Below are 57,671 nucleotides of genomic sequence, written 5' to 3'. Positions count from 1 at the left end.
TTTCGTACGCTACGTGTGTGGTGCCGATAATGTCAGTATTTCCGTCAGCCAGCGCTGTGACCCGGTTTTGGAGGGTCGTATAATTGAACGTAGCGTTCCAGGAAAAAGCATTGCTACGTAGTATGGTCGCGTTGATACCCAGCTCAATACCCCGGTTATACATCGAACCTACGTTGCTCAGAATCGAATTGTTCGGAATACCTTTCGATACAGCTTGTGGCGCACTTAGAATCAGACCATTTACATTGTTGTTGAAGTACGTGACTTCTGCCTGAATCCGGTCGTTCAGAAATCCCAGATCGGCCCCAATGTTGGTCTGTTCGCTGGTTTCCCAACCCAGATTCGAGTTCCCTGCCTGCGACAGCGCCCATGTGGACGCACTACCATATAACGAACCGCTGAACAGCTCCAGCGAACTAAACGCATTGTTCAGATTTCCGTTGCCAACCCGGCCCCAGCTTGCCCGTAATTTGATACCTGTGAGCGTCGACGCCAGCCGCGAATCTTTGTAGAAAGGCTCTTCCGACAAGGCCCAGCCCGCCGAAACGCCCCCAAAATTCCCGAACTTTTTACCCGCTCCCAACGCCGAGTTACCGTCACGACGGAAGTTGAGAGTCGCAAAATACTTTTTGCTCAAATCATAAGTCAACCGTGAAAAGAACGACAGATACGCGCGTTCGCTGAGTTCGTTATCCGAAGCCGTGATGGCTCCCCAGTTGCCCTGATAGCTCTGGAAAAATGGGTCAGATGACTGCGTACGGGTAGCGCCCCACGAAGAATTGTTGAATTTCTGTACGTCATAACCCGCCAGCAATGACACGCCATGTTTACCAGCAAATGTTTCGTTGAATGTCAGCGTGTTGGTCCAGTTCCAGTTATCGCGAAGGGCGGTTGCATTGGCCACCGCGCCCTTACTGGCGAAACCATTTCCCTGAATGGCGCTATCGAAGCTGACATTGTCGGTCCGAAGTCGGTCGATAGCATAGGAACTAACAAAATCCAGATTTTTCAACAGTTTAGCGTTAGCCGAAAAGCTGGCAATAATCCGGTCATTTTCAGAAGTGTATCGGTTAAGATCAATCAGGGCCGCCGGATTACCAAAGTTGCTGATAAACTGGTTGTTCCCTACGCCAATTGTGTTCGGGCTGGCCGGGTTGATATTGTACGAACCGTCTGGATTATAGGCTGGTACGTTCGGCGGAAGGGCTATGGCTAACCGAGCCGCACCCACCAGAAAGAAATTCGAGCTAGGCAGCGAACCCGCGTAAGGCGAACTGTTGAAACTGGTGTTGTACGAAACACTCCCCTTCAGTTTTAACCAGGGCGTTACGACCTGATCGATGTTGAAACGTACCGCTTTCCGGTTAAAATCGTTGGCCTTGATAAAGCCCTGCTGGTTGCTGTAATTGGCTGAGAAGTAATACGTAGTGAATTCGTTTCCGCCTGATACACTGAGGTTATGATTGTGCGACGTACCAGCACGGTAGATATAATCGTACCAGCGCGTATCGATGTTTGAACCATCTGGGTTTTTGTTCGGGAAAAACAGCGCCGATGCTACGTTATCATTGCTACCATTACCACCCAATACTTTGGCGTTCAGCACCGCTTCGTTCTTGATAGCGATGAACTGCTCAGCATTCAGCAGTTCGGGCAAACGTACCACTTCTGATACACCCGCCCAGCCATCATACGTAATACGTGGCTTGCCAGCTTTACCCCGTTTGGTCGTGATCAGCAACACACCAGCCGCAGCCCGCGAGCCATAAATCGACGTAGAAGCGGCATCTTTCAATACGTCAATTGACTCAATATCAGCTGGGTTTATGTCGCCTAGTGGGTTGTTCGGTACGGCTGTGCTGGCCGATACGTTCCCCGAATTAATAGGAATTCCATCGACAACAATTAGTGGATATGAACTGAGCGAAATCGAGTTCACGCCACGAATACGTATCACAGGCGGATTGTTCAGAACGCCATTGGGCTGGGCAATATTCACACCCGTAGCCCGTCCGGTCAACGCCTGATCGAAGCTCTGAACAGGAAACTCTTTCAGTATGTCGCCTTTTACGCGCACCGCCGAACCGGTAAATTCTGCCTTCGATTGGGTGCCATAGCCCACCACCATCACTTCGCCAAGTGTCCGGGTATCGGAAACAAGGCTGATATTGATAACGTCTTTTCCGTCAACGGTAACTTCCTGATTCGCAAAGCCAATCGACGTAACAACTAGCTTTTTAGCCCCCGCTGGAAGCTGAACACTGAATTTCCCATTAGCATCGGTCTGACTTCCGACGTTGGTTCCCTGAACCACAATGTTTGTACCCGGTAACGGTTGACCGTCTTCTTTGCTGGTAACAGTGCCCGTAATGGTTCGATTTTGAGCCTGGAGTGTTGCTGTTGCGATCAGCAGAAAGAACAGTACGCTTAGCAAGCGCCTTGTTTTTGAAGGTTTGTAAATTAAATACATTTTGTCTATCTGTTAAGTGTAGTTTCAGGTTGTTTAAAACCCGAAGGTGCCAGTAAACGCTGTTTTAACTTTTCTCAAGAGCTATTTTTGTCATTCTGACGAAGGAAAAATCTGAAGTCATCCCAATTCGCAGGTAAGGATGCTTTAAGATTCTTCCTTCGTCAGAATGACAAAAGCGCCCATTTGAAACCTGTTTGTGAAAGTTTAAACAGTTTTTTTTTGGAACCTTCGGGGTAATATGACTTAATACGTTCCGGCTTTCAGCGTACTCTCCGAGAGAGCGTACTTCCGGTTGGCCCGGTCGAGCACTACGTAGATGGAATCTTTTTTCTCGTTGATACCCCGTAAAATCACGCGGTCGCCGTTGTTTTGAGCGGTATAGTGAAGCACCATCCGATTGCGTTTTGCAGGGCGGCTTTCCGATTTAATCCCTTTGGTACGTCGTGTAGAACGGGCGATTGGGTCAATTTTAAGATCTTCCGGACCGATGATTGCTTTCGCTTCTGCCGGAATCCAGTTATCGTCGGGCTGTTCGTCACGGTCACCTCTTTTTTCGGCAGACCGTCCTCTTCTACCGGATTGATTACGCACTTTAGTGGCGTCTGTAGCTGCGAAATCACGGTTATTAGCCAGGAATTCGCGATTCTCGGCGTTTCGTGCGCCCCGATTTTTGTCCTGCAAATACAGCACATGATTCTTGGTATCGGCTTCGTAATAGAACACCCGCTGTCCACCCGCTACACCGGTCAGCTCAAACGTTCGGTTGATGTCACGCATCGGTGAACCACCTCCATTCGACAAGTCTAACTCAACGGGTTTTGCTACTTTAAATGTTAGCGTAGTCCAGTTTTCGAACGTAGCTTCCTGCCAGCGAACGGAATCCACCGGCGAAAATGGGAGGCTTTTTCCGTTGAGCTGAAATTCCGTTACGTTGTAGTTTCCGCGCAGTTCTTTTAGTCCCTTCTGAGCCGGCTGCTTATAGGGATCGTAGCGGAAATTGACGTATTGAAGCCAGAACAGCAGCACCAGAAACAGGCCAATCGTCAAGGTTTTCAGGCTGATACGTGCGTATTGCAGCCCACCGCTAAAAGTCGGAGCGAAATAATTAGGAACCGTCAGTCGCTCACGAATCAGCAGGTTGTAGAGGTCTTTGATGTAGTAAATGAGCAGAAATCCCGACAGCAGCACAAAATATGAGCTGTATCCATGGACGCCCCCATCATAGGCAAAGTTGACGTATACTATATCGGCCAGCGCCCCAAACAGCAGTACAGAACCCCAGAACGTAGTAGCCCGGAAGAACAGCAATGCTCCGGCCAGCACTTCCACAACGCCCGTAAAAACTTCGTACCAGGGCACAATACCTATTGATAGCCAGTAGATTTTCTGAGCGGTCAGGTCGCCAAAGTTGGTGTTCAGCAGGCCGAGCGACGGGTAAGGAAGCTGCGTAGGCATGAGCTTCGTAAAACCGAAACCAATGATGCCAATACCCGCCCGGTAACGTACCACGACCCGTAACCAGTAATACAGGAGGTTGTATTCTTTGGCTTCCTTGTTGCGAAATCGGGCGATGGCGGTCCATATCAGCCCAATTACCGTAGCAAAAATCAGGGTGATAATCCACGTAGCGTAGCCGTTCAACGTGCTGCCAAAGAGCTTATTCCCGAAAATATTTAGTCCTGAACCAAAACGCGCTACGTCGTAGAGGTCGCGGTAATGCAGGTGCAGCCAATCGAATTCCAGTATTTCTTTATACCATTCGATGTTATTGGGCAGCGACATGCTGATAAAGAAAACGAACGCAATACGGAACAGAATTTTCTGCCCCTCAGTCCAGGATTGGCCTTTTTTATGAACCGGCTGATTTACAGAGTTGGGCGCTGCCTCACTCGAACTGGCCCGATGTTGTTCGGCCAGTTCATCGAGCGACAATAGCCCCAGGTCGGCCCGTTCGGGAGTGATATTCGGAGTTGCCATTGGTCAAAAAGAGTTATAAGGAAAGTGCCCCGCGCCGACCGGCTTTGGCGGCTTCATCGATCAGGTATTTTTTAGCTACTTTATCCAGCACCGCATACACCGAATCGTGCTTTTCGTCGGTACCCGACAGAATAATCTGGTTGGGCGTTGGTCGGCTGTAGGTCAGTTGCAATGTTTCGTCGGCATAATTTGGATTGGCGTTCGTGAGTGTCAGCTTCTTGCCGGTTGGGTCGATTGTATACCGATAGTAGTGCCGCCCCTGCGAACCTGCTAGCTCATAATCCCGCTGCTCGTCGGTTGCCGGAAGTTCTTCGGTATTGGTATTGACCAGCTTTACGGGCCGGTTCGACTTGATACTGATGGTATTCCAGGTTTCGAAAACCACGTCTTTCCAGCGATTCGGGTCAGTTTTTGAATACGGAATCGACTTGCCATCACTACGAAATTCGCTGACGTTATAAATACCCGCTACGTCCGACAAGCCCTTTGTCTCCGGAAAACGTACGGGCCCGTTCTTGTAAGTACGATACGTAGTAAAGCCATAAATCAGCACGACGAACACGAGAAAGGCACTTTTCAGCGCCAACCGACCGGTACGTTGCCATTGCTCCGAAAGAACAAGCTGAAAGCGATTCGGAGAAGCGGGAATTTCGAGCGAAACCAGTCGAAACAAACGTATCGCATCGAAGGAAAACAGCACCAGACCGAACGTAGTAAGCAGGCCAGCGTAGACATATTCACCCCCTTCGTAAGCCAGATTGGAGAAAAAGATATTTCCCAAAAATGGTAGCAGAATCAACGTACCGATGGTCGCCGTTTTGCGGTGAAGGAGCAATAACCCACCCACCAATTCGACCAGCCCCAGAAACGATTCGTACGACGGAACCACGCCCAGCGACAGCGAAAACAGCTTCCAGGCGGTGAAATCACCGTAAGCGGTGTTCAGATTGCTGATTGATGGTTTTGGTGCCTGCAACGGAAACAGCTTGATGAATGCATACGCCAGCACAGCCAGCGCCAGCCGGTAACGTAGCACTACGCGCAACCAGTAATAAAGCCGGTCGTAGTTTGTCGTTGCGTCACTACGTCGTGACCAGATTACCGTACCAATCGCGGCCAGTAAAACCACAACGCCCCAATTGGCAAACGTATCAACAGGGCCGAAAAAACGGGGTGCGTAGTGCGACAAATTGAACAGGTAGCGCGTATAACCGCCTTTAAAATCGACCAGATTTTGAAAAAACTGGATGTCAATCGGCAACGCCTGAATGAGAAAGTAAAGAAATACGAACCGGAAAATTAGTTTCTCCGAACCAGTCCATTCCGTACTTAATTCAGCTTTCGAAGCCGAACGAGTTCCCCAACCCGACCGGGGGCCGGGCTGCGCAATAAGCGGATTAACGCCGGTAAGCGCCTGTGTTTGGTTGCTCATAATTGTCAGAATTAGGCCAGCAGGTTGTCGGCAGGTACGAAATGAGATTCTTCAGGTAGCTTCTCGCCGGTATAGGACAACTGCGCCAGCGCCTGTTCGATGTCTTCCTTGATGTCGTCAATGTGTTCGATACCCACCGATAGACGTAATGCGGTAGGCGCTACACCCGCTGTGAGTTGCTCATCATCAGAAAGTTGCGAGTGCGTTGTACTGGTCGGGTGAATAATGAGCGTTTTCGAATCGCCCACGTTGGCCAGGTGGCTGATAAGTTTGAGGTTATTCACGAACGCTTCGGCCCGTGCTTTGTCGCCTTTTAGTTCAAATGACAATACGCCACCAAAACCACGTTTCAGATACCGTTTGGCCAGCGCATGATACGGGCTGCTTTCCAGTCCCGGATACTTCACCGAAGCCACTTCCGGGTGTTGCTGGAGCCAGTGCGCCAGCGCCAGGGCATTTTCGTTGGTACGTTCGATACGTAGCGTCAGCGTTTCCAGGCCCTGAAGGAGTAAGAATGAGTTGAACGGTGCCTGCGAAGCTCCCCAGTCACGTAGTCCCTCGACCCGCGCCCGGATGATAAACTGGATGTTTCCGAATGGCCCACCTTTACCAAATACGTTGTTCAGCACCAAACCGTGGTAGCTCGGCGATGGGCTGGTAAATTGTGGGTATTTTCCGTTGCCCCAGTTATACGTACCAGCATCGACAATCACCCCGCCAATGGTGGTGCCGTGGCCGCCGATCCATTTCGTCGCTGATTCAACAATAATGTGCGCTCCATAATCGATTGGTCGGGCAATGGCCCCTGCGGCTCCGAACGTATTGTCGACAATCAACGGCAAATCATACCGTTCGGCCAGTCGGGCGAAAGCCTCAAAATCAGGTACGTTATATTCAGGATTGCCGATGGTTTCGATGTAGAGGAATCTGGTCTTTTCATCGATAAGCCGCTCAAAGCTGCCAACCTTATCCCCGTCCGCAAACCGAGCTTCAACGCCGATATTCTTAAACGAATTTTTGAACTGGTTGTAAGATCCGCCGTACAGATACGACGACGTAACGAAATTATCGCCAACAGTTGTAATGTTGTTGATGGCAATAAACTGAGCGGCATGACCTGAGCTAACCGCCAGAGCACCAACACCCCCTTCCAAAGCAGCAATACGCTTCTCGAATACATCACTGGTCGGATTCATGATGCGGCTGTAAATGTTACCAAATTCCTTCAGTGCGAACAGGTTAGCCCCATGTTCGGAATTATTGAATACGTAGGAAGAGGTTTGATAAATAGGCACTGCACGCGCGTTGGTCGTTGGGTCAGGCTGTTGACCACCGTGTAATTGCAGGGTTTCGAAACGCAGGTTCTGACTCATAATACTTGTGATTTGATTGAAGACATTGTTGAGATCATACGTAATACATGCTACGTGCTAATAGCCCGGATTCTGCTCTAAAGCTTTGTCGGTCAGCAACTGCTGAACCGGAATTGGCAATACGTAACGATTGGCATCGCTCAGGTTGAAAACGGCAGACGCCCGGCCCGTCCGAACGATGTCGAACCAGCGATGAGGCTCCAGCGCAAACTCAACCCGACGTTCGTTTTCAATCGCCAGCAAGACCGCGTCTTTTGTCGGCGTAGTAGTCGCCGTCAACGCAGTTAATCCGGCGCGGTCACGTACCGCATTGAGGTCGGTGAGTGCATCCGGAAGTTTGTCCTGCTGCGCGCGCGCTTCGGCCCGAATCAAATACGCTTCGGCAATGCGGAAGATGTAGGAAGGGTCAGAAGCTGGATTCCGGTAGTACAGATTGCCGTACCAGCGATTCTGATTGTCTTTCGCTACCAGCACCGAGCGATTTCCACCGATGGCCGGATTGTTGAGCAAAGCCACCAGCGCATCGTTTGGCGCCCATTGCCGCGTGCCGCCGTTGGTCTGAGGTTGCCACTGCCCACGATGACTGTTTACTTCGGTCGTACCATTGTAAAAAATCTCGAACACCGACTCAGCCGTACCGCGCGCATCACTCTGGAAGAAAGCTCCGTAAGGTTTTACCAGGCGATAATTCGTGGCATCGCTGATGAGTTTAGTGGCGTACTCTTCGGCCTTCGCGTAGTTTTTCTGGTATAGATAAAAGCGAGCTTTCAGCGCAAAAACGGTACGTTGGGTTACCCGATACCGATCAACGGTGGTTGGCAGAAGTGGCTCAGCAGCATCCAGATCTTTCAATACCTGCGCATACGTATCGGCCTGAGTACTACGCTTAATCCCCGAATTATCAGTCGGTTTCTCTGTCGGTGACGTAATGATGGGCACTCCACCAAACGTCCGGGCCAGGTCGAAGTAAGCCAGCGCCCGGATTGCATAGGCTTCACCAACGTATTGATTTTTCTGGGCTGTTGTGAACGATGGGTCCGTAACAGTCGGAACTTTAGCCAGTACGTTATTAGCCCGGTTGATGGTCCGGTAAATGGCAATCCAGGCTGACGAAATTGTGGAATTATCGGCGTTTACCTTTTTATTGATAAACTCCTGCACCTGCGATTGCGAACCCGTCCATTGAACGTTGTCGCCCGACAGATAGCCAATGCTCTGAAAACTAGTACCGTAGTAACCGCCATCGCCCAACGCGCTATACACACCACGTAGTGCCGTGAGGGCGGAGTTCTGATTCGTTATGGTTTCGGTGTCGGAAATCGACTCCAGGGGTTTTACATCTAGAAAATCCCGGCAACTGCTGAATGTCAGGAGGAAAAGCAGTAACAAAATGGGTTGTTTCACACGCATACGTAATGAGATTTATGCTCAGGCCCAACAAGCCAATGTGCCGCCCTGAGCAATGAAGAGGTAGATAATTAGAGAGTCAGACTGATACCCCCCTGAAAACCAACAGGCTGTGGTGGCGTACCGAGGTCAATCCCTTGCGAGTTAGGGTCGCTGCTGGCGCTCGTTTCGGGGTCGAGTCCTGTGTATTTGGTTAGCAGCCAGAGGTTTGTGCCAACGGCGTAGACGCGTAATCCCTGAATACCAACCCGCTTCGTAACGGTTTTGGGGAGCGTATAACCAACAGTAAGTGAGCGCAATCGCAAAAACGAGCCGTCTTCCAGCCAGCGACTCCCGCCATCGCGGTAGTTGTTCACGTTGATACCATCCGGTCGTGGTACGTCGGTAATATCACCCGGTTTCTGCCAGCGAGCATTATTGGAGGCAAAAATGATACGTGCCGCATCGCGTGCTCCTCCGCCTTCACCGAAAAACTTGTTGTGATTATAGATTTTGTTGCCGTACTGGTAAGCAAAAAACAGATTGACGTCGAAGCCACGATACGTCAGCGTGTTGGTTAATCCACCGAAGAATTTCGGCCAGATGCTGCCAACTAACTGGCGGTCATCAACCGTAATTTTCCCGTCCTTGTTGACATCTTCATACACTACGTTGCCCGTTTGCGGATCAACGTAAAGCTGCTTGTACACCCAGAATGAGTAAAGCGGTGTGCCCTGCTGCTGTAGAATCAATTCACGGCTGCCGTAACGCAGGGGCGTAGCCAGTTTTTCGATACGGTTTACGTTCTGAGCAACGTTGAAACTAGTGCTCCAGGTTAGCCCACCGCGCTGAATGTTAACGGTGTTGATGCCCAACTCAAACCCTTTATTGCTAATTTCGGTAGCATTGCTCCAGTAGTTGCTGAAGCCCGTTGTGCCGGGTAACGCGATCTGCAACAGACCATTCGACGTGTATTTGTCGTACACATTGAATTCCAGGCCAATGCGGTCGTTGAACAGCGATACGTCCAGGCCGGCGTTGAGTTGGCGCGTGCGTTCCCATTGTAAATCGGGGTTGCCTAATTGTTGAGGAGCAATACCGGGGCTTCCCTGATAGCCCGTTCCACCTGTCCATAAACCCTGTGCGGCAAAGTTGCCGATACCGTTCTGGTTGCCCGTTACGCCCCAGCTTGCCCGTAATTTCAGGTCGCTGATAACCCGGTTGTTTTGTAGGAACGATTCCTGTTTAATCCGCCAGGCAGCGCCGACAGCCGGGAAATAACCCCATTTCCGCGACGAACCAAATCGCGACGAACCGTCGGCCCGAAGACTGGCATCAATCAGGTACTTACCTGCGAAATTGTAATCGACTTTTCCGAAGAACGAAGCCAGTGTGCTTTTGCTCCAGTTCTGCGAGCTGGCCGTCGTAGCTGCCGATGAAATTTGCGTGAAATTATCATTCGGGAATCCGCGCCCTTCGGCATACGTACGAGTCAGGTTATCACTTTGCAACGTATTACCGATCAATACGCCAAAAGAATGCGAATTGCCGATACGTTTCCGATACGTTAAAGTTTGCTCGTTGAGCCAGGTGGTATACTGACTTACACTCGACGTAGCGTAGCCATTTGGACTACCCGAAATCAGTAACGAATTCCAGTATTCCGACTCGTTGTAGTTGTTGTAGTCGATACCGAAACTCGTACGGAACTTTAGGCCTGGCAGAATTTGCGCGTCGGCGTACAGATTGCCGATATACCGCAGACTCGTTGTATTGACCTGATAGTTATTGAGTAACAGCGTCAGGTTATCGAAGCCTGCCCGTCCTACCGGTACACCCTGTTCGTTCACTGGTGACAGGTACGTTGGCGTATGCAAAGCCGCCTGCAACAAACCACCGGCTGGACCATCGCCCGCCCGCGCCTGATTCCGGTACGTCCGGGTGAACGTATTACTCACGCCAACCTGAATATTGTCGTTTACCTGCTGGTCGAGATTGACCTTGAAACTGGCCCGGTTGAACGTAACAGGCTTAATGATAGCTTCCTGCGTGTTGTAGCCGCCACCGATGTAATACTTGGTGGTTTGCGTACCCCCCGATAAGGCTACGTCATAATTACGAAGTTGAGCCGTACGAAACAATTCACTCAGGCGGTCGTAGGTTTGCTGTTCTTCGGGTAATCCCCGGCCACCATCCGCTATGGGCCGGAAGGGACGATTTTCGAACGTACGGTTCAATGTTCGGTCGTCTTTTCCGGTATTGATCCACCATTCGTTTACCAACGTAGCGTGTTCGGGTCCGGTGGTCAAATCCCACAATTTAGCCGCTTTTGCAGCGCCCGCTGATGCGTTAATGCTGACCGTTGGTTTCTGACCGAAATTGCCCCGTTTGGTGGTAATTAATACCACGCCATTAGCTCCGCGTGAACCATACAGAGCGGTCGCTTCGGCATCTTTCAGTACGTCGATACGTTCAATATCGGATGGGTTAATATCCGCAATTGGCGACGTAGCTTTACCGCCCGTCCCGATGGTCTGGAGGCTATTGTTGTTAATGAAAACGCCATCCACTACGTAGAGCGGGTCGTTGCTGGCGTTGATCGACGTAGCACCACGAACCCGGATGTTGACACGTTCGCCCGGTACGCCGGTAGCGCTCGAAATCTGAACGCCAACCACTTTTCCCTGCAATTGTGCATCGACACTACCAACTGGAATATTTTTGGTTTCAGCCGGGTCAATTTTAGAAAGTGACCCAATCAGGTTCTTTCGTTCAACGGTGCCATAGCCGACTACCGCTACTTCCGAAAGCTGTTTGGCGTCGGCTTCAAGATCGATGTTTATCGTGTTGCTTTCGGCAATAACTTCTTTAGTCTGATAGCCAATGAAGCTGACAACCAGCGTAAACGGAAGAATTTGGCCTGTTTTGAGGAGGAATCGGCCTTTATCATCGGCGGCACTGCCATTTGTCGTTCCTTTAATGACGACTGTGGCGCCAATGAGTGGTTCTTTTGTCCGGCTATCGGTTATGCGGCCAGAAAGAGTAGCATTAATCGTTGGTGCATTCTGCGCCTGTACGAAAAATGGAAGTAACACGCTTAATCCCCACAGGAGCCGAACGCGGCCCGATAGAGTTTTTTTCATTAATTTGTATTGGTTACGTGAAAAATGAGGCAGGCCGGTGCGTGTTGATAGCATGCATAGGCTCTGTAATCGCTTCGGCGGTTTCTGTCTTGTTGTGACTGCCGGAACGGTTGCCGCCGTTCCGGTTTTTTATTCGCTCGCCAATAGCTTGGGTACTCTTTTTAAATTGCTTTGAGTAGTGGTTTATGGTCGCTCTAAATCATAGTATTCATACAGGATTAGTAGTTTAATTGACTGTAGTTAGCGAGTCATCTTGTGATATGTATTACTTGCCCGTACGAGCCGTTTCTTTCTGCGCCTTTTCCTGTTTCAGCAGTTTGTCGATTGTCTGATTAAATTCAGCAACGTACTGATCATAATATTTTCCCGTAGCTGGTCCCGTGTAGCCGGTATGGATTTGTGCTACGTTCCCCTGTTTATCCAGAATAATAGTTGTTGGGAACGCGAGAACCTTATTTAAGGCAGGCAGTGCATCCGACGCCACTTTCTTATCGGCGAGACCAGCAAACAGAACGTCATACTGCACATCGTAGCGACTGATCAGCCGGGAAAGGGCGTTTTTGGCAAAAGCCAAATCATTTTTCCGTTCGAAAGCTAATCCGATAATTTCTACGCCACGTTGTTTATTTGCTTTGTACCAAGGGGCCAGAAATGCCGTTTCGTCGATACAATTTGGGCACCAGCTACCTAAAATGGTCACGATGACAACCTTATTTTTATACTTGGCATCAGCCAATGAAACCCGTTTACCAATCAGGTCAGGGAAGGCAAATTCTAACGTTTTGTAGCCCGGCTTCAGGTAAGTAAGGCTGTATAAGTCAGGTAACTCCGCTTTTTCATTTTTTACGCCCGAGGCAGGAAACGCCCCGCGAACGTAGCGGAATTCTCCAGTCAATTTGCCGTCTGGGCTAATCTGTCCTTTAAATTCAACAGGTCCACCGCCACTAAAAGCTGATAACTCAAACTGATTGCCTGTTACGTGTCCGTCTAAGTATCGATAGTCGCCCGTAACGGTCAGAATGGTTCCGGTAATCCGGTCTTCTTTCTGCTCAAAAACGCCAACCGTTTGATTCACTTCTGTAGGATTTGCCGGATTCCGCTGAATACCAATATCCCATTTACCTGTCAGGTTAACTGTCGGAGCGTCCTTTTTTTCATAGCGATACGTCCGACCAAATTCTGCCGTTACCGGAATGTCTTTTCCGCCACTATTGGCGTGATAAATGCCTGATAATCGTGGTCCTTTACGAGCGAAACGTAGCGAAGCATCATAGAGCGGAATCGGAATAAAGAGCGAATCACCCTGCAACTGGATTCCCTTTAATTCTTCGCGTTCGTTGGCATTAAGCAGGTAAGCCGTATTTTCCTTGATTTCAAAATTGAATGGAACCTCGCCCCCTGCCGTATGAAATAACCCTCTGTACGGACCTTGCGGCAGGTGCCCTTGCGCGAATGCCGACGTACTGACCAGCCAGGCCAGAGCCAGTAATCGGGTTGATTTAAGGAAGATCATTTGAGCGTTGGTTTTTGAGGAAATTGATTTCAGAATTAATCTGCTACGTTGCAGCGTTTACTGCTTTTTGATGCGGTGGTTTGTTGATGAAGTGGCTTCAAACGATTTCTGAATAATTACTTCTTCCAATAGTTCTGCAGCAAATGAACGCTCGTGAGTTCACTTGAGAGTGATGTTTTCAGTGGAGAAGTCTGCACAGTTTTTTGTTCTTCGGACGGATTGGTACGTAGCCCTATAAGAGCGAGCACCATTACGCCCCAAATCAGAAAGAACGCTCGCGCATAGGGGTTGAGTCCTTTTATAGATTCACGCGACCCGATTCGCACTTTTTTTGTTTGTGTAACACGTACCAAACCACGTACCGATTGTAACTGGTTTTCAATATGGGTCAGAAGCTGTTGATCTACGACCTCCAAAATCAGCTGACCATTCACCTGAATGCCATCTCCTTCGAACGACATGCTGGTGATTCGACAGGAATTTTTTACAGGTACAGCATTTGTTACGTCGCTTACAAAACTGGGCCTATCAAAACCTAAAATTTGATAAATAACCTGCTGAGAATTTCCTGTGCGTTGATCGGGTGTTTCATTAGTTTGTTTCAGTGCCATATCGATTGATTGTTTAGCAAAAGCATGTTGTCGATATACCTTTAAACTTGTTTATCTATATATTTAATAGATTATTCATTAAATAAAAGAAGCCTTTCAAGGCTGGGTTAGGGGTTACCGTTTTGACTTTGTGTAAAAATCTAATTTCTCAGCAAAGTTGTTAAGCAAATTTTAGTCTTGCAAGAAAAATGCAAAAAAATGATTATCAACCATTTACAGAATAGTCTATCGAGTTTACGGATTATATTGACTATCAGGCAGTATGTACTGACTGGTAGTTGAGCTGTCTAAGATGTTTTTGAAAATGTCCAATTCCTTTTATTCAAACAGAGATATGTCGACCTGAATTTTTGGGCTACCTATGAGTTAACCAGACTCATAAACACATAGATGAACAGGCGAAAATTTTGTTTTATCAAAAAAGTATACAAGTTTTATAGGACAAAAAGACTTTATTGAATACAGGAAAAAGTTGAGAGAATAATTTGACCAGTATATGATTTCGAAAAAAGCTAAATACGCCATTAAAGCGCTCAAAGCCTTAACGAAGGCATATGGTAGCGGGCCCGTTTTAATTGCGCAGATTTCAGAACAGGAATCCATTCCGAAGAAGTTTCTGGAAAGCATTCTACTTGATCTACGTAATCACGGAATACTGCAAAGTCAGAAAGGGAAAGGAGGAGGCTATTTGCTACGCGTTGAACCTGACCGTGTTAATCTGGCTCAGGTTATTCGCATAATTGACGGGCCCATTGCTCCCACTCCCTGCGTGTCACTCAACTTTTACGTTCGTTGCGATGACTGCGTTGATGAAGCAACCTGTGCGCTCCGGCCTATTATGCTACGTATTCGCGATGCGAATCTAGCAGTCTATGAAAAGACTACATTAACCATGTTAGCAGAAGGTGTTCACCATATAGTTGCTGGCTGAACGTATGGTTAGGCGTCTAGTTCTGTTTTAGAAAAACGACCAGATTTGTTCATCTGGCTGAGCTAGTGGAGCCCCTACCGACGACCGGTTAAATAACGTCGGATGGGTTCATCATATAGGCGCTGTACTACATAGGCAAAACCAACAAGAAAAATCACTCCGGTACTAATAATCAGTGATAATTGCAGTGTATCTGGTTTATGACTGGCCAAATAGCTGCCGAAGATCCACATTGCTCCGTAGTGGGTCATATAGAGCGGATAGGAAAGTTTACCCAGGAACACACACAGTTTTTTAAGGCCAGGCGGTACCCAGGCTCCCGCTCCAGCCGCAACCAGGGCAGGGAAATACAGTAGCACAATAATCGGCTCAACCAACCAGCTCCAGGGTGTATAAGGTATGAGAAAGGCCAGTATAAGCAACCCCGCCACACCTATGAAGCCAAGTTTATTCTTTAGGATCCAGTTGGCGCGATAAATAAATAGCCCGGCCAGAAACGAGTACGCTACTCGGGCACCGCCATCCCAGAAGTTAGACCCTGTCCAACCGCCCAACAGATTACCTGCCCGGTAGCTAACCAAACAGAGGGCTACTGCTGCCAGTACGATATATACGGACAGATAGCGACGGCTGATACGATACAATAGTAAGGCATAAATGATATTGGCAATGTATTCCCAGAATAATGACCACGCTGGCGCATTCAAACTGAAAAGGTTGAATGCCCGCTCTTTGATGATAGGCAGCGGAATAAGAAATATCGAGCAAATAAAGGTCAGCCACAGGTTTGCCCTGGCCGATAAACTGGGCTGATCCGCAAAGGGATCGAAGAAAAACCCAAGCAACCCAATTACCGACCCTAAAATGACAAGCGGGTGCAATCGGATCAATCGTAGTCTAAAAAACGCTGCGCGTCCCAATTGGCGGATACGGTTGTCGTAGGCATAGCCGATGACAAAGCCCGATAAGCAAAAGAAAAAATCGACGGCTAAAAAACCGTGGGCAATGAAATTGCGGCTGGGATCGGTATACACCCACTCCATAAAATGAAAGAGGACAATAGCCAGAGCCGCCACCCCGCGCAATCCGTCCAGAATGGCAAAGTGGGGCTTTGTGTTTATGACAGCCGAATTTATTTCTCCCATGCGTACCAGTTGCGTGTTTCCTGCGAACCGGCGCAAATTTTGTTATAGTTCCGGAGAATGTTAAAAGCTTGTTTTAAAAAGGCAGATTTATTTCTTCACAAGCAATTGCTCGACAAGGGCACTCAGTTCATTGATCTCTTTCTGTTTTCTTCCCTTGCTGAATACGATGCAGAGTCAGCTCTTCAATTTTCTCCAATAACCTGGCGTCCATCTTTGCTACGTATACAACAATGGCTTATTGGGCTAAACCGAACTGCCAGGTTTAGTCGGCACGATAGGCAGAAATTTGAAAAAATCCATAAAGCCCAGCTTCCCTGATTTTCGGACCAACGAGGACAGATTTCCTGACCGTTCACGCAACCGATGACCGTTGGTTTACCAGCAGTAGCCGCTGGTTCAGTTTGGCTAACTCGACAGATAGTGACCCTCTACTTTTGCGTCCGTAACCAAAATCAACCAATGACGTAAACAACTTCTATCATGGAAACTCCAGTGAATCAGTTAGCATTGACTATTCCAATGCTGCTAGTAAAATTTAGTACCGCTTTGGTATTCGCTCTGCTGGTAGGGCTGGCTGGCTGCAAAAAAGAAACTACCCAAGTGGAACCAATGGCCGTATTTGAAGGCACGTATGAAAAGCAAAGCACCGATCCTGCCAAACGCTACACATTTACCATCAACCCAGTAGCCAGCAAAACCAACACGGTCACCATCAGCAACTTTGCCAATTTTATTCCGAATGTAGAAGCGACTACCAGCGGCAATAAGCTCACGATCGAAAAGCAGGTATTTCCTGTTAGCGGTGGGGGGCAGATTAGCCTGACCGGTGAGGGTATTTTGAGTGGCGATATGCTCACGATTAACTACAGCGTGCGGGGTAGTTCAAGCTTTGATGGCTTAACAGAAGCCAAACGGAAGTAATCCAATAAGCAGCCAGTCATTAGACAGATAAAAAGATAGCCCAGTAGATAACTGGGCTATCTTGATTAAAAGTAATTCCTTCAGTATTTTTTTAAGCGAGATGAATTCTCGATTCCTTTCGCCAGCAACTGAATCATATCAAACCGACAAAATCCTCACCACAAACCGATTTTGTCAGACGACAGTAGCGCCGTAAAACTAATTACCACCTAATCTCAATCGGCTACCAGTGTTAAACAGCAAGCGGCCCGTTGATGAATAAATCACCCGTAAAGCCTGTCCCTGATACGTAGCAGGTAAACTTACAGCATGATTGACCGTCACTACGTCGGTTAGCAACGGCACGCGCCCACACGACCACACACTAGCATCATTCCAGTCACCCGCCTTTAGGCTGTACATACTCACACACCCCCCTGGGTTCACTACACTTAAGGGCAGAATCGTCGAAACCGAACCACCACTCGGATCAGTGGCCGTCACCGTCACACTGTAGAACGAACTCGCTATTGCCGAAACACTACCCACTATCGTAGCCGGAGCGACAAAACTTAAGCCTGCAGGCAGACCCACCACCGACAACGTAAGGCTAGTTGGCGTCTCAGCATCGGTGAACGTAGTGGCCGGGATGGTGTAACTAAACGCCTGCCCTACCGTCGCTGACTGGGGCGGAATAGCGTTTTCTACCCTCGGATTTCCATTAGCACAAAAGGCCAGCCAGTTGTAACTAAACGTAGCTTCACCTGGACTGCCCTGCTGACGAGCTTTGAAGACAATTACCGGATTGTCGGTGAACAGATTCAACTGGTATGGTTCATTGATGGTGATTGTCGTGGCCTCATTGACCACTGAGAGGCTGATGGGCTGGCCATTGGTAGCTTCAAAACTGACCGTGAAGTTGATCCGTCGTTCAAAGTAGCTTAGGTGATTACAGTCCAGCATAGTGACCCCAGTGATAGCAAAGTTGCGAGGCAGTATTGACAGTAAAAAACTGGTACTGGCCGATAAGCCGCCGGGATCGGTAGCCACCACCGTCACGCTGAAGGGTGAACCTATCGAAGTCGAAGGCGTACCCGTAATGGTATTGGGCGAAACGAAGCTCAATCCAGCGGGCAAACCACTCACTGTCAGGGTTAGTGCGTTCGGTGTTTCAGGATCGGTGAAGGTGTTGGCCGGAATGGTATAGCTGAACGTGTTACCCAGCACTGCCGATTGAGACGGGATGGCATTGGCCAACGTTGGCGCACAGTTCTGGTAAATCACGTTGGAGTTGGCCGAAGCCGAACATCCATTGGCTCCCGTTACCGTAACAGAATATAACCCAGCCTCACTCACCAATATACTGGACGTAATAGCGCCTGTACTCCAACGATATGTACCGCTCCCCACCGCCGACAGACTCGCCGTTGGGTTTGTGCAGATTAACGTAGCGCTGGTAGGCGTAACACTAACTGTTGGTGGCGTATTGTCCAGAGAAATGGCAATAGAAGCCGAAGCCGAACAGCCGTTGGCCCCCGTTAACGTAACCGAATACGTATCAGCCGCTGTTACACTGATACTGGACGTAGTGGCACCCGTACTCCACCGATACGTACCGCTACCCACTGCCGACAAACTTACCACCGGATTGGCGCAGGTCAACGTAGCGCCGGTCGGCGTTCCAATGGATGGGTTAATAGCAATTGTAGGCGGTGTTTGATCCAGACTCACTTGCGCAACAGCGGATGCAGTACATCCATTGGCTGCGGTTAACGTAACGGAATACGTGTCGGCGCTGGTCACACTGAACACCGACGTAATAGCGCCTGTATTCCAGTGATACGTCCCACTGCCCACTGCACTAAGGCTTACGGTCGGGCTGGCACAGGTCAACGTAGCACTCGAGGGATTGATCGTTAAAGAGGGTGGCGTCTGATCCTGACTAACGCTAATGCTGGTGGTAGATATACAGCCGTTTGTTCCCGTTAGCGTAACCGAATACGTATCAGCCACACTTACTGAAATACTGGACGTAATGGCTCCCGTGCTCCACAGATACGTACCAACGCCTACCACACTTAGGCTCACCGTTGGACTGGCGCAGGTCAACGTAGTACCGGTCGGCGAGCCGGTTGACGGATTAATACTGACCGTTGGCGGGGTTTTATCCTCCACTACGTTCGTATTCGCCGTGCTGGAACAGCCATTGGCTCCCGTGAGCGTCACCGAATACGTATCGGCTGAGTTGACCGCAATCGTCGTTGAGGTAGCGCCCGTGCTCCAGCGCACGGTTCCTGTTCCCTCCACCGTCAGGATGGCGGTCGGATTGGCGCAGGTCAACGTAGTACTGGATGGCGTTCCGATGTTGGAGCTTATGCTGACACCAGGCTGGCTTATATTCTGTTCGATGCCAATGGTCGTTACGCTCGAACAGCCTGTTGTCGTGTTGGTCACGCTGACCGAATACGTACCGCTGGCGTTTACGACCGCCGTTCCTGCATTCACATCCTGACTCACAATGCCTGAGCCGGTGAAACTATAGCTGTTACCCCCGCTGGCGGTTAAGGTCAAACTGGGGTTGGTGCAGGTGAGGATAGCAGATGGAGCAACAGTCAATTGGGCCGTTGGCAACGAATTTACGGTTAAAGCGGTCGTCGCCGAGTTCGAGCAACCCTGCGAATTGGTCGCCGTAACGGTGAAATTGTACGTATTGGCGGATAGTTCTGGTATAGTTCGGGTATTACCCAAACCGGCGATAACGCCACTGATTCCGGTAAACGTATAACTATTCAATCCGCTGGTTGCCGATAAACTGACTGACTGTCCTTCACAAACATTCCCACCACTGAGTGTCAGCGCGGGCAAACCATTAACCTGTAGATTCGTCATCGCTAAAACCTGTTGACTATTCGCACTGACGATGAGCAAGAACAATTGGTTACCGGTTCCAGCAGCTACCAGCGACTGACTGAAAGCGGTACTCGACGTAGTACCTGTGACACTGCTTGGGCCATTCGTCAGGGTAAAATCATATGCGCCTGTTACGTTGCCTATCGTAGCGGTAAACGTAACAGGACTTCCAACGCAGGCCGTACTGGGGTTGGCCGCAAAACCCGTAACGGTCAGGGCGTCGGGTTGGGTAATGGTATAACTTCGAATCAGGGTGCAGTTGTTGGCATCTGCAATCGTAACCGAGTAGACACCTGCACTTAGCCCGGATATCCTGGAAGTATTCTGGCCGGTAGGCGAGCCGGGTCCCCAGTGATACGTATAACCGGGTGTACCTCCGGATGCCGTTACGCTGGCCACACCATCGCTTCCCCCGTAAGTCGTTACGTTCGTCTGCGAGCCAGCTGTTGCCACAGCGGCTGGCTGGGTGACGGAAACCATGCGGGTGATCTGGCAGCCATTGTTATCCGTGATGGTAACTGTATAGGTATTAGACGATAAACCTGTTACCATAGCAGTCGACCCACCATTAGACCAACTATATTGATAATTAGGCGTACCGCCTGATACGCTCACACTGGCTCGTCCAGCAGTACTGCCATTGCAGATGACGTGGGTGGCGGACGTAGTGGCGTCCAGAACTGCGGGTTGCGTGACGGAAACCGTACGGGTAATTGTACACGAATTAGCATCCGTGATGGTGACGGTGTAAGAGCCAGCAGCTACAGGCGTAGTCCTGGCGACACTCCCTCCTGAAGGAGTCCAATTATAGGTGTATCCAGGCGTCCCACCTGATACGTTCACACTGGCTCGTCCAGTAGAAAAGCCAGTACAACTGACGTGGGTTACGGACGTAGTGGCAGAGAGGGCCGTCGCTGGCTGGGTAACGGAAACCATGGGGGTGATCTGGCAGCCATTGTTATCGGTGACGGTAACATTGTAGGTATTAGCCGGTAAGTTTGTTGCGAAAGCACTCGTTCCCCCCGAAGGTGACCAACTGTAGAAATAAGGCGTTGTACCACCTGATACGCTCAGAATTGCTCGTCCATTAGTACTGTTGTTGCAGGTGACGTGGGTTACAGACGAAGTGGCAGACAGGGCAGAGACTGTTACGTTCGTTGTTGCCGACGCGGTCTGGCTACTGGCGTTAATAGTAAGCGTAATTGTCTGCGACCCCGAACCGGTGAGGGTTAAATTCTGGCTGAAGTTCGTACCGGATGTAGTCCCTGAGAATGAAGCTCCACCGCTACTGGTCAGTGTAAATGTATAGGGTGCCGATACGTTGCTGATGGTAGCGGTAAAGGTTACGGACGTATTGGTGCAGGCAATATCTTTGTTTGCGTCAAAACCCGAAATGTCTGGTGCGACAGCTCCTGAAGTTTGTCCTTTAGCAATAAAAGGGAGCCCCAGAGCACTCGTAGAATTGATTGTGTTGCTACCAAAAGCAGTTCCAGTACGGGCGACCCCGGCCAGATATACCAGATTACCATTGGCCGCGACAGCCAGACCATTCTCAGTGCTAGAAGTCCCAGCTCGATACCCTCCTGCATCTGTAACTGAAGACGCATTGTCAGTGAACTGAGCCAGAAATATATCTGTAGCACCGGCGCTGACTAACGAGGTGCCCGCAATGGTAGCTGAGCCATTAAGATTACCGCCCACAAACACATTGCTGCCACTTACAGCCAGCGAATTTCCCTGGGTAGTACCAGTAGCGGTCGACACACCCCTGGCCCAAACTCCGGTAGCCGACGCACCTCCGTCTGTATATTTAGCTACGTAGAGGTTTTGACTCGACGTTAATGTACTGGTCAGGTTTGTACCGGCAATAGTAGCGCCGGACGTGAAGCCTCCTGTCAGGTAAATGCCGGAGTTATTGACATAAACGTCATTAATATTGTCTGTTGTTCCAGAGCCTCCTCCTTTTATGGCCCAGCCGTTGGTGAAGGTGTCGCCGTTATCGACGTATTTGACCAGGCAAAAATCTGTATCGGTGTTGCCGGTAGTTGCTAAGGGAATGCCATTGACCACCATAGAGCCAGCGAAATTGGCACCTACATACACGTTCAATCCATTCACAGCCACTGTGGTAGTACTCTCATCACGGTCACTCCCAAACGACAGCGCCCATTTACTCGTAGGCAGTGTTGTAGGTGTTGCACCACTATCGACGTATTTGGCCAGGAACGTATCGGTGCTGCTGCTAGTGGCGATCAACGTAGTACCGGCGATAGAAGCGTTACCACTAAAGGTACCCGCAATGTATATGTTGTCACCATTCACGGCAATGGCACGACCTATATCATTAGTACTATTTGCAGCAGAACTTCCACCTACTTTAAGGGCCCATCCGTTGGAGAACGTAGTGCCTCCATCGACGTATTTGGCTAAAAAAATGTCAAAGTCGTTACCGGAATTGGTATTCGTCAATGGTACGCCCCCAATCGTAGAACCCCCATCCGAGTAGTGGCCTGTTACATATACGTTTGATCCATCTACTGCTATACTTCTTCCCTCTGCTGACCCCCCGGTTGAGCCAGTTATCCACACCCATTTGGACGTAGTAGGATTCCATTTTCCGACAAACATCGCCGGTAATGAGGTTCCGGCTGGTTGCATTCCCCCTGCAATGCTAACGGGCCCAGAAGCTGTCTCGACAGTGAGCGTGTACGTGTAAAATCCTGTGACGTAAACGCTACCATCAGCCCCAAGGGCCATTGAGTTTATTCGGCCCGCACCTGGACCTAAACCTGAAGTACTAAGATTTCCGTAACCCACACCTTGCCAGGTCAGCGACTGGGCTGTTACCAGGTGTCCGGATAGTAATAGGAGCAACAGGCTACCTATTTGGGCAAAGCGGCCAAAGCCAGAATGAGTAATACACTTTGTTGTAACTAGAGAATAGATTGACTGAACTGGTAGATAGAAAAAGTTCTTCATAAGGAGCTGAAGTTAAGGTTGTTTCGGATAGGAAAGCAATTGATTTCGCTTACTCATTAAAGAAAGTTTAGCAAGTAAGATATAAATACATTGAAGTGCTAACACTATCGTCGCATTCATTAACAATATTATCGCATTACGTAAGTTACTGTTATTTAATACTTATAAAATTGAATTATTGTAAATAATAAAGATTGAGAATTAATTATTCGGTATCATATGATTTGGCAACTTAACAAGCATGCGTAACGTCTGAAGCAACATCCAGACAGGAAAACCGTTTAGATTTTTTCCAGCAAAAAAAAGCCCGGCGAGGAGCCAGGCTTGAGTAGTTGAGGTAATTTTCGAATCATTTCTTATGAGCTAATTCCAGAACCAGTTTGGTGAGCTCATCGATCTGCTTTTGTTGTTGCAAACTGGTTGCCTGAATTTTCTTCATCTCCTGTTGATACTGTTGATCTTTAGCAACAGCCTGTTTCTCCAGTTGAATGCTGTACAGGGTTAATTCCTCAATTTTCTCCAGCAGTTTTGTATCGGTCTGATGCAGGTCGTTTCCTTTTTCAACCATCTCTTTGGCCGAAGGAATGCCCGGCAGATGCTTATTTAGTTTGATATAGCGTTCAACCTCTGCCAAACCTTTCAGTTGATACGTATCATCGAATACGTAGTCACTCCAGTCCGACGTATTGTTCACCGCTACCTTGACCTTTTCCGTCAAAATGCCTTCCTCCACAAACAGCTTGTAACCAGATGGCGTACGCGCTACGTTACTGCCGATAATTACGGCCTCGTTCCGGGTACTTTGCAAAAATGAACCTTTCCGCTGCCACAGGCTTTCGCTTACGCCCTCCCGAGCCGAACTATTCATGCTGGCCATCACTACGTCACCCTGCTCGTTGACTGAGAGAAACTTGTATTGATTGGTCATGGCGGCTGGGGTGGAGTTGTTCATGTTCGTGAAGCGCAGACCCGACTGGCCATTGGTGCCATGGGTAATCTCCAGCTTATTGTTGGGAGCGGTGTTACCGATGCCCACTTTCCAGGCAGGATTGGGAGCACCCAAGACAATCGAATTGTCGGCCGATACCTGAGCACCCGCCCCGATGGCGGTTGAGTTGTTAACCACGGCACCCGATGAGACGCCCGCATTCTGGCCAATGAAGGTGTTGCTCTGACCCGCCCCATTGCCGGTGAAGCCAGCCCCATTGCCAATATAGGTATTGTTCTGACCGGTGGTATTGCCATAGCCTGAGCCATTGCCAATGAAAGTGTTACCCCCACCCGAGGTCGTTTGCTGGCCCGATGAGTTACCGATGAACAGGTTGTATGAACCGTTGCTGCTGGCACCCGCAAAGGAGCCCATGAATAAGTTGGCGATGCCGGTAGTGTTAGCCTTGCCTGCTTGCTGACCAACGAAGACGTTGTTCGATCCAGTCGTGTTAGCGACTCCCGACCTGTAACCTACCACCGTATTATAATTACCTATTGTATTGTAAATCCCTGCATCGCTACCCATAAAGGTATTACCTCTGCCACTACTGTTACTATAACCCGCTTGATAGCCCATAAAGCTGTTATCAGAACCTGTCGTGTTACTAAAGCCTGCACTGGTCCCCAGCATGACATTATCAGCACCTGTGCTGTTAGTGTGACCTGCATTATGTCCGAGTATAACATTATGGCCACCTGTCATCGTTAGATTAGCCGCTGTAGGGCCGATCAGCGTATTGTCGTCCCCCGGCGTAGAGGAGTTGCTAGTGATAGCCACATAGTTATTTTGAGCCAACAGCCCAGTTGGCACCAGAATCAGAAATGAAAATAGATAGAATAGTTTCATGAGAGGTTCAGTTAGTAAGCGTTAAATAATCCGCAGTTTAGCCAGCCAAACCTAGGCCATCAATGGGCTATGTACGACTGAAACTTAACCAGCGGTGCTTCCGAGTAAACCATCGGTGAGAACCTTTACTACGTATACAACAATGGCTTATTGGGCTAAACCGAACTGCCAGGTTTAGTCGGCACGATAGGCAGAAATTTGAAAAATCCAAAATCAACCAATGACGTAAACAACTTCTATCATGGAAACTCCACTGAATCAGTTAGCATTGACTATTCCAATGCTGCTAGTAAAATTTAGTACCGCTTTGGTATTCGCTCTGCTGGTAGGGCTGGCTGGCTGCAAAAAAGAAACTAGGGTGTGTTGAGTGGCGATGTGCTCACAATTAACTACGTTTTCGAGCCTACCCGACGTACCACTCAGGATTTCAGACCATTGCCTATACACAATTCAGGCCACAGCTAAACCAGCTGTGGCCTGAAGTATCGCTTACCAGTTCGTACTTTGGGCATTATTTGTTGTTACAAAAGCTTCTTTTCAGCCAACGCCGTTCCATCAATCCGGGCTTTTATTTTGGCGAAAGCGATATCACGAGCCGTGGATACATCATCGGCAAACGGCGAGAAACCGCAATCGTCCGTGGTACCAAGCTGATGAATCGGTAACACCTGAGCCGCTTCCAGAATTAACTCACTAATCTCCTGAGCCGTTTCAACCCGAGGGTCCAGAACATTGGTCACGCCCAGAAATACACGTTGAGTCGGTTTGAGGCTTTCCTTAATGGCGGACAGCACCCCTTGTTTGTTTTTTTCGGCAGCATATTCCAGATAAAAATTCCCCGCATTTAACTCAAACAGAAGCGGCAGCAGTTCATCATAGCTGATATCTGCACTATGGGTTGAATCGTGGTCGCCACCGGGGCAGGAATGCACACCAATCCGGGCTTGTTCATCCGGGCTAAAGCGGTTCAACACCTGATTATTCAGATTGATGAAGGCACGTAGCAGTTGCTTACTGGGGTCTAACTTAAGGGCCAGCCGGGCTTCGGTGAAATCAATTTGAACGTTGTAGGCGCCCGCATTAAAGCAGTTTCTGATTTCCGTTTCGGCTTCATTGACCAGATCCGCTAAAAATGCTTCCTGGCTGTATCCCTCAATTCCTCCCTGAGGATAGAGTAAACTTATGGCCGAAGTCGCAATAACGGCCTGTTTTACAGGAAGTGATGTATAACGTTTTGCCCGTTTTAGGAACGTATCGGCAGACTGTACGTAGCGAAAAGGCCCTTTGGAGATAACGGGTAACTGACGCGTGTGCCCATCGGCAAATGGAATAACTACGCCATTAGGCAGCAAGCCTTCCAAACCAGCAATTGGATACGTAGCAAAACTAGGTTTGGATTGCTCACCATCGGTGATGACAGGCGAACCGGTTTTTTCAAAAGCCGTAATGGTCTCCTGAATGGCCTGGTCAGTTAATCGGTCCAGTTCGGTTTGTGCAATGTCACCGTTGGCAAAAGCAGCCATAGCTTGCTGGAGATAAGCGGGTCGGGGTATGCTACCAACGGGTTCGGTACGTAGTAAAGACATATAGATGTTGAATGAGGTTAAAATCAAGAACAACAGATTATCAAGCCACTGTATCTTGCCGTAGACTGGCTATATAAGCGAATAAGTCCAGACCCACACGCAGTCTATACAGAGCAGCTATTTGGTCGCAAAGGGTCGAACTACGGTCAAGCCAACGGGTAACTGATCAGCACCAGCCCTATTTTACTTTGTATTCATAACCAGCACGAATAATGCAATCTGAGCCTCTACTTTTTCAGCAGGCTCAGAATTGTCTCCTGGTTGGCTAAGATTGCATCCAGGGTCTGTTGGTTTTTGAGGATTTCCTGTTGATTACCTAGAATATTATCCTGATTGCTAATGATAGTCTGCTGATTAGCCAGAATCGAATCCAGAGTCTGTTGATTTTTAAGTATTGACGCCTGGTTGTTAAGAATGGCCTCCTGATTAGCCAGGATGCTTTCCTGATTGTTTAGCACTTGATCGTTTTGAGGTTCCATACTACGTTTTGGTTTAATTAAATAAATTGCCGAATTTTTATATATACGTTCTTCCATACCTATTGCAGAACGTATTGTTTGCGTGTAACTCGATGCGTTTGGGTCTGGATTTTGGGCAATCGGCCAGCTCTCGATTTATGACTCTTAACTAATTGACCAACAGAGTCCCGAGGACTATCTAACAGCCATTTCTGAAAGCGATTGGTCAGAAACGGCAGGGCTATACAAACCATATAAGGTACCAGCAGGCAGGTTAAGCAAAAAGTCCGGACCACTAATGGCCAGTTCGCAGTAAAAGGCAACTGAGTCATGACATACGTCATTATCGTACTGAACGGAAACATTGCTGACCAAACCAGCAGTGCCATCTTCCATTTATTTGTTTTCATAGCAAATCCATTAAAATCACTATCTTTCTATAAGTAAGGTATAGGGATTAAGGTGATTAGGTCATAAGTTTGTGAAGATGTCCTCACCAGTATAAACCGGTGAGGAACACGAACTACCAACCTAATATAAATTCATCAGCCGGATCAATAATTGGTCCGGTTTTGTCTTAAGTGAGCTGAGCTTCCGTTACGTACACATACCCTTGTGTAGCCAGCATTTCCCCCATTTCGGCATATACCGCCGGGTCCTGCGGTGCCCAGGTAGCAAGCCCATCTACGTAGCGGTTATACATGCAGAAAGCCGCTGCAATTAGTACTGTATCGTGAATATTTCGATCTGTAGCTCCCTGTTGACGAGCCTCGTCGACCTGCTGCGGAGTAACGTGCTTGCCGCCCTGCTGAACACTATCGGCGATTTTCAGCAATGCTTTCATTTTGGCCGATATTGGCGCTGCATCAGGATTCTCCCAGGTTTGGGCTACTACCTGATTGTCACGCCCTAACAAATAATCGGCGGCTGCACCATGACTTGTCGAACAGAAGAAACAATCATTTCGTCGGGACGTATAGGAAGCAATTAATTCGCGTTCGCCCTGAGTGAGTGAGTTGCTGGCGTTAGTACGTAGCAATGTTTCAGCTAATTCATTAAGGGGCTTCGTTGTTTGGGGGCTATAGGCCATTGGCCCCAGGATACCGGGTAATCCTTCAGGCAATTGTATATGTGCCATTATCGTAATTGAGTAAATAAGATGTATACACGATTTGCGTAACGCCAGGTAAGCGAGCAAACGGTCATAATGCCAGTGGCTACCAAATACGTTGATAGTCACTAGTCCAATAAAATCGGACAGTACCAAATAGCTATCCGAACAGAGCGGCCAATCAGCCGATCCAACATTCAGCGAACATTGCCGGGAAGAGGGAAGCGGAAAAACATTTACCTGTAGACGAAGGCCAACGTAGACCTCATGAGCCACCTGTATCGAAAATCGATACAAGGTAACAGCTCAGAAATTGACGTAAACTCATACTGATCTTTAAGCCCAGCGCTTTAGCACAGGTTAATTAGACCAGCTTAATAATCATTACAGGAAATGAAGAATTCGACAAGCTATATCAGCCAATAGCTACTTTAGCTAAAGCCAGTATGCACCTCTGTCGAAAGAACCGCTAAACAGCCAGTTCGGGTGGAGGAGAATGAATTGGCGCAATGCGCGTAGAGAACGTAAAGGTGGCATCGGGAATCCTGACGGATTGTCCACATGCAGTACGTAAAAAATGGAGTACAGTAGATGAACCAGGTGAGTACTCTTTAAGCAGAAACTTCAGCAACTGGCTGGCTTTACGTCCCGTATCGGATGAGGTCGTAAGGTGATCGTTGAGAAAAGTAAGTAGATCATCCTGCCAGAATGAATGATTAGGGACTTCGATTCCGGCAATGAGAATCTTATCGCCCTGCACTTCCAGACTAACCACATTATAATAATGACCCCGATACCGAAATCCATCTTCAGTCGTTCGGGCGATCGACTTGCCGTCGGTTTGATCCTTCAAGGGAATCTGGAACTCGACGATACTATCAACTGAACGGTACATCAGCAATCGCTCCGACAAGTCGTGCTCAGCCTGCCACCAGCCAATTACACCCACAATGGCACTGGCCAGTGTGTGGCATAAAAGGAGAGTCAGTAAGCAAATAGAGACCCGTTTTTGTAGCATGAGCTTTACCTGATTGCAAGCAAAGATAATCATAGCATTGATTACTTAACAATCAAGTAGTATTAAATCTTGAAATTATTGAATGTATGATTTCGGCGACATGCACAAAAGGTAAATTATACGTTAGTGCAGACCAACAAGTCAGCTACACAAAGTGCATTGGAATCGATTTACCAGGAGAACTATTCCCGTTTTTTGCTGCCTATAAATCCACCCCTCCGGTTTCTAATCGATCAGATTTGATGCTGCGCGCTCACAAATTATACCCCTGAACTGAAAACTGTTTAGGATTTTATAAGCGTCGTATTTATCGGTCACGCCAGAAATTGTTTACTTTTTTCCGGAAAAGAATAAAAAGTAGTACTAAGACTGCTCCGCCTATAAACTTAACGGCTTCCGATTGATCAGTATTCCACTGATAAGCTTTCCAGTCTCCAGTATACCACGCAACGGCGACATAGCCTGCCAGCAAACTGAAAACTATTATCAGAAAGATAGTTTTCATTTCTTAAAAACTCCTTTCCAGCTAATCTGTTATACGTAGCGCAGCCATTTTATTTCTGGATGAGCCGCCTTATAAGGTCCGTACCATCTACACAAAGGATACAGTACTAGCACCAGGCCGATCCACACTACGTATACCAGCCCCAGTGATATACCCGCGCCATCAGGCCTGCCAAAATTCATTGGGCCACTGGGTATGTCAGCCAGCGAATAGCCCTGCAACAGACTCATGCCTATCATCGACAGATGGACGAGATACCAGTGCAGGACGTAGTAAAACATGGGCACTTGCCCGTAAACAGATAACCAGCGAGTAAAGAAATTATTGGCTCCGTCTGCCGCCCATAAAATCAGGAACATAAATCCCAGCATCACCAAATCGTATTGCAGCGAAGGCGGGTATTTCGTTACCCGGATGAACGACAGAAACGTAAACAAACTGTCTTTCTGAACGCTCCAGGGAGCCGGGTCGCCGTATACATTCAGGAAACGTAGCACCAGAAACAAAGCCAGCGATCCCAGACCAATACGTAGCAGCCAGGGCTTGCGCAGACTAATGGGGCGGTCTATAAATTGACCAGCCGCAAAACCAACCAGCATAATTCCCAACCAGGGAATCAGCGGATAACCCACCAGCAAGGCAAACCTATTCTCCACCGGAAAAAAATTAGTTTGGAAAAACAACGACCATCCCAGTCGGGCTGCCGTATTGGTGAACGGCGGCACCAGTTGCAAAATGTTATGGCCGAATACGATAATCAGTCCAATAATGCCAATCCATCGAATAGGTAATCTGGCCATAAACGACAACATGATCAACCCACCCCCGATTGCGTAAATGACCTGCAACATCAACGAGTGGAAATGAATATCGAACCAGAAAGCAAAATTGATAATCGTCAATTCAAGCAGCAGAAGCACAACGCCACGCTTCCGCAAAAACCGCCTTGCCGACTCGTCGTTACGTCTCTTCAGTGATAAATAAGCCGACGTTCCCGACAGAAAGACGAATGTTGGCGCACATAAATGCGTGATCCAACGAGTCAGGAAAATGGCTGGCGTGGTGTTAGCCAGATTGGTTGGATCTTGTGTTAGTGCAGATATATGTAGCAGGTCGCGAACGTGGTCTAATGCCATGATAACCATAACCAGACCGCGTGTTACGTCAATGGCATTGATTCGATTTATAGCCTCAACAGCGGGCAACGTAGCACTATCTATTTTTTCGTGTACTGACATCTGGTATTGTCGGATTTAACGTAGTACGACTTATAATTCGATGCTTTTGGATCAGTGCAACCTTTCAATTCCAGAATTTCAATCTGCTTAAAATCAATGGGATGGCTTTCGGCCTGTAGCGCAATATAACCCTCCCCTAACGGTGTGTTTGCCTTGCTTATCCAGTAGTTTGCGGCTTCGGCGCTAAAATGACCGGCGTTCCAGTCATGGTCACGACTGACAAAGCCACCACCCACCTGCGGTTTTTCGTAGGTCAGTACCGTATCACCGTTGATGACCTGATGAATCAGGGAATCGCCAAAAACAATGGCTTCGGCAGTTATCCATTGATCGCCGTCGTAAGTTTTTGAGTTCGAGTCGGTGCAATGTTCGGGGCGAAGTTTACCGTTCATGTGTACCTGCGTGCCGGGCGTACAAAGATTTCCGGTGGTACGTGGTCCTTTGCCCAAACCGCCCAGTAATTGCATTTCCAGTGAAACCGGAAACGTTTGCCCGAGCGACAAACTAGCCGCCGACTGCGAATGCACCATTATACCACTGTTTCTGACGTTCCAGCTATCTCCTCCGGGCGTCTGGGTGCCCAGAAAACGATATGTATATCGAATCCGGTAATACGAAAACGGTTTGTTGTAGTAGATATGCCCGTATTTTCCGTCGAAGGTTTTATACTGATCGTAAGTGATACGTAGAACGCCATTCTCTACGCGAAACGTGTTCTTGTAATTTTCATTTAAGGGCAATCCGGCAATTTTAATATCCCAGCCACTCAAATCTTTACCATTGAACAACGATACCCAATCTTTACGATCGGCTGCTTTCTGGGAAAAACCTATCGAACTCGTAAACAACGTAACGATACAAATACACAACAGTTTTTTCATGGAAGACCGGAGAAGATTGAATAATGATTGGTTAGATTCGTAATGTGAGTAAAAGCGAATAATGGCGTTACGTTACCGTATCACTACATTCAAAACGCTACGTGCTCCCGCAGCTTTGGCCACGGGAGCACGTAATCAAATGTTTCAGTACAAACCGTGCTACGTTTACAGCGAAACCACACCTGTTTTTACGGCCCAGAGGGCAAGTCCGACGCGACTCCTGACTGCTAATCGATCAAAGAGCGCTTCCCGATAGCCATCGACGGTACGTGGACTTACGCACATCTTATCGGCGATTTGAACATAAGTAAGTTCAGAGCAGGCTAACTGGATAAAATGACGTTCTCGCTGATTCAGGCGAACGTCAGGAGGGTTGGTTGTTGTGGGGATTGAATTCATGGGGCGAGGCAGCAAAATATGTGACGGTATGTAAAAAACCGATTACAAATAAGCACATATAGCCCCTTCTACCAAATCAAATGACTTAACGGTAGGTTTTAGCTAATTTCTAGTTAAATCCCAGTTTTTCACGCACCCGCTGGATAGTACGTCCAGCAATTACACGGGCTTTTTCCTCGCCAGCCTGGAGTTCTGCTTCCAGCGCATCGTTGTTGATCATATAATAGTTGAAACGCTCGCGCTCCGTAGCAAACTGACTCAGAATAAGCTCATAAAAAGCTTTCTTCGCCATGCCATACCCATAATTTCCACCTTCGTATAACCGGCGCATTTCAGCGATTTGCTCATCCGACGCCAGCAGCGAATACAACTGGAACGTAATATCAGTATCTGGATTCTTAGGTTCTTCGAGGGGCGTTGAATCTGATTTAATTTTTTTTATGACTTTCCAGAGTTCGTTTTCAGGCAGAAAAATATCGATGTAGTTATTGTACGATTTACTCATCTTGGCACCATCAATGCCCGGAACGGTCATCAGACGTTCGTCGATACGTGCTTCAGGAATGACAAACACCTCGTCATTGTATTCCCGGTTGAAGGTACTGGCAATGTCGCGGGTCATTTCGATGTGCTGCCGCTGATCTTTACCAACCGGAATAATATTGGCGTCATATAACAGAATATCAGCCGCTTGCAATACGGGATACACAAATAATCCACTGTTGACACTTGCCCCCGCTCGGTCCGCTTTTTCCTTGTAAGACGTAGCATTATTAAGCATCGGAATGGGTGTAAAGCAGGTCAGATGCCAGCACAATTCGGTATGCTCGGCCACCCGCGACTGACGCCAGAATGTATTTTTCTGGGTATCTAACCCAAACGCCAGCCACGTAGCAGCCACGGCCCGCGTATACTCCCGACGTAGCGTACCGTCTTTAATTGTAGTAAGCGAATGTAAATCGGCAATAAACAGAAACGACTCGTTGTCAGGCTGTTTCGACAACTCAATAGCGGGTTTGATTGCCCCCAGAATATTCCCCAAATGCGGTCGCCCGCTCGACTGAATCCCAGTTAAAACTCTCATAAAATAGTGATGAACGATGAGTGATGAACGATGAGTGATGAACGATGAGTGATGAACGTAGTGCTATTGGCCTACTCATCGTTCATCGCTCATAACTTATATTATTTTCCCTGCGCTTCGACCACCGCAATGGCGACCATGTTGACAATTTCGCGTTCGGATGAACCGAGCTGGAGAACGTACACCGGTTTGCGAATACCGAGCAGAATAGGCCCGATGGCGTCGAATCCAGCTGCCTCACTCATTAAGTTATAGGCAATATTTGCCGCCGACAAATTGGGGAAAATAAGCGTATTGGCTCCTTCATCGACCAGTTTACTGAACGGGTGATTTTGCTGCAATAACTCTGTATTGAACGCAAGATGAGCCTGAATTTCGCCATCCACAATCATATCAGGATGTTTCCGATGCAGGATTTCAACGGCACGATTCATTTTGCCAGCGTCTTCGCCCTGTGCACTGCCAAAATTTGAATACGTAACGAGCGCGATACGTGGTTTGATGTTGAATCGCTCTACGGTACGCGCCGTTAACTCGGTAATTTCTACGATTTCTTCGGCGGTCGGATTAAAATTGACCGTCGTATCGGAGAAGAATAACGGGCCGCGTTTGGTAAGCAGAATGTACATACCCGCCACTTTCTGCACACCCTGTTCCTTCCCGATAATCTGCAAAGCTGGCCGAATGGTATCAGGATAGCTACGTGTCAGACCCGAAATAAGGGCATCCGCTTCACCTGTTTCGACCATCATCGCGCCGAAATAGTTGCGGACGTTCATGAGTTTACGCGATTCGGCCAGATTGACGCCCTTACGTTTCCGTTTCTCAAAATAAACGTCGCCAAAACGTTGCACTAAAGCTTCCTGTTCCGGCGAGCGTGGATCGAGAATTGGTACGTTGCCCAAATCGAGGCTATTCTCGCGAATAAGCTCTTGAATTTTAGCAACTTCGCCCAAAAGAATTGGCTGCGCAATTCCTTCATCACGAACCTGTTGTGCTGCTTTCAGTACCTTCAGGTTTTCGGCATCAGCAAAGACGACTCGTTTGGGACTTGCCTTCGCTTTAGTCAGAATTACCCGCGAAATCTGGTTGTCCTGACCAATACGTCGGGCCAATTGCTGCTCGTAGGCATCCCAGTCGGTAATAGGCAGTCGCGCCATACCCGACTCAATGGCCGCTTTCGCTACGGCGGGCGCTACGCTCGATAGTAATCGCGGATCTACGGGTTTGGGCAAAATGTAGGTCCGTCCGAAAAGCATATTCGATTCACCATAAGCCAGATTGACCAGATCAGGAACCGGTTTTTTCGCCAGTTCAGCCAGCGCATACGTAGCGGCCAGCTTCATGGCTTCGTTGATTTCGGTGGCCCGAACGTCCAGCGCGCCCCGGAAAATGTACGGAAAACCCAGTACGTTATTGACTTGGTTTGGATAATCGGAACGGCCCGTCGCCATGATAATGTCGGGGCGGGCGGCCATCGCATCGTCGTAGCTGATTTCGGGATTTGGATTCGCCATCGCAAACACAATGGCATCCTTCGCCATTGATTTGATAAGCGCCTGACTCACAATGTTTCCCTTCGACAAACCTACAAATACGTCGGCTCCATCGAAGGCATCGGCCAACGACCGGATGTTACGTGTCGTCGCAAAAGGTCGGGTAATTTCACTCAAATCAATACGGTCGGCGGTAAGGGGGCCGTTTACGTCGAACATCACCATGTTCTCCCGTTTCGCACCAAGTGCTACGTATTGACGGGCGCATGAAATGGCCGCAGCACCAGCTCCCAGAATTACAAACGTTACCTTATCGATCTGTTTACCAACCAGTTCAAGCGCGTTCAGCAAAGCTGCTCCACTCACGATGGCCGTTCCGTGCTGATCGTCGTGCATCACCGGAATGTTCATCTCGTGCTTGAGTCGTTCCTCAATCTCGAAACATTCGGGCGCTTTAATATCTTCGAGGTTCACGCCCCCGAAAGTCGGCTCCATGATCTTCACGGTACGGACAAACTCGTCGATATTTTTCGTATTCAACTCAATATCAAATACGTCGATGTCGGCGTAAATCTTGAACAGCAGCCCCTTTCCCTCCATGACTGGCTTGCTCGCAACGGCTCCAATATCACCCAGACCGAGCACGGCAGTCCCGTTGCTGATAACGGCTACCAGATTGCCTTTGGTGGTGTATTTGAAAGCATCGTCGGGATTGGCTTCGATAGCTAGACAGGGTTCGGCTACCCCCGGTGAGTACGCCAGCGAGAGGTCGCGCTGGGTATTATATTCTTTACTGGGAATGACTTCGAGTTTACCCGGACGCCCCTTAGCGTGGTAATCGAGAGCATCTTCGCGCCGGATGGTCTGCTGCATAAACGTAGTTGATGATGGCAGCGCGAAGGTACGAAAGTTTAAATGAGCGAAAGAGTGAATGAGCGTAAGAGCGAATAGATGGCGCAAAATATTCGCTCTTACGCTCATTCACTCTTTCGCTCATTTAAATAACGGCGCGTGAATCTGACGTAGCGTTTCGACGGGAATTTTGACCACTTCGCGGTCGTAGGTGAGCAGACCGTTGACCTCTCCTTCTACGTCGGTTGTCTGTGTATAAACTGCTGCCGAAAGGGCATTTGTTTGATAATACTCCACAATTTTGGCGTATTTTTTCTGGTAAGCTTTCAGCACTTCCTCTGCCGATTGATACGTCTGGTAACCCCAGTTTCGCATTTCAGGATTCCAGAGATGGCCCTGAACCGGCCAGCCAATTCCCCCAAATTCACCAATCACAATAACCCGATCCGACTTGGCAGCGGCAGGGCGAGGTTCTTCCTCGTAGGTATGAATGTCGTAGAAATCACCAGAGTTTCGGTCGTTCCAGCCGCTGACACCGTTTATGACGCGACTAGGGTCCATGCCTTTGACCCAGTCCGCCAGACGTTTGTTTTCGTATTGGCCCCAGCCTTCGTTATGCACCACCCACGTAACGATGCTCGGGTGATTGTGTAGCTGGTTCATCATCCGGCGCAATTCAAGTTCAAACTGCTCTTTCCCCTTCGACCGACGTATCGGTTCCGCCTGATCGCCCGGATTTTCGTTCTGCCCTTCCAGAAAACCCGACGGCATGTCCTGCCAGACCATAATTCCGAGTTTATCGCAGAGGTAATAGTAGCGTTCGGGTTCAATTTTGATGTGCTTACGTAGCATGTTGAAACCCGATTTCTTCAGGAAATCAATCTCAAACGCCATCGCTTCCTCCGATGGTGGAGTCAGCAAACCGGCCGGCCACCAGCCCTGATCGAGTGGGCCGTTCTGAAACACAAATTTGTTATTCAGCAGCAACACCGGCTGATTTGCTACTGGCCCCGGACCAATTACGATTTTACGCATGGCGAAATAACCTGTCACTACGTCGAGCGGGTTACCGTTTACGGTTGCGCTCGCATAAGCAGTTTGCTCGGCGTCGTTACGTCGGGGACGACGATTATTGGGCGTACCTTCGAAGGGATCTTTCACCGTGACCAGTTCGGTACGTATGTTATACAGAAACGGGCTGTCGGGCGTCCATAATTTGGGCGGTCCGCCGTTGCGGTTCGCTACGTTCAGATACGCCACCCGCCCCGAACGTACCAGTGCCGTCGAAATAGTTTGATTGCCATCCAGCGCCGTTATCCGAATCGCCATTGTTGGGTCCGTAACCGATTGATCGAGTAACACTTCTACTTTGATACGACCCGAATCAACCTGCGGTGTTATGCGTACTTCTTCAATATAACGCGGTTTTGGAACGGGTTCCATCCAGACCGTCTGCCAGATGCCCGAAACGGGTGTGTACCAGATACCTCTTGGACTAAGCAACTGTTTTCCACGCGGTTGTTCACCGGTTGAGGTTGGGTCTGTTACTCCCAGAACCAGTTGATTCTGACCGTCTTTCAGATAATCCGTTACGTCGAATGTGAACGCGTCGGAGCCGCCCGTATGCGACCCAACCAGTCCGCCATTGACCCACAAACTACATTCGTAATCGACGGCTCCGAAATGGAGCAAAACTCGTTGACCGTTCCAGTCGCGTGGAATTGTTACGTTCCGGCGATACCAGAGCCGCTGGTCGGGCATAAGCGATTTCGTCACTTTGGATAGTGTCGATTCTACAGCAAAGGGCACCAGAATCTGGCCCGAAAAACTCGTCGGCATGGGCGCCGTTCGGGACGTAATGGCGTATTCCCACATGCCGTTGAGGTTCTGCCATTGCTGACGTACCATTTGCGGACGTGGGTATTCGCGCCAGGCATTTTCAGGCGTAATCTGCTTCTCCCAACGGCTCATAATAGCGGCAGTACGTGGCGCAGAAGCCGTTACAGATGTAGCGGCAGTTTGTGCTAAACTGTTGATTACGACTGCCCATAGTAGTAACGTAGTAAGAAAGGAAGTTCGAAAAGTAAGCGTCATGGATCTGAAGTTTCGGTTCTGAAAATTATTGTATAGCGTTTTTGTCATGCTGAGGAACGAAGCATCTTAACGTTCCTGAACGAGCCAATTAGGGTACGTTAAGATGCTTCGTTCCTCAGCATGACAAAAAACAGTCTACTAGGGAATAGTAAGTGAATACGTAGCGCCGTTTACTGATTTGTAATTCCCCTACTCTACTTTTTCTTCCCCGGTTTCGGAAATACCTGATGCGCGCTAGCCCATTGTCTCCAGAGATCGGTCAATTGCCGCACTTTGTCGGAATTTTGGGCGGCTACGTCCTTTGTTTCGGATTTATCGTTGGCGAGGTTAAACAGTTGCCACGTAGTATCACGACTGGCCGATACCAGTTTCCAGCCGCCGGAACGGGCGTAACGAGCGCCAAAATGCTCATTGAATAGCGTTTCATGACCCGCGATCTGTTTTCCCTGAAACGAAGACATCAGACTGACGCCAGGTGTAGGCGTAATGGTGTGGCCTTTGAATGTAGCAGGATACGTAGCACCCGCTACGTCGATGAAGGTGCGCATGAAATCCATGACGTGACCTACCTGCGCACTGTAGCTACCTTTTTTTGCCCTGATGCCGGCTGGCCAGAAAGCGACCAGTGGCGTATGTACTCCACCTTCGTATGACTCAGCTTTCCAGAACATATACGGCGTATTTGCTACGTTCGCCCAGCGTTGCCCAATGGATGAATAGGTCGTTTGAGGCCCGGGCATCACTTCTTTTTTTACGTCATACTTAATGCTACGTCCATCACGTGTTTCGCTGGGTCGGTCGAAACCGGGTCCGTAGGCGGCACAGTTTTCGGAGCTGGCACCGTTGTCAGAGAGAAAGAGAATCAACGTATTATCAAGCTGACCTGATTCACGTAGCGTTTTAATGATACGTCCAATGCCCTGATCCATCCGGTCGATCATGGCAGCATGGACGGCCATCGCGTGCGCATCCCAATCTTTATCGGGATTAGACTCCCAGCTTTGCTCCGATTTGAAGCGCTCGGAAAGTTTCGTTTTGGCCGGGTCGATCAGGCCCATTTTCACCATTTTCTGATAACGCGCCTGTCGGATGGCATCCCAGCCCCCTTTGTAGGTGTCTTTGTATTTCGCAATGTCTTCCGGTAACGCATGCAGCGGCCAGTGGGGGGCCGTTTCTGCTACGTACAGAAAGAATGGAGCCGACGATTTTGCATACGATTTGATATACGCCACCGCCGTATCGTTAATGGCGTCGGTATGGTAGTAGTTTTTCGGTACGTTCGTAATGGGTTTGGCGCCACTGACCAGACTGAACGGGTCAAAGAAATCCACTACGCCCCAAATATTTCCGAAATACTTATCAAATCCGCGATTGGTTGGATATTGGTCAATTGGAGCAAAATCGCCGTAATCCTTCTGGTGATTCAACCAGGCCAGTTGTTCTTTCGGATCTTTCTGAACCGTTGTGTTCGATACGTGCCACTTCCCCGACATAGCCGTATTATAACCTGCCGTTTTTAGGACTTCGGCCAACGTAACGGTGTTTTCGGTTAGATGTCCCTGATAACCCGGCTGGTCTTCCAGATCGGTCATTTTACCAATACCCGCCTGATGATTATATAAGCCCGTCAACAAACTGGCCCGCGTTGGACAGCAGCGCGATGTATTGTAAAACTGGGTATATCGGATGCCATTATTAGCCAGATAATCAATGTTCGGCGTATGAATTTCGCCCCCGTAACAACCTAAATCCGAATAGCCCAAATCATCAGCCATGATGAGAATGATATTCGGTCGGGCCGCGTTCAGCGACGTAACAGTCGTATCTTTTGAGCCAAGCCCACTGAAAATCAGAAATACGGCTAAGGCAACTACGGAGCAAACAGAAGCAAAAAATACCTTTTTCATAACATTACGTATTCGTAATCAATCGGTTGTTTTAAAGAAATTCCACTCTTTCGAGAAATCGGCTTTCATGTTGCCTTTTGGGAATACGTAGTGCGAATTGGCCCACGTATTCCATTGCTCGTCAAGTTTTTTAAGTAGCTCAGAATGTTCGCCCGCTACGTTGTGCTGCTCAGTTCGGTCGATTTCCAGATTGTAGAGTTCCCAAGGTTTGCCAATTACACCGACAGCTTTCCAGTTACCGGTTCGAATGGCACGCATGTTTTCGTGCTCCCAATACATGTATTCGTGCTGTTGGCGGGTTCCCTTCGTGAGCACTGGTAGTAGACTTTTCCCTTCCAATGGATGAATTTTCTGTCCTTTTGCTTCGGCTGGATACGTAGCACCACTGGCTTCAATGAACGTAGGCATGATGTCGATCAGGTAGCCCGGTGCGTTTGAAATCCGGCCTTTCTGACCCGTCATTCCTTTCGGATAATGAATGATCAACGGCGTAGCAATACCGCCTTCATAGGAAACATGCTTAAATCCTTTTAACGGCGTATTCGATGCATTCGCCCATACAGCTCCGTAGGAAATGGTTCCTCCTTTGGCCGGATCATTGATATCTGTCGGTTGTCCTCCTCCTAAAATACCCCCTTCCTGACAGGCGCCATTGTCGGAAAGAAACACCAGCAACGTATTATCCAGTTTGCCAGACTTTTTCAGGTAGTCGACCAGTTTGCCGATGTTCTGATCCATGCGCGAAATTTGAGCGGCATAGACTGCCATCCGATAATCCATGTCGCGCTGCTTCGCCGTGTCCTGACCAGCCCAGGCGGGGTAAATTTCCGGCCGTGCCGATAAGCCCCATTTTTCTGATACGATTCCCTCCTTTACCTGTTTGCGAAATCGCTGTTCACGTAACGAGTCCCACCCTTGCCGGTATTTTCCCCGAAATTGCGCAATGTCTTTTTCCAGCGCATGCAGCGGCCAGTGTGGCGACGTAAAAGCCAGATACAGGAAAAATGGATCTTTGTCTTTTTGCTCGGTCAGGTACGTAACGGCATTATCGGTGAAGGCATCAGTCGTGTAAAAGGGTTGCGTTACGCGCTCAACTGGCGCATCATCGATCCAGATACCGCGCAGCTGAATGGGGTCTAGATAACTGCTGGCCCCAGCTAATAAGCCATAGAATCGGTCGAAACCTCGCTGGCGGGGGCGCAAGTCGGGGGTGGCATGACCCAGATGCCATTTGCCGGCCATGTAGGTATGATAGCCAGCCGATTTGAGCACTTCGGCCAACGTAACACAGTTCCGGTTGATTTCGCCCCGATACCCATATACGCCATAATCGTAATCGATGCGGTTGGCTGGCTCTTTGGTCATGTGACCGATACCCGCCTGATGCTGAAACAAACCGGTCATCAAACTGGCGCGGGTTGGGCAGCACCGAGCCGTATTGTAAAACTGGGTAAACCGAACCCCTTGTCTGGCCAGTTTGTCGAGGTTAGGAGTTGGAATTTCCGAACCGTAACAACCCAAATCCGAATAGCCCATATCATCGGCCATAATCAGGACGATATTCGGTCTGGCCGCGTTCGGTCTGGCCGCGTTCGGTTGGGCCACGTTTGGCTTCGTTTTCGGCTGCGCCTGTACCATCAGACACACCAACAGACTCCCAAAAAGAACAACCAGTGTTTTCATAATGAATACTGCGGGAAATGAATAATGAACAATGTAGAATGAATAATGCAATAAGCCGGATACTACCAGTTGTTCATTACGGATTTCTACAAATTATGGTATCTCATTGACCATTATTCATTTCCTTAGTAGCCCGGATTCTGCGTGCAAAGCTTGTTCGCATCGATTTCAACTTGTGGAATCGGAAACAAAGCCCGCTCAGGTTTGGCGTTGGTGATGCCGCGAGCCAGCGCCAGTGAAATAAATGTTCCCTGACGTATCAAATCTTCCCGACGTTTGCCTTCCGCGACAAACTCCCAGCCCCGCTCCCGGAAAATAGCCGTACGGAACGCTTCTTTCGTGGGTGTGTCAGTTGCGGTCAGGTTGGGGATGCCTGCTCGTGTACGTACCTGATTGATCAATGTAAAGGCTTCTGTGCTAGGGCCATTAAGTTCGTTAAGGGCTTCGGCGCGGGTTAAGAGTATATCAGCGTAACGTAGTACCGGCACGTCGGTTCCGCTGTTGTTTCCAACCGTATTGTTGTCCCAATACTTAAAACTACGGGCGTTATCACCGGTCGATAAATCCACTACCTGATCGCTACTGTTGACGTAGCTGGTGCAGATCAGTTGAAGTCGTTTATCAGCAGCCGCATACGAGCTGGTGAACGCGGTACGTAGCCGATACTGGGTCGCGAAGTTCGACATGGTCGATCTGTAGGTGTAGTTCGGAAACTGCGGACTGCTTTTGTACGAAGGTGGCAATGCGCCTGCCTGATACCAGTTGCCAAATGGGTCTTCGGTGCGGCACTGCAACACCAGCATCATTTCTTTGTTGCTAGTACCCTCATTTTCAATCCGGAACAGATTTACAAAATTTGGATTTAGTGAATAATAGTTGAAATCCATCACGGCTTTGGCAGCGTCGGCCGCTTTCTGCCACTGCTTGGTATTCAGGTAAAATTTGGCCAGAATACCATTCGCGTTGCCCTTGTTCAATCGGCCATACGCTTCTTCTTTCCCGGGGTCGGGCAAATCGGGAATGGCCTGCGTGAGTTCCATTTCGACAAACGTTTTCATCGCATCGTCTGTCGCACGGGCCAGATCGGCGGGTTGCGTCGTCGAGGTACGTAGCGGAACAGTACCAAAAAAGTTATACAAATTGGCGTATGCCTGCGCCCGAAGTGCCCGTGCTTCAGCCCGATATAGTTTTTTATTCGCGTCGGACGTAGTAACGTTGGCGATGTTTTCGATTACCCCGTTGGCGTCGCGAATGGACCGGTAATTCGGTCCCCACATATCGTCATTGAACGTACCTAGCGACGGGTCCCAGGTGAAGTTGATCAACGTAATGAGCTGCCCGTTTTCGGCTCCGCCGGTGTTGAATCCCATGTCGGTACAAACCTCGGAATCATTGATCACGTAGCGTGAGTTCGACTGGGTTTGCTCCTGCGCGTAGGCCGAAAACAGCAGCGATTTGATACCGCTTTCGGAAGTCAGTACGTTCCCCGGCGAAAACTCAGATTTTGGGGTTACCTGCAACGCTTCTTCGCAGGACGAGAGCGCCAGCAAGCGACCGGAAAGGAGAATATAATTGACGATTTTTTTCATGAATAAATAAGGTTATGCCCGACGATTTCGATACGTTCAGAACTGTAAGTTCAGACCAGCGGTAAACGTGCGGGTGAGCGGGTAGGTATTATAGTCGATACGTAAAATGTTGTCGCCGAGCGCATTGGCCGCCGGATCAGCACCTGAATACTTCGTGAACGTAGCGAGGTTCTGCCCATTGACGAAGACTGACGTCCCGCTAACGTAGCGATTGGCAGGCAGCGGCAATTTATACGACAGGCGAATGGACTGAAGCCGCAAATAGGAAGCATCTTCCACCGTTTTGTTCGTCACCTGACGTTGCCCTTGTACGTCGTTCGGCAGGAACGAAGGGTAATCATTGGTCGGGTTCGTCGGTGTCCAGCGATTCAGGTAGGGAACGGCCAGTTTGTTACGTCGGTAATCGACCGGATAATACGAATCGACCAGACTACTGTTCAGCATTTTAGCCCCGCCAGAACCTTCGAAAAACACGTCCAGAATAAGCCACTTATAGGATACGCTGGTGTTGAACCCGTAGTAAAAATCTGGCAGCGATTTACCAAGTATGACCCGGTCACTGGCGTTAATGATTTTGTTGCCGTCCAGATCGCGGTATTTCAGGTCGCCGGGACGAACGCCACTCTGCGCCTGCCCGAAATCATCACCCGTTTGCCAAACCCCATCGACCAGGTAGCCGTAGAATGAACCGATGGATTCGCCCGGTTTCAGAATGCTAACCTGCCCGATACTGCCCGGGCCAGAGCCAATCGACTGACTCACATTACCCAGACTCAGCACCTGGTTTTTCAACGTAGTGATGTTGAAACCGGCATCGACACGAAAATCTTTATTGTCGACAACGACGCCTTTCAGCGCAAATTCTAACCCCGTATTTCGCATACTGCCGACGTTCTCCGTGCGACTTCCAAAACCCGTACTGGCTGGCTGTGGAATATCATAAAGTAGATTGGATGTTTTACGATTGTAATAATCCAGACTACCTGTTAGCCGGCCGTTGAAAAAGCCAAAATCCACACCAATATCAGCCTGTACCGCCGACTCCCACTGTAAATCCGGGTTGGCGCTACGTGAGGGTTGTAATGAACTGACTTTGTTTCCATTAAATACTGCGTTACGTCCGGCTGAATACGTTGAGAAATAGAGGTAATTGGCCGTTGGCTGGTTCCCTGTTACTCCGTAGCTAGCCCGCAATTTCAACTCACTGATTACCCGATTATTTTTCAGAAAATCCTCGTCGTGAATCCGCCAGGCCACTGCCGCCGAGGGGAAATAGCCAAACCGCTTGTTTGGGCCGAAACGAGCCGAACCATCCGCCCGCATCGACGCCGTAATCAGATATTTGCCCAGAAACGCATAATTGACCCTTCCCAGAAATGACACCAGTTTATTCTCCTGCCGACCACTGCTCACGCCATTTAACGTATTGTCGCCTGTTCCCAGCGCATCGAACGTCAAATCAGGTAGCGCGAACGAACGGGAATTAGCAACCAGCGAGCTGGATGTGTAGCGTTCATACGTCGAACCAATCACCGCCGAAATCCGGTGATTTTTAAACTCTTTATTGTAGTTCAGTGTACCTTCAGCCAGATAATAGCCACGTTTCCCATCGCGTACATCGGCGTATCCGTTGTACGACAATCCCGTCAACGTAGTGGGATCAATCCAGAAATACCGTTGATTATCATTCAAATCGACGCCCACCCGAACTTTGGCTGATAACGAGGGGATTAGAAAATACTCGGCATACACATTGCCAAATGTCCGATACGTATCGCCCATGCCGTACTGACCATTGATCACAGCCAGCGGATTGTCCATCGGCGCCATCAGCGGAGAGCGGTAAAACGACCCATCGGCATTGTACGGCGGTGCAGTAGGGTCGTAGTTCTGAGCCATGTAGAGCGCACTGGCGTTGTCGTTCAGACCTACGCCGGTAGCGTTGTAATAGTCTCGCGTGTAGGCAGTTGTCAGGCTAATCCCTACGTTGTACTTCGAAGCGACACCGTTCTCTACGTTCACGCGGGCGTTGTACCGACGCGTGCCGGATTTCAGCATAATCCCATCCTGATTGAAGTAGCCCACCGACATGTAGTATTTCGTATTGCCCCCTGCCCCACTAAACGACAGGTCGTGCGACTGAATCGGCGCATCACGTAGCAACAAACTCTGCCAATCGGTATTGGCGTTGGTATCCGTCACTTTGGGGGTAGTCAGTTTTCCGAGATCGATGATTTCGTTGATGGCTTTCGTGTATTCTTCGCCCGTCATAAACCGTTGCGTATGAGCCACTTTCTGAACACCATACGTACCATTGTATTCCACTTTCAGTTTGCCATCTTTTCCTTTTTTCGTAGTGATTATGACCACCCCATTTGCGCCCCGCGACCCGTAAATAGCCGATGCCGACGCATCTTTCAAAATCTCAATCGACTCAATATCAGCCGGATTCAAACTGTTCAATGGTGTGCGATTATTTGGATTGTTGGTCGTTCCGCCCGCGCTGGCTGAACCAATCGCCGTTCCATCATTCACGGGCAATCCATCCACTACATAGAGTGGGTCATTGTTGCCGGTAATCGACGTAATACCACGAATCTGAACGCTCATCGTCGCGCCCGGTTCGCCACTTTTCTGATAAATCTGTACCCCCGGCGACCGCCCCTGTAACGTCTGTTGCAGGTTCACATTCGTGCCCCGCGTTAAATCCTGTGCTTTGAGCGACGTAACAGAACCTGTGAGATCGCTTTTACGAACGGTACCATAGCCCACAACCACCACTTCGTTCAGCGACTGGTTATTTTCTACCAATTGAACATTGATTTCAGAACGATTATTTATCCCCACTTCCTGCCCTACGTAGCCCACATAGGAAAAAACCAGTACTAATGTTGATGCACCGGCTGCCGGTTCAGGAATACTGAGTTGATAACGACCGTTGGCATCTGTCGTTGTACCGCGATTTGTACCTTTCACAACGACGCTTACTCCAGGCAATGTCGCTCCATTATCTGAGGCAGTTACAGTTCCAGTTACTGGAATATCGACTGGAACAGGGGTTACCGACGTAGTAGATTGAGAAGTTAAGCCCGTATCGAGCCTGTTATTATCGGGCAAGCGCTGCTCAGTGGGTTGCGTTGCTGGCAATTTAGCATCGTCGGTAGTGTGCGCTGGTTTCTTATTCAGAACAACCCACGTGCCCGTTTTCACCTGCTTATAACGCAGACTAAACGGCCTCAGCACCCGACTCAGCGCATTTTCCAGCGACGTACTGCCCGTCAACACATCGGCCGGAACGGTCAGATTAGCGATGGTTCGGTCTTCAAACAAAATATCGGTTTGGTATCGCGATTTGAGGTCGTTCAGTACGTCGATCAGCCGGCGAGTAGTAATGGCCGGAAGTGTTGTACGGTTCTGTTGCCGAACCATGGCCAATGTCTGGCTGCTGGCGGGGTGGAGTCCGCCCAGCAACGCGCCAGCGAGCAAAACAGGCAACGTAGTAGCATGTAAGCGTAAGAGCATATACGTAACGAGAGAAAATGTTCGAGAGTGAGCGGGTTATTCGAAAAAAGTGACGGTATTATCTTTCTGCTTATAATTGATTTCCAGCAGTTCAGCCACTACCTGAAGAAATTCATCGGCATTACGGGCCTCGAAAGAACCCGTCACGGTTCGTGTAGCTAACTCCTTGTTTTTCAGCACTACGCGCAGGTTATACGTATCGCGCAGGAGTTCGGCAATTTCCCGAACCGTAGTGTGATTAAAGACAAACCGGTGTTCGCGCCAGACCGTGCTTATTTCAGGCTGCGTCGTATGACTTTGCCGCAACTGACCTGACGGGTCCACACTCACCGCATCGCCCGGTTTCAGGCGGAGTTGGCGAACGGCTCTGGTTTTACCAGTATAATTAAGCTGGATAGCACCCTTACTCAACACCACTTTGGTGCCACCCGGCCGGTCTGATACGTTGAATTCGGTACCTAGCACCACTACGTCGACACCGCGATTGGTATGCACCACAAAACGCTGGTTTGTTGCAGTATGCTGAACCGTGAAAGCAGCTTCCCCAGTCAGCCAGACGGTCCGGCTCTTTTGGCCGAAACCAAAGCGCGGCACACGTAGCGTCGAATGCGCATTGAGCGTTACGTGTGAGCCATCCGATAACGTCAACGGGCGGGTTTCGCCGTAGGCGGTTTCGATGGTCTGGTAAAGCCAATACGTTCGGCTGGCATATAAACCGCCGAGCAAACACAGCAGTACAGCAGCCGCTACCAGCCAGCGTGGTTGCGCAAACAATGGTCGAATAATAGTGGGCTGTTGGGTTTCCGTTACGTGGTGCTGGGCATCTTCCCAGGTATCGATTCGATTGTTAAGGTTTTGGAAGGCAGTGTCTTCGTCTGCCAGATATTGCAGGTGCTGCTGTTCCCATTCATCGAGCCAGGCAACGTACTGCGTCTGATTGGCAGGTTCCCGCAGCCAGTCGGCAATCATCGTCCGCTGAAGGGCTGTCGAGCGACCCGCAAAGTGCTCAAACAGCGTATCTTTTATATTTGTCGATTTCATTTCATAACGATTTGATGCGCCGGAACCGGAAAGCTCGGCGGGGTGAAAGGTTGACCAGAAGCCAGTATCACCAACCAGCAGAATAGCCCCAGATGGAGGGTCTGACGAAGTTGCGAAAGTGCCCGACTCAAATGGGCTTCTATGGTTTTTGGCGAAATCTGAAGTTCTTCAGCGATTTCGCGATGCTTTTTACCTTCAAACCGACTCATCACAAACACACGCTGGCACTGTGGCGGCAAGGCACGTACCGTTTCTTCAATACGTTGAGCAAGCTCGGTATACTGAAGTAGTTGTTCCGGGTCGAGTGCTACGTCGGCATCGAATTGTTCCGTTTCGGTTTCGGCGAGAATGGGCTCCTGACGAAATTCCTGCCGCAGATGGGTGTAAGCCCGTTTGCGTACAGCCGCATACAGATATGCCTGATACGTAGTGGTAATGTGCAGGTGAACGTGATTTTTCCAGAAGCTGAAAAACACTTCGCTGACCAGATCTTCGGCAACGGTGCGCGAATGCACAAACCGCACCGCCTGACTGCATAAGTTTCGGTAATATCGTCGGAACAGCAGTTCGTACCCGTGTCGGGCATCTTCAACGAAAGCCTGCCGAATCAGAAATTCGGTATCGACCACGAGTGGTTCGCTTACCTGTTTTCGGAAGGGGTTGGCAGGGTCAGGTTTTTGGGGTAAATTCTCGGCCATCGGCAGACACAAACAAGTGTGTTTATTACTAAGTCCGAAGAACCCGCTTTATCCCTTAGTCAATTCGCAGATTTTTTTGATTATTTCAATCGCTCGTCAATCCGAACCAGTGTTAGCTTACATTGCTCGCTTTTATTTTAACGGGAATACTGTCGAAGCCCCAAGCGTAAGCAATAAACTGTGAATGAATTAGTTAATCGCATTATTCACGTCATTTCATTGTTCCATCGCCCCTGACGCCCGCAATTACGACGATGGACGATAGCACAACGACCAGCACGGGAATCCCCTCCCGAAAACCCAACAGGCGCAGGTCTTCGGGGATATTGAGGTAAAGCAGAATAGTTACCAAGCCCCGTGGAGCCAGCCAAAGCAAAGCCCCGGCCGTCCCCCGATACGTTAGCCGGAGCGTTACCCATCGCCAGGCCAGAATAACCATGATAAATAAGGCGCTGACAATCAGGGCGTCCGTATTGATTAAATCGCTGGGCACGGCGGCATAGCCCAGTATCAGAAAAAAGAACGTACGAACCACAAACGCGCCTTCGGCAGTCAGGTTTTTGAGTTGATCAAGTTCCTTCTCGAACAAATCGTTCTTCAGAATCTCACTCAATCGGCCCCGGATAAATAATTCGGTATTGTTCAGAAACAGGCCAAAAATCAGAATTAATAGCAGCGACGACAGGTGGTTTATTTCGGCCAGTGCATACACCAGAAACAGCACTGAAATAATGGGCAGAAATTTGATGCGGTGGTTGATGCGGCTAATCAGATAAAGCAATAAAAAGCAGCAAGCCAGCGAAATCAGCGCCATTACCAACGTATCGCGGGTAAACGACAGTACGGCCCCAAAAATTGATTCGCGGCTCAGTAGCAGAAAATTATACGCCATAATACCCAGAATACTGGCAAACGCCGATTCATAAATGGCAAAGTCTTTCTGATTATCTGACAGGTTGGAAATGCTCTGCACGGTTACTGTACTGCTGATGATGGAAAAGGGAAGTGCGGCAACCAGGCAATGGTAGAACGAATCATTCAGGAGCAGATACAGCATGGTCGCCATAATCAACGTACCACCCATCATCGAGAGCAGCGACGCCATCAACGAGCGTCGAATCAGGCTTAATCGGTCGCCGTGGAGTTCAAGATCGAGGCCCCCTTCCAGCACAATCAAAATCAGTCCGAGGGTGCCGAGAATGGGTAAAATGGCGTTGATATAGGGAAGTTGAACACCAAAATAGTCGGTTGCCTGCCGGGTGAGCATCCCCATCAGCAGCAATAACAACACCGACGGGGTTCTGAAGCGACTGCTGAACAGGTCGAACGCGTACGAAATCAATACCGACAAACTGAGAATAATAATCAGAATGGAGGAATCCATGGAGTTTGTCGGTGTATTCAGTCGTTAGTCATTAGTCGTCAGTCGATAGAGCTATATTATTGACAGACGACTAATGACTAACGACTATTTTTTAGCATAATAATACAGATTTGTCGACGAGGCATTAGCGCGCTCACTAATGGTAAAATAGCCTTTTCCGTCTTTGTCGAAACAAACGGCTTCGCCCTGCGGCTCGACCCGATACGGCAAAAGGCGGCTAGTGCCTTTTTGCAGGGCATCGGCAACGGATTGGCCAGCTTCGCGTTTCCAGTATCTGATTTCGGTGTAGGAACGCACTATAATTTCACTCCCATCGGGCGAAATAGCGGCTCCCGTTACAAAAGTCATAGGTATTTCTCCCCAGGCCGTGGCGGTGGCTACTTCGTTGATATTCTGTGGATAAGGAAGGCTGTAGAGATGCACGTTCTCCTCCCGTTTCGAGATAATATAAATGTCTTTCGTCTGTGGATCAACAAACATGGCTTCGGCATCGCGAGCGCCATCCGGGTACTTAAAGTTAATCCGCTCGGCGTCGGTGATGGCGGTTTGCAACGTAGCAGGTTCAGACATGCGGTAAATCTGACAGAGCACATTCTGCCCCAGGTTATCGCCGATTTCGCCAATATAGATGTAGTTCGTACCGTCTTTCGGCCCCGGCCCAATGGCCATTTCTTCCCAGTCGCGGTTATCGAATCTTGGGATCTTAATCGTACCCTTTACCTTACCGTCATGCCCCAGCAGTGACAATTCAGCCGGACTACCACTATCCTGATTAATCCAGAGATTTCCTGGCATACTCCAGCTATCGGCCATCCCCGACGCTTCATCAACCGAACCAGCAGCAACGGCGGTAACTGTGGGGTCCGCAAACTCCACCGAATTAACCCCAACATTCGTTAGCTTACATGAGGCCAGTACCAGACCATAAACCAGCAAAACAAAATAACGCATTTACAATTCCAGTTGATTCAGTTGTCAAAGTAACGAATTGATAGGCATATAATGATGGATAGCTTTGGAAGAAAGCTATTAATCGGCGATTTTCTGTGCATTAGATTTTACTCAGGCAGGAAACCACAGAATGACCAATGCCTAAACGTAGCAGATTTTATCAGTTTTAGAAGCACTTTAATTGGAGCACTACGTAACAAAAGTAACATACTGGTCTCTCAGATCTCGCATTTTATACTAATCAGTTACTACGTCCGCAACTCGCTACGTTGACGGTTGAACGTAGCGTTGGTTAGTTTTTAATAAGTTGATGCTTTACTACGTATTAGCTTTTGAAACCGAATAATTGCCAAAACTAATTTTCTCCTATTTATGAAAACCCCTTTGTTTGTTTTATCTATTTCGCTTCTGCTCGGCCTTTGCCTCAGCTTTACTACTCATCTGCCCGCCGATGGGTGGGTCAGCCTATTCGACGGCAAGACGTTTACCGGCTGGAAGATCACCGAGGAAAGTCCGGGTACATTTGCCATTCAGGATGGAGCCATTGTGGTGAACGGCCCACGTGCGCACCTGTTCTATGACGGTCCGGTAGGGAATCACGATTTCAAGAATTTCGAATGGAAAGCGCAGGTGAAAACGATGCCAGGTTCTAACTCGGGCATGTTTATCCATACAGCGTATCAAGCTTCCGGCTGGCCTTCTAAAGGCTATGAGATTCAGGTAAATCAGACGCATACCGACTGGCGCAAAACCGGCAGCGTATACGGTTTACAGGACGTAAAAGAAACGTTTGTGAAAGATGATGAGTGGTATACCGAACACATCATTGTGCAGGGCAAAAAGGTGATTATCAAAGTCAATGACAAGGTTATCAACGACTATATGGAGCCTGACAGTATCAGCAATTCCAGCAAACCCAAGAAATTAAGCCACGGCACAGTTGCTTTACAAGGCCACGACCCCAAAAGCAAAGTGTTCTACAAAGACATTATGCTGAAAGTGTTGCCGGACTAGTTTTAAAGCGCGAAAGAATGAAAGCGTGAAAGAGCGAAAAGCAGACGCAAGCTGTTTTTCGCTCTTTCACGCTTTCATTCTTTCGCGCTTTATCTAAACTTCATAATACTATAATTATTCGATTGCAACAGGGCTGGATTCCCCATAGCCGCGCTGATTTCACCGATGCGGGCATTCAACGTGAAAACTCGGGCATTAACCACTACGTTGGTAGTAGCCTGCGAATAGCCATCGGTGTCGAATTTTACGATGGAGGCCGTCTGCCAGTTGTCCGTGCTACGTACCTGCGCGACTCTACTCCCACTGCCCGTCACTACGTATAAATCGCCGTTTAACAGCGTTAGACCATCGCCGGGCAGGCTGGGCAGGCCACCTACTTCTGAAATTGCATTATTGTTCTGCAAATCCACTTTATACAGCTTTCCTGCGCCTGTATTCGCCACAATCAGGTAACCATTGGAGTGATACACAATGCCGTTCAGGCCGAACGTAGCACTGGCAAAGCGCGGATCGTTGACCAGAATACTAGCCTGCCCGCTCGACGTTACTCTATAAATGACCGGCGCAAAGGAATCTGTTACGTACACCGTTCCGTCGGGCTGAATGGCCAAATCGTTGGCAAAATGATTAACCCCCGGCAGCAAATCATCGAGATCGGTACGTCGCTCTAATTGACGGCTGTTGATATTGAACACCAACAATTCGGCTGTTCTTCTCGTGGTAGCTGGTGAGCTTTTACTCGATACGCCCTGATCGCCGTTGCAAACGAAGATACGTCCGTCAGCTACCTTTACACCAACACCAGCAATCAGTTCGGGAGGAGTTATCAAATCGGCGTAGTTTCCGTTGATGTCCACTGTACCAATTTTTCCCTGCGTGAGAGACGTAATAATAAAGCGGTCCAATTGGGCGGAGTAAGCGATCCCTTCGGGGTACTGCCGTTGAGCAATGAACTCAATACGGTCGGGAAATGAAGCATTTGGGCTGAGCCGGTGGTCTTCGCAGGCAGTCAGGCATAAGGCAGCAAAGCCTCCCAGCAGACAGGAAACGTAGCGTGTTTTCATAAACATTGAGGGAAGTTGAAACAATGACTGATTCAGAGGTAATTAAACAGCCTGTTCCTTTAATTTGTTTTTAATCTATGGCAGAGGGTATAGGGGCAGGGGAAGTAGCGCTTACCCCCTGCCCTTAGCCTTATGCCCCACGCTATTTAAACTGCTGAATACTATACTCGCTGGCTTGCAATTGGGCCGGATTTTTGGCTGCTACGGCTGCGCTCACTTCGCCAATGCGCGCGTTGAGCGTGTAAATCTGGTCGCCCACTAGTACGTTGGTCGTAGCCTGGTCGTAGCCTAGTGAATCACTTTTAACAATGGTAGCGGTTTTCCAGCTATCGGTGCTACGTAATTGGGTCACTCGTTTCCGATTATTCACTACGTATAAATCATTGTTGAACAGCAGCATACCATCTCCACTGGGCAGGTTTACGCCGGTGATTTCGGTGATGGTGCTGGTCGCTAAATCGATTTTAAAGAGTTTGCCTTCATTGGCTTTCGATACAATCAGAAATTTTTCGGGGTGATAAACAATGCCGTTCAAATTAACGCCGGTGCCCGTAAACAGGGGTGATTCCACGAATTTAAAAGCCAGTTGATTCGCGTCGGCAGGCACTTTGTAAATGATGGGCGCAAATGAATCTGTTACGTAGGCGTTGCCCTCGGGATCGAAAGCCAGATCATTGGCAAAATGATTGACGCCTGGTACCAAAGCGGCCAAATCGATATGCCGTATGTTTTGCCCCGTAGTTAAATCATAAATAAATAACCCCGCTGTTTTAAGGGCCGTTTTGTCCGTACTCTTCACCGAAACGCCCTGATCGCCATTGCAGACGTACAATTGATTACCCCAAATCTTCATGCCAATAGCACTGATCAGCATAGGGTCATCTTTTATAAAATCTTCATACCGACCATTCTGATCAACAGTGCCGACTTTGCCCTGTGTAATGGAACTGACCAGGAACTTATCAAGACGGCTCGAAAACGTAATGCCCTCAGGGTATTGGCGGCTGGCAGAGAACGTAATACGTTCGAGAATCGTTGGCGCACTGAAATCCGGGTCGGCAGTGTTACATGACGTAACGAGCAAACCGAGTAGAACAAGCTGGGCTGGACTAGTAAGGAAACGGTTCATGGCGATAAAAGCAGACGAAAAACAGATGCAAAGAAAGGCGTAAATCGGCCTGATACGTTCGGACTGATGCATTAAAAACTATCTGTTCGCTTTTGAGTTTAATGAACAGACGAATTTTATACCGTTATGAAACATTTCACCACCCTGACCGAAGCCATGGAAGACCTGCGTGGTCGTGGATATACCCATGAGTTTGGCCCCAAGAAAGATTATCTGGAAGAGAAAAGCACCGAAACTAAGCTGAAAGGCGAGGATTTCAACGTCGATGAATTTCACCGGTTCGAAGGCACTTCCGACCCTGGTGACGAAATGACGCTATATGCTATCACGGCCTCAAACGGCATGAAAGGCGTATTCGTTTCGCCACAGGGAACGTATTCCAACGAAGTGTCGCCCGAACTGATGGCGAAGTTTAACGTTAGCGATCGTGCACACGTAAATACCGATGGCGCGGTTCAACCGATTGACCATCACGAAACTACGCACTAATTATTTCTCGGAAATTTGCAAGGAAATCACCCGGAAGATGTCAAATTTTCCGGGTTTTTGACTATCTTTGCGGCCTTTACAAAAAAGCGTTCTTTATCGTATTGATACCCCATGAAGTTATCCGAATTCAAATTTGATTTACCCGACAGTCTTATTGCCAAGTACCCGGTAGAGCGGGGTGAATCGCGGTTGATGGTTGTTGACCGGAAAACCAAAACCATAGAGCATAAGAAGTTTTCGGATATGCTAAGTTATTTCGACGATGGCGACGTAATGGTTATCAACAATACCAAAGTTTTTCCGGCGCGATTATACGGCAATAAAGAAAAAACAGGTGCCAAAATCGAGGTCTTCCTTCTGCGCGAACTAAACCGGGAAATGAAACTTTGGGACGTACTGGTTGATCCTGCCCGCAAAATTCGCGTTGGAAATAAACTGTATTTCGGCGACAGCGATCTGGTTGCCGAAGTCATCGATAACACTACGTCGCGTGGCCGCACTATTCGATTCCTGTTCGATGGCAATCATGAAGAATTCATGAAAGCTGTTGACGAACTGGGCGAAATGCCGATTCCACGCGAAATAAACCGGGAAGCCGAAACCGCTGACCGTGATGATTACCAGACCGTTTTCGCGCAGCATATTGGCGCGGTTGCCGCTCCAACGGCTGGTCTGCACTTCACCCGCGCCATGATGAAACGTATGGAAATCAAAGGCATACACTTTGCGCCCATTACGTTGCACGTAGGACTTGGCACCTTCCGTCAGGTTGACGTTGAAGATTTGACCAAGCACAAAACTGATTCCGAAAATTACCGCATTCCTGAAGATGCCGCTCAAACGGTAAACACCGCACTCGATGCTGGCAGAAAAGTTTGCGCCGTCGGTACTACGTCATTGAAAGCTATCGAATCATCGGTATCGGCCAACAGTCGGCTGAAACCTGTTGAAGGCTGGACGGATAAGTTTATTTTCCCGCCCTACGATTTCAAAATCGCGAATGCACTGCTCACCAACCTGCACCTGCCCGAGTCGATTCTGATTATGATGACCAGCGCTTTTGGCGGTCACGACCTTATCAAACATGCCTACGAGGTGGCTATCAAGGAGAAGTATCGTTTCTTCAGCTATGGCGACGCGATGTTGATTTTGTAAGTCGAAAGTCATCAGTCAATAGTCGTTAGTGAATGTTAACTGATGGCGGGTTTATAACTTAGATACTTTATTTTTGAGGGGTCGATTGACCCCTTTTTTTATGTACTATTCCGCAATCTAATGACTCACGACTATCGACCGGCGACTTCTTTTGCCATCATTGTGGCTGGTGGAAGTGGTAGCCGAATGAAATCCGACGTACCAAAACAGTTTTTGAAACTGGGAAATAAACCCATTCTTCAACACACGCTCGAACGGTTTCTGGACGTAGTATCCGCGTCTCAAATACGATTGGTTTTGCCCGGCCGGGAAATAGCACAGTGGAAAAAACTTTGCGAGGAACACCATTTTCACACAGAAATCCCAATAGTGACCGGAGGAGCCAGTCGGTTCCAATCGGTACGTAACGGGTTGGCGGCAATTTCGGCATCGGATGGTTTGGTGGCTGTACACGATGGCGTTCGGCCGTTTGTTACGGCCGATATTATTCGAAATGGTTTTGAGACGGCCGCTCATACTGGTTCAGCTGTTACGTGCGTTCCGGTAAAAGATTCAGTACGTATTGTCGCTGGTGATGGAACCAGTCAGGCTGTTGACCGAAGTATGTATCGTTTGGTGCAGACTCCACAGACGTTTCAGCTAAACCTGTTTCGGCAGGCATTCCAGGTTGAAGAGCAGTCCTTTTTCACCGACTGCGCCAGTGTTATGGAATATGCCGGTTTTTCGATTACGTTGATTGACGGAGCGTATGAAAATATCAAGATTACGACTCCTGATGATCTTCGTCTGAACCTGGATTTAGCGGATTGATGGATTAATAGGATTGTCTGAACCTGGATTTAACTGATTTGAGGATTTACACGATTTTGCTTCCTCAATTTCAGAATAAATGCGTCGAAAAAGCGAAAAACAAAATCGTGTAAATCCAAAAATCTGCTAAATCCCGCCGGGTTGCCGGTGCAATTCAGATGCCAACCCGCTTCCCTCCCGATTACTACATCAACGGCATTCTCGATGGCGACCGGCTTCGGCTGAGTCGGGCCATTACGTTGATTGAAAGTCGTCGGGTGGATGATCAGGAACTGGCTCAGAACGTATTGGAAGCTCTTTTACCTAAAACGGGAAATTCGATACGTATCGGCATTACGGGTGTACCGGGCGTAGGAAAAAGTACGTTTATTGAAGCCTTTGGTACGTATCTGACCACGTTGGGAAACAAACTGGCTGTACTGACCATTGATCCAACCAGCCAACGATCGGGGGGGAGTTTGTTGGGTGATAAAACCCGTATGGAAACGCTGTCGATGAATAGTAGTGCCTATATACGACCGTCTCCGGCGGGCGATTCGCTGGGGGGTGTGGCGCACCGTACTCGCGAGACCATGCTCCTTTGTGAAGCCGCCGGATTCGACGTAATACTTGTTGAAACCGTTGGTGTTGGGCAATCGGAGACGGTGGTGCATGGGATGGTCGATTTTTTTCTGTTGCTGATGCTGGCGGGCGCTGGTGACGAATTACAAGGCATGAAACGCGGCATTATGGAACTGGCTGATGCGCTGGCGATAACGAAAGCTGACGGCGAGAACGTATCAGCGGCTACCCGCGCACGTGTTGAGTACCAAAATGCATTGCACCTTTTTCCGCCAACCGATTCGGGTTGGATTCCGCCCGTGCTTACCTGCTCAGCCCTTACAAATGTTGGTATTATTGACGTTTGGCAAACGGTTCAGACGTATCAACAGCTTACTACGCAGAATGGCAGCCGGGTGCTACGTCGGCAGGAGCAGCAATTGACCTGGTTTCGATCTTTGCTACGTCAGGGCTTGGAACGACAATTTTATGAGGAACCAAATTTGCATCAGCAACTCCTTGCATTAGAGGCACAGATACGTAGTGGTACGTTATTGCCCGCTCCTGCCGTGCAGAAACTGCTACGAAGTAATCTCCATTCGCGTTAGAGTTAGCGTTTTTTTGCTTTTGTACGTATGCATAAACTTTTAGGGTTATTGACCTTTTTCATGGCTGTGCAAACGGTACGTGCCCAGCGCGATACAACCATTACACTTTCAGCCATAGGTGGCCTGAAATTCAATCAGACCAGAGTAATTATCAAGCCCAATACCCGTCTGAAACTCGTTCTTCAGAACAAAGACGATATGGCGCATAATCTGGTTGTAACGCGCCCAAATTCACGATTTCGGGTCGTTGAATTTGCGCTGGCTCTGGGCGACAAAGGCCCAGCTCAACACCACGTTCCAGTAATGGATGAAGTACTTGCGCATACCGTGAGCGTTGAACCCGGCAATACTGACTCACTGCATGTTACGTTGCCTGAGGGATCGTACCCTTTTGTTTGCACATATCCAGGACATGGTTCGCTGATGTATGGTATTATCTACGCCACCAACGAGCCTAAGCGCCTGCCTCCCGTTGCTGAGGATATGAACATACCAAACCCAAATCGAACAGCAGAGACGGCACATGCGAATCACCGGGCAACGACCTCCGGGCATCCGTATACAATGAAACTTCCGGCTGTTTATCGCACGTTTATGCCCGATTGCGGTCCGGCGGCAATTGCGGTGGGGCTTCCCGGTCCTGATGGTGGTCAGTCGTACGTGTTTGATGCCGGCCAGTGTCGATTGCGTTACGCCTGGTCGGGTGGTTTTGTCGACAATACTGAGCAATGGGATGGCAAAGGCCAGCGGCTGACGAA

The 57,671-nt window shown here is 48.9% G+C and carries 41 protein-coding genes (2 of these 41 only partly in view); 8 read left to right on the top strand and 33 right to left on the bottom strand.

What is annotated here, in order from left to right; genetic code table 11:
* The 8 genes from IC229_RS16685 to IC229_RS16650 all read right to left on the bottom strand — a co-directional run.
* On the bottom strand, positions 1 to 2,434 hold the 5' portion of the coding sequence (locus IC229_RS16685) for a SusC/RagA family TonB-linked outer membrane protein (RefSeq protein ID WP_223834030.1). It extends 728 nt beyond the left edge of the window; 2,434 of the gene's 3,162 nt are visible here — the first part of the coding sequence; its start codon is at positions 2,432 to 2,434; its stop codon lies beyond the left edge, outside the window.
* Between the two features lie 279 nt (positions 2,435 to 2,713).
* Complete coding sequence (locus IC229_RS16680; RefSeq protein WP_190888135.1) at positions 2,714 to 4,447, bottom strand: hypothetical protein; 1,734 nt, start codon at positions 4,445 to 4,447, stop codon at positions 2,714 to 2,716.
* A gap of 13 nt (positions 4,448 to 4,460) precedes the next feature.
* Entirely contained in the window at positions 4,461 to 5,879 is a 1,419-nt protein-coding gene (locus tag IC229_RS16675; RefSeq protein ID WP_223834029.1) for a DoxX family protein, read from the bottom strand.
* Positions 5,880 to 5,890: 11 nt separating this feature from the next.
* Positions 5,891 to 7,252, bottom strand: coding sequence for an O-acetylhomoserine aminocarboxypropyltransferase/cysteine synthase family protein (locus tag IC229_RS16670; protein ID WP_190888134.1), 1,362 nt, complete (start codon positions 7,250 to 7,252; stop codon positions 5,891 to 5,893).
* Positions 7,253 to 7,309: 57 nt separating this feature from the next.
* Positions 7,310 to 8,662, bottom strand: a complete 1,353-nt coding sequence (locus tag IC229_RS16665; RefSeq protein WP_190888133.1) for a RagB/SusD family nutrient uptake outer membrane protein — start codon at positions 8,660 to 8,662, stop codon at positions 7,310 to 7,312.
* A 68-nt stretch (positions 8,663 to 8,730) separates the two neighbouring features.
* Complete coding sequence (locus IC229_RS16660; protein ID WP_190888132.1) at positions 8,731 to 11,781, bottom strand: SusC/RagA family TonB-linked outer membrane protein; 3,051 nt, start codon at positions 11,779 to 11,781, stop codon at positions 8,731 to 8,733.
* A 265-nt stretch (positions 11,782 to 12,046) separates the two neighbouring features.
* Positions 12,047 to 13,294, bottom strand: a complete 1,248-nt coding sequence (locus tag IC229_RS16655; RefSeq protein WP_190888131.1) for a TlpA disulfide reductase family protein — start codon at positions 13,292 to 13,294, stop codon at positions 12,047 to 12,049.
* Between the two features lie 116 nt (positions 13,295 to 13,410).
* Entirely contained in the window at positions 13,411 to 13,905 is a 495-nt protein-coding gene (locus IC229_RS16650; RefSeq protein WP_190888130.1) for a hypothetical protein, read from the bottom strand.
* A gap of 496 nt (positions 13,906 to 14,401) precedes the next feature.
* On the opposite strand from IC229_RS16650, the gene IC229_RS16645 reads away from it, so the two are divergent.
* Complete coding sequence (locus tag IC229_RS16645; protein WP_190888129.1) at positions 14,402 to 14,836, top strand: RrF2 family transcriptional regulator; 435 nt, start codon at positions 14,402 to 14,404, stop codon at positions 14,834 to 14,836.
* A 74-nt stretch (positions 14,837 to 14,910) separates the two neighbouring features.
* Here the strand turns inward: IC229_RS16645 and IC229_RS16640 are convergent, their stop codons facing one another.
* Positions 14,911 to 15,981: an acyltransferase family protein gene (locus IC229_RS16640; protein ID WP_190888128.1), complete on the bottom strand. Its 1,071-nt coding sequence runs from the start codon at positions 15,979 to 15,981 to the stop codon at positions 14,911 to 14,913.
* A gap of 480 nt (positions 15,982 to 16,461) precedes the next feature.
* Between IC229_RS16640 and IC229_RS16635 the strand changes: the two genes are divergently transcribed.
* Positions 16,462 to 16,902 carry a hypothetical protein gene (locus IC229_RS16635; RefSeq protein ID WP_190888127.1) on the top strand — a complete coding sequence of 147 codons (441 nt, stop codon included), beginning with the start codon at positions 16,462 to 16,464 and terminating at the stop codon, positions 16,900 to 16,902.
* Positions 16,903 to 17,100: 198 nt separating this feature from the next.
* Here IC229_RS16635 and IC229_RS16630 read toward each other — a convergent pair whose 3' ends face one another.
* The 22 genes from IC229_RS16630 to IC229_RS16525 all read right to left on the bottom strand — a co-directional run bounded on the left by IC229_RS16630 (position 17,101) and on the right by IC229_RS16525 (position 50,104).
* Positions 17,101 to 22,770, bottom strand: coding sequence for a beta strand repeat-containing protein (locus IC229_RS16630; protein WP_190888126.1), 5,670 nt, complete (start codon positions 22,768 to 22,770; stop codon positions 17,101 to 17,103).
* A gap of 349 nt (positions 22,771 to 23,119) precedes the next feature.
* Positions 23,120 to 24,607, bottom strand: coding sequence for an autotransporter outer membrane beta-barrel domain-containing protein (locus IC229_RS16625; protein WP_190888125.1), 1,488 nt, complete (start codon positions 24,605 to 24,607; stop codon positions 23,120 to 23,122).
* Between the two features lie 521 nt (positions 24,608 to 25,128).
* Positions 25,129 to 26,193, bottom strand: coding sequence for a cobalamin-independent methionine synthase II family protein (locus IC229_RS16620; RefSeq protein ID WP_190888124.1), 1,065 nt, complete (start codon positions 26,191 to 26,193; stop codon positions 25,129 to 25,131).
* Between the two features lie 227 nt (positions 26,194 to 26,420).
* The gene (locus IC229_RS16615) at positions 26,421 to 26,672 is read right to left on the bottom strand and encodes a hypothetical protein (RefSeq protein WP_190888123.1); all 252 of its coding nucleotides are present in this window, start codon (positions 26,670 to 26,672) and stop codon (positions 26,421 to 26,423) included.
* 174 nt (positions 26,673 to 26,846) lie between these two features.
* Positions 26,847 to 27,047 (bottom strand): hypothetical protein, encoded by a 201-nt coding sequence (locus IC229_RS16610; protein WP_190888122.1) that lies wholly within the window; start codon positions 27,045 to 27,047, stop codon positions 26,847 to 26,849.
* Positions 27,048 to 27,228: 181 nt separating this feature from the next.
* Positions 27,229 to 27,789, bottom strand: a complete 561-nt coding sequence (locus IC229_RS16605; RefSeq protein WP_190888121.1) for a carboxymuconolactone decarboxylase family protein — start codon at positions 27,787 to 27,789, stop codon at positions 27,229 to 27,231.
* 442 nt (positions 27,790 to 28,231) lie between these two features.
* Positions 28,232 to 28,780, bottom strand: coding sequence for a hypothetical protein (locus IC229_RS16600; protein ID WP_190888120.1), 549 nt, complete (start codon positions 28,778 to 28,780; stop codon positions 28,232 to 28,234).
* A gap of 307 nt (positions 28,781 to 29,087) precedes the next feature.
* On the bottom strand, positions 29,088 to 29,285 hold the full coding sequence (locus tag IC229_RS16595; protein ID WP_190888119.1) for a hypothetical protein: 198 nt from the start codon (positions 29,283 to 29,285) through the stop codon (positions 29,088 to 29,090).
* A gap of 29 nt (positions 29,286 to 29,314) precedes the next feature.
* The gene (locus tag IC229_RS16590; RefSeq protein WP_190888160.1) at positions 29,315 to 30,472 is read right to left on the bottom strand and encodes a DUF1624 domain-containing protein; all 1,158 of its coding nucleotides are present in this window, start codon (positions 30,470 to 30,472) and stop codon (positions 29,315 to 29,317) included.
* A gap of 29 nt (positions 30,473 to 30,501) precedes the next feature.
* Positions 30,502 to 31,404, bottom strand: a complete 903-nt coding sequence (locus IC229_RS16585; protein ID WP_190888118.1) for a 3-keto-disaccharide hydrolase — start codon at positions 31,402 to 31,404, stop codon at positions 30,502 to 30,504.
* Positions 31,405 to 31,569: 165 nt separating this feature from the next.
* On the bottom strand, positions 31,570 to 31,803 hold the full coding sequence (locus IC229_RS16580) for a response regulator transcription factor (RefSeq protein WP_190888117.1): 234 nt from the start codon (positions 31,801 to 31,803) through the stop codon (positions 31,570 to 31,572).
* Positions 31,804 to 31,912: 109 nt separating this feature from the next.
* Positions 31,913 to 32,887, bottom strand: a complete 975-nt coding sequence (gene trpS / locus IC229_RS16575; RefSeq protein ID WP_190888116.1) for a tryptophan--tRNA ligase — start codon at positions 32,885 to 32,887, stop codon at positions 31,913 to 31,915.
* Positions 32,888 to 32,988: 101 nt separating this feature from the next.
* Positions 32,989 to 35,256 (bottom strand): NADP-dependent malic enzyme, encoded by a 2,268-nt coding sequence (locus IC229_RS16570; protein WP_190888115.1) that lies wholly within the window; start codon positions 35,254 to 35,256, stop codon positions 32,989 to 32,991.
* A gap of 120 nt (positions 35,257 to 35,376) precedes the next feature.
* Positions 35,377 to 37,329: a glycoside hydrolase family 2 protein gene (locus IC229_RS16565; protein ID WP_223834027.1), complete on the bottom strand. Its 1,953-nt coding sequence runs from the start codon at positions 37,327 to 37,329 to the stop codon at positions 35,377 to 35,379.
* 194 nt (positions 37,330 to 37,523) lie between these two features.
* Entirely contained in the window at positions 37,524 to 39,236 is a 1,713-nt protein-coding gene (locus IC229_RS16560) for an arylsulfatase (protein WP_190888114.1), read from the bottom strand.
* An 18-nt stretch (positions 39,237 to 39,254) separates the two neighbouring features.
* Positions 39,255 to 40,919 (bottom strand): arylsulfatase, encoded by a 1,665-nt coding sequence (locus tag IC229_RS16555; RefSeq protein ID WP_190888113.1) that lies wholly within the window; start codon positions 40,917 to 40,919, stop codon positions 39,255 to 39,257.
* Between the two features lie 125 nt (positions 40,920 to 41,044).
* Entirely contained in the window at positions 41,045 to 42,508 is a 1,464-nt protein-coding gene (locus IC229_RS16550) for a RagB/SusD family nutrient uptake outer membrane protein (protein ID WP_190888112.1), read from the bottom strand.
* Between the two features lie 36 nt (positions 42,509 to 42,544).
* Positions 42,545 to 46,030, bottom strand: coding sequence for a SusC/RagA family TonB-linked outer membrane protein (locus IC229_RS16545; RefSeq protein WP_223834026.1), 3,486 nt, complete (start codon positions 46,028 to 46,030; stop codon positions 42,545 to 42,547).
* 36 nt (positions 46,031 to 46,066) lie between these two features.
* Positions 46,067 to 47,071 carry a FecR family protein gene (locus IC229_RS16540; RefSeq protein ID WP_190888111.1) on the bottom strand — a complete coding sequence of 335 codons (1,005 nt, stop codon included), beginning with the start codon at positions 47,069 to 47,071 and terminating at the stop codon, positions 46,067 to 46,069.
* Positions 47,068 to 47,769 carry an RNA polymerase sigma-70 factor gene (locus IC229_RS16535; RefSeq protein WP_190888110.1) on the bottom strand — a complete coding sequence of 234 codons (702 nt, stop codon included), beginning with the start codon at positions 47,767 to 47,769 and terminating at the stop codon, positions 47,068 to 47,070. The genes IC229_RS16540 and IC229_RS16535 overlap by 4 nt, the downstream gene beginning before the upstream one ends.
* Before the next feature lie 211 nt (positions 47,770 to 47,980).
* Positions 47,981 to 49,153 carry a cation:proton antiporter domain-containing protein gene (locus IC229_RS16530; protein WP_190888109.1) on the bottom strand — a complete coding sequence of 391 codons (1,173 nt, stop codon included), beginning with the start codon at positions 49,151 to 49,153 and terminating at the stop codon, positions 47,981 to 47,983.
* Positions 49,154 to 49,237: 84 nt separating this feature from the next.
* Positions 49,238 to 50,104 (bottom strand): PE-PGRS family protein, encoded by an 867-nt coding sequence (locus IC229_RS16525; protein WP_190888108.1) that lies wholly within the window; start codon positions 50,102 to 50,104, stop codon positions 49,238 to 49,240.
* A 372-nt stretch (positions 50,105 to 50,476) separates the two neighbouring features.
* On the opposite strand from IC229_RS16525, the gene IC229_RS16520 reads away from it, so the two are divergent.
* Positions 50,477 to 51,118 (top strand): 3-keto-disaccharide hydrolase, encoded by a 642-nt coding sequence (locus IC229_RS16520; RefSeq protein ID WP_190888107.1) that lies wholly within the window; start codon positions 50,477 to 50,479, stop codon positions 51,116 to 51,118.
* A gap of 89 nt (positions 51,119 to 51,207) precedes the next feature.
* On the opposite strand, the gene IC229_RS16515 is transcribed toward IC229_RS16520, so the two are convergent.
* Both IC229_RS16515 and IC229_RS16510 read right to left on the bottom strand, forming a co-directional pair.
* Positions 51,208 to 52,182, bottom strand: coding sequence for an SMP-30/gluconolactonase/LRE family protein (locus tag IC229_RS16515; protein ID WP_190888106.1), 975 nt, complete (start codon positions 52,180 to 52,182; stop codon positions 51,208 to 51,210).
* 142 nt (positions 52,183 to 52,324) lie between these two features.
* Positions 52,325 to 53,311, bottom strand: coding sequence for a gluconolaconase (locus IC229_RS16510; RefSeq protein ID WP_190888105.1), 987 nt, complete (start codon positions 53,309 to 53,311; stop codon positions 52,325 to 52,327).
* Between the two features lie 126 nt (positions 53,312 to 53,437).
* On the opposite strand from IC229_RS16510, the gene IC229_RS16505 reads away from it, so the two are divergent.
* The 5 genes from IC229_RS16505 to IC229_RS16485 form a co-directional block, all read left to right on the top strand.
* A complete protein-coding gene (locus IC229_RS16505) occupies positions 53,438 to 53,800 on the top strand; it encodes a hypothetical protein (RefSeq protein ID WP_190888104.1) in 363 nt (120 codons plus the stop codon).
* A gap of 111 nt (positions 53,801 to 53,911) precedes the next feature.
* Positions 53,912 to 54,955 (top strand): tRNA preQ1(34) S-adenosylmethionine ribosyltransferase-isomerase QueA, encoded by a 1,044-nt coding sequence (queA, locus tag IC229_RS16500; RefSeq protein ID WP_190888103.1) that lies wholly within the window; start codon positions 53,912 to 53,914, stop codon positions 54,953 to 54,955.
* 120 nt (positions 54,956 to 55,075) lie between these two features.
* Entirely contained in the window at positions 55,076 to 55,765 is a 690-nt protein-coding gene (locus IC229_RS16495) for a 2-C-methyl-D-erythritol 4-phosphate cytidylyltransferase (RefSeq protein ID WP_190888102.1), read from the top strand.
* A gap of 158 nt (positions 55,766 to 55,923) precedes the next feature.
* Positions 55,924 to 56,913, top strand: a complete 990-nt coding sequence (gene meaB, locus IC229_RS16490; RefSeq protein ID WP_190888101.1) for a methylmalonyl Co-A mutase-associated GTPase MeaB — start codon at positions 55,924 to 55,926, stop codon at positions 56,911 to 56,913.
* 27 nt (positions 56,914 to 56,940) lie between these two features.
* Positions 56,941 to 57,671: the 5' portion of a plastocyanin/azurin family copper-binding protein gene (locus IC229_RS16485; protein ID WP_190888100.1), read on the top strand. 343 nt of this gene lie beyond the right edge of the window; the window shows 731 of its 1,074 coding nt (coding positions 1-731); its start codon is at positions 56,941 to 56,943; its stop codon lies beyond the right edge, outside the window.

The sequence above is a fragment of the Spirosoma profusum genome, from assembly GCF_014699005.1.
Lineage (GTDB): Bacteria > Bacteroidota > Bacteroidia > Cytophagales > Spirosomataceae > Spirosoma > Spirosoma profusum.
The sequence above is the reverse complement of the archived record's forward strand: the minus strand, read 5'-3'. Positions and strand labels throughout refer to the sequence as shown.

What these genes read in the sequence shown, in the direction of transcription:
- IC229_RS16540 (WP_190888111.1), bottom strand. Translation starts at nt 47,071, where the DNA reads ATGAAATCGACAAATATAAAAGATACGCTGTTTGAGCACTTTGCGGGT.
- IC229_RS16645 (WP_190888129.1), top strand. Translation starts at nt 14,402, where the DNA reads ATGATTTCGAAAAAAGCTAAATACGCCATTAAAGCGCTCAAAGCCTTA.
- IC229_RS16565 (WP_223834027.1), bottom strand. Translation starts at nt 37,329, where the DNA reads ATGACGCTTACTTTTCGAACTTCCTTTCTTACTACGTTACTACTATGG.
- IC229_RS16555 (WP_190888113.1), bottom strand. Translation starts at nt 40,919, where the DNA reads ATGAAAACACTGGTTGTTCTTTTTGGGAGTCTGTTGGTGTGTCTGATG.
- trpS (WP_190888116.1), bottom strand. Translation starts at nt 32,887, where the DNA reads ATGAGAGTTTTAACTGGGATTCAGTCGAGCGGGCGACCGCATTTGGGG.
- IC229_RS16520 (WP_190888107.1), top strand. Translation starts at nt 50,477, where the DNA reads ATGAAAACCCCTTTGTTTGTTTTATCTATTTCGCTTCTGCTCGGCCTT.
- IC229_RS16635 (WP_190888127.1), top strand. Translation starts at nt 16,462, where the DNA reads ATGGAAACTCCAGTGAATCAGTTAGCATTGACTATTCCAATGCTGCTA.
- IC229_RS16615 (WP_190888123.1), bottom strand. Translation starts at nt 26,672, where the DNA reads ATGGAACCTCAAAACGATCAAGTGCTAAACAATCAGGAAAGCATCCTG.
- IC229_RS16640 (WP_190888128.1), bottom strand. Translation starts at nt 15,981, where the DNA reads ATGGGAGAAATAAATTCGGCTGTCATAAACACAAAGCCCCACTTTGCC.
- IC229_RS16630 (WP_190888126.1), bottom strand. Translation starts at nt 22,770, where the DNA reads ATGAAGAACTTTTTCTATCTACCAGTTCAGTCAATCTATTCTCTAGTT.
- IC229_RS16680 (WP_190888135.1), bottom strand. Translation starts at nt 4,447, where the DNA reads ATGGCAACTCCGAATATCACTCCCGAACGGGCCGACCTGGGGCTATTG.
- IC229_RS16600 (WP_190888120.1), bottom strand. Translation starts at nt 28,780, where the DNA reads ATGCTACAAAAACGGGTCTCTATTTGCTTACTGACTCTCCTTTTATGC.
- IC229_RS16670 (WP_190888134.1), bottom strand. Translation starts at nt 7,252, where the DNA reads ATGAGTCAGAACCTGCGTTTCGAAACCCTGCAATTACACGGTGGTCAA.
- IC229_RS16510 (WP_190888105.1), bottom strand. Translation starts at nt 53,311, where the DNA reads ATGAACCGTTTCCTTACTAGTCCAGCCCAGCTTGTTCTACTCGGTTTG.
- IC229_RS16530 (WP_190888109.1), bottom strand. Translation starts at nt 49,153, where the DNA reads ATGGATTCCTCCATTCTGATTATTATTCTCAGTTTGTCGGTATTGATT.
- queA (WP_190888103.1), top strand. Translation starts at nt 53,912, where the DNA reads ATGAAGTTATCCGAATTCAAATTTGATTTACCCGACAGTCTTATTGCC.
- IC229_RS16580 (WP_190888117.1), bottom strand. Translation starts at nt 31,803, where the DNA reads ATGAATTCAATCCCCACAACAACCAACCCTCCTGACGTTCGCCTGAAT.
- IC229_RS16610 (WP_190888122.1), bottom strand. Translation starts at nt 27,047, where the DNA reads ATGGAAGATGGCACTGCTGGTTTGGTCAGCAATGTTTCCGTTCAGTAC.
- IC229_RS16620 (WP_190888124.1), bottom strand. Translation starts at nt 26,193, where the DNA reads ATGTCTTTACTACGTACCGAACCCGTTGGTAGCATACCCCGACCCGCT.
- IC229_RS16595 (WP_190888119.1), bottom strand. Translation starts at nt 29,285, where the DNA reads ATGAAAACTATCTTTCTGATAATAGTTTTCAGTTTGCTGGCAGGCTAT.
- IC229_RS16495 (WP_190888102.1), top strand. Translation starts at nt 55,076, where the DNA reads ATGACTCACGACTATCGACCGGCGACTTCTTTTGCCATCATTGTGGCT.
- meaB (WP_190888101.1), top strand. Translation starts at nt 55,924, where the DNA reads ATGCCAACCCGCTTCCCTCCCGATTACTACATCAACGGCATTCTCGAT.
- IC229_RS16535 (WP_190888110.1), bottom strand. Translation starts at nt 47,769, where the DNA reads ATGGCCGAGAATTTACCCCAAAAACCTGACCCTGCCAACCCCTTCCGA.
- IC229_RS16655 (WP_190888131.1), bottom strand. Translation starts at nt 13,294, where the DNA reads ATGATCTTCCTTAAATCAACCCGATTACTGGCTCTGGCCTGGCTGGTC.
- IC229_RS16605 (WP_190888121.1), bottom strand. Translation starts at nt 27,789, where the DNA reads ATGGCACATATACAATTGCCTGAAGGATTACCCGGTATCCTGGGGCCA.
- IC229_RS16660 (WP_190888132.1), bottom strand. Translation starts at nt 11,781, where the DNA reads ATGAAAAAAACTCTATCGGGCCGCGTTCGGCTCCTGTGGGGATTAAGC.
- IC229_RS16505 (WP_190888104.1), top strand. Translation starts at nt 53,438, where the DNA reads ATGAAACATTTCACCACCCTGACCGAAGCCATGGAAGACCTGCGTGGT.
- IC229_RS16515 (WP_190888106.1), bottom strand. Translation starts at nt 52,182, where the DNA reads ATGAAAACACGCTACGTTTCCTGTCTGCTGGGAGGCTTTGCTGCCTTA.
- IC229_RS16675 (WP_223834029.1), bottom strand. Translation starts at nt 5,879, where the DNA reads ATGAGCAACCAAACACAGGCGCTTACCGGCGTTAATCCGCTTATTGCG.
- IC229_RS16545 (WP_223834026.1), bottom strand. Translation starts at nt 46,030, where the DNA reads ATGCTCTTACGCTTACATGCTACTACGTTGCCTGTTTTGCTCGCTGGC.
- IC229_RS16625 (WP_190888125.1), bottom strand. Translation starts at nt 24,607, where the DNA reads ATGAAACTATTCTATCTATTTTCATTTCTGATTCTGGTGCCAACTGGG.
- IC229_RS16560 (WP_190888114.1), bottom strand. Translation starts at nt 39,236, where the DNA reads ATGAAAAAGGTATTTTTTGCTTCTGTTTGCTCCGTAGTTGCCTTAGCC.
- IC229_RS16570 (WP_190888115.1), bottom strand. Translation starts at nt 35,256, where the DNA reads ATGCAGCAGACCATCCGGCGCGAAGATGCTCTCGATTACCACGCTAAG.
- IC229_RS16585 (WP_190888118.1), bottom strand. Translation starts at nt 31,404, where the DNA reads ATGAAAAAACTGTTGTGTATTTGTATCGTTACGTTGTTTACGAGTTCG.
- IC229_RS16525 (WP_190888108.1), bottom strand. Translation starts at nt 50,104, where the DNA reads ATGCGTTATTTTGTTTTGCTGGTTTATGGTCTGGTACTGGCCTCATGT.
- IC229_RS16665 (WP_190888133.1), bottom strand. Translation starts at nt 8,662, where the DNA reads ATGCGTGTGAAACAACCCATTTTGTTACTGCTTTTCCTCCTGACATTC.
- IC229_RS16650 (WP_190888130.1), bottom strand. Translation starts at nt 13,905, where the DNA reads ATGGCACTGAAACAAACTAATGAAACACCCGATCAACGCACAGGAAAT.
- IC229_RS16550 (WP_190888112.1), bottom strand. Translation starts at nt 42,508, where the DNA reads ATGAAAAAAATCGTCAATTATATTCTCCTTTCCGGTCGCTTGCTGGCG.